Genomic DNA, 57,671 nt, shown 5'->3' with positions numbered 1-57,671 from the left:
GACGCAAGTGCTATGTATGAAATTTTAAAGGGTAAAAAGATAGATACTGCTTATCTTTTTATAAAAAGTGACGGCGGAAGTGGTATCGCCGCTCTTAGGATCATCACCACACTTAGAAATTACTGCAAAAATTTAATAGCTCTAATACCTGCAAACTGCGCCTCAGCTGCTACCATGATGGCACTTGGCGCAAATGAGATTGTCATGGGCCCACTTGCCTATCTAACACCTGTTGATACCTCACTCAAACACGAGCTTAGCCCGACAAACAAAGGCAATGAGCTTGTGAGCGTTTCGATGGACGAACTTAGTCGTGTGGTCAAGCTTTGGAAAGAGCAAGATAAAGATAGGCCAAACGACACAAACCCTTATAATTCGCTTTATGAGTATATTCATCCGCTAGTCTTTGGTGCGGTTGACCGTGCTAGCTCGCTATCGCTTAAGATTTGCACCGAGCTTCTTAGGTATCACATCGATGATGATAAAAAGATCGCAGAAATTTCTGAAAGGCTAAATGGCGACTATCCAGCTCATGAATATCCAATCCTTTTTAGAGAGGCGCACGAGATCGGCCTTCATGTAAAAAAGATGGATGATGATCTAAATGAAATGCTTCAAGAGTTAACGCTACTTTACTCTGAGATGGGTCAGCGAGCTTTTACCGACTACGATGAAAATAGCTACCACGATAACAATATCGCAAACATCATCGAAACAAATGGCAAGCAAATTTACTATCAGATAGATAAAGACTGGTTCTACCGCCCTGAAGAGCGTCGCTGGAATGTGATGAATGACGAGAGCTCTTGGCGTAAAAATGAGTTAGTAAATGGCAAAATAAAAAATACCATCTATCACTTGTGGTAATATGTCTGGAGTCCTGTTTTTACTGATATTAGGCGGTGCGATATTTCTCTTTATGAATGTCCAAATAGGTAGTAACCGCAAGAAACAAGCAGATGTAGATGAGGCTAAATTTCTAGTCTCACTGCTTGCAAAAGTAGCTAAAAGTGACGGCAGAGTTAGCGAGCTAGAGGCTAGGCTGATCACTCAAGTGCTAGATGATCTAAGCCAGAAAGTTAGCGGCGTTAGCGGTGTGCGTGAGTATCTAAAAGAGGTTTATAAGAGCCAAAAAGAAAATGTAGATAACGCCTACGAAACCGCTAGAAACTACAAGAGTGCTTTTAATCTAAACTACGATATATGCGTCGCTAGGCTCACATTTTTTCTAAATTTAGCCTACATCGATGGAGAATTTAACAAAAGTGAGCAAGATGTTATAAGAAATATCGCTTATGGATTTGGCATTGATAAAGAAACGCTTGATGAGATTATTTCAAAATTTGATAGCTTTTATGGCTCAAAATTTGAGGCAAATACTGATAAAGTAGTCCAAGAAAAAGATGCGTTTGAGATTCTAGGACTTAGTAAAAATGCAAGTCTTGAAGAGGTAAAAGCTCGTTACAAAGAGCTTGTAAGGCAGTATCATCCCGACATTTTAATGGGTAGGGGTGAGAGTAAAGAGGTGATAGAGCGCTCAACTAAAAAGCTTCAGGAGATAAACGAGGCTTATGGGCGATTAAAAGAGAAATTTGGAGTTTAGATGAAGAAATTTATTATTTTGCTGCTAGCAGTGGCTGGCTTTTGTAATGATTTTAAAGTGGTAAATATCGATGGAAAAGAGATAAAATTTAAGCTTACGCAAAGCGAGCTTTATCAAGATAAAAGATTAGTCATCAGCAACTACGATGTTAAAGATAGCAATGTGAGCATAATATTTGTCGACAAAGATGGCAACAAGAGCGACATTATGTCAGTTCAAGTAAAAAAATTAAATGAAATTAGTGAGTATATCTTTTCGTATGATCGCGGCATAAAGGTGATGAAATTTAGCTCGAAAAAGCCGATATGCGAGGCACTTGAGAAAGAGGAACCTGTAAATTTAAGCGTATTAGATGCGAGATATTTTGATGGCAATCAAATTTCAAGCTATGCCTTTAGCGTTGATATTGTTGGTCAAAAGCGTGAAAACTTTGTAGAGAGAAAAGACTATTATATAGATGCAGCTGCAAATGTTATAGTTACGCTAGAAGCCTTATCGATAAAGAATATCGCAAAGGATATAAAAATGGGGCAGCTTCTGCTTGTAAAAGGTATGTGTTTAACAAAAAGATAAAAATTTAATAAAGGAGAAAAAATGAGAGCGTTGCTTAGTGTTAGCGATAAAGAGGGCATTGTAGAGTTTGCAAAGGGGCTAGAAGAGCTTGGCTGGCAGATACTTTCAACTGGTGGCACATTTAAGCTTTTAAAAGAAAATGGTGTCAAAGCAACTGAAGTTAGCGAATTTACGGCGTCGCCTGAGATGTTCGAGGGCAGGGTAAAGACGCTTCATCCAAAGATACATGGCGGCATCTTGCACAAACGTGACGACGCTACGCACGTGGCTCAGGCAAAAGAGTATGGCATCGAGGGCATAGACCTAGTTTGCGTAAATTTATATCCATTTAAAGAGACTACCATCAGGACTGATGACTTTGCTGAGATCATCGAAAATATCGATATCGGTGGCCCAGCCATGGTAAGAAGTGCAGCTAAAAATTTTAAAGACGTGCTTATCGTTACAAGCGTGCTTGATTATGATGAAATTTTAAAGCGCCTAAGAGAAAAAAGGGATGATTTTGAGTTTAGAAGATCGCTGATGATAAAGGCATTCGAGCACACAGCGGCTTATGATAGCATGATCGCAAACTATATGAATGATAGATTTAATGGCGGTTTTGGCGATGCTAGATTTATCGTGGGAAGCAAGGTTTTTGACACTAGATATGGCGAAAATCCACATCAAAAAGGCGCACTTTATGAGTTTGATTATTTCTTCACAAACAACTTTAGAGCCTTAAAAGGCGAGGCAAGTTTCAATAATATGACCGATATAAATGGCGCATTGATGCTTGCAACTAGCTTTGATGACGCGCCAGCAGTGGCTATTATCAAGCACGCTAACCCTTGCGGCTTTGCGGTAAAAGATACGTTGCTTGAGAGCTACGAGGCTGCGCTTAAATGCGATCCGATCTCAGCATACGGCGGCGTGGTAGCAATAAACGGCACACTTGATGAAAAGCTAGCTAAAAAGATAAATGAAATTTACGTTGAGGTAATAATAGCTGCAAATGTCGATGATGCAGCTCTTAAAGTATTTGAGAGTAAAAAACGCATCAAAATTTTCACTCAAGACAATAAATTTTTAGTTCGCTCAAATGATAAATTTGACTTTAAGCACGTTGATGGTGGATTTGTATTTCAAGAAAGAGACTATGTAAAAGACGAAGAGCTTGAAAATATGAAGCAAATGAGTAAGAAATTTGCAACTGGTAGCGAGCTAAAGGACGCTCAGATCGCGTGGAAAGTGGCTGCGCTAACGAAGAGCAACTGTGTAGTTTATGTAAAAGACGGCGCTATGGTAGCCATTGGCATGGGTATGACAAGCCGTGTGGATGCTGCACGTGCGGCTGTGGCAAAGGCAAAAGAGCTAAAGATCGATCTAAGCGGCTGCGTGCTTGCTAGTGAGGCGTTCTTTCCGTTTAGAGACAGCATCGACATCGCTAGCAAAGTCGGCGTAAAATGTGTCATCGAACCAGGTGGTAGCATCAGAGATGATGAGGTGATAGAGGCTGCCGATGAACACGGCATGTCGCTATACTTTACTGGCGTTAGACACTTTTTACACTAAAAATTTAGGGGCGCTTGCCCCTTTCTTCACACTTTATAACTTTAATTTTCGTATAATCTTTCAAAAACGAAAGGAGATAGAATGAAAAGGATCTTAAAATTTATCTTAATGGCGGCAGTGTTTTTTGGTCTAAATTTGATGGCAAAAGATGAGCTTATAAAGGAGCAGACGATGGCAGGGCAAAATTTGAAAGAAATTTATCTAGCAGGCGGTTGCTTTTGGGGTATGCAAGGATATTTTAAAAAGATATTTGGTGTAGTGGATACAAAGGTAGGCTACGCAAATGGCAAGAGCGAAAATACTAGCTACCGCGAGCTTCATGAGAGCGATCATGCTGAAACGCTTTATGTAAAATACGACGAAAATAGAGTCGCTTTGGCTGAAATTTTGGCTCATTTTTTTAGAGTGATCGATCCGACCTCTCTAAATAAACAAGGCAATGACGTCGGTAGGCAGTATAGAAGTGGAATTTACTATGTGAGCGAAAGTGATCTGCCAACGATAGAGAGCTTTATGAAAATAGAGCAAAAGAAATTTAAAGATAAGATCGTGGTTGAGGTGGCGCCACTTAAAAATTTCGTCTTAGGTGAGGAGTATCATCAAGATTATCTTGATAAAAATCCTTTTGGATATTGTCACATTGACCTAGGTTTAGCTGATAAACCGCTTTACGATGAGGCAAAATTTAAGCCGCTTAGTAAAGATGAGCTAAAGAAAAATTTAAGTAGCGAGCAGTATGCCGTGACGCAAGAAGCGGCGACTGAGAGGCCGTTTAGCAGTGAGTATGATAAATTTGATAAAAAAGGCATTTATGTAGATATAACGAGTGGAAAGCCACTTTTCTCAAGTGCAGATAAATTTGATGCAGGATGTGGCTGGCCAAGCTTTACAAAGCCTATAACGACAACAGCTCTTTCATATAAGGAGGACAACTCTTTTATGATGAAAAGGGTCGAAGTTAAGTCGCAAAATAGTGACGCGCACCTTGGGCATGTTTTTGACGATGGCCCAAGCGATAAGGGTGGGCTAAGGTACTGCATAAATGGTGCAAGTCTTAAATTTATACCGCTTGAAGACATGGTTAGGCTGGGATATGAGGAATTTATACCTTACGTAAAATAGCTTTTGTTGAAGCAAATCAATAGTTTGAAAAGTTTAATCAGAGTATAATTCTCCAAAATTAAAAGGAGAAAAAATGAGCGATTTTTTCAAAAACGCAGAGCAGTTTAATGTCGATGGTGCAACTGTGCCATTTTATAAATTTAATGAAAATGGTGTAAATTTTGTTGGCTTTGATTCACGTCCTTGCGTGCCGCCAGAGCCAATGGTCAATGCATTAATCGCTATTAAATTTGCTGATAAAGACACAAAAATTATGATGCTAAATCATAAATTTCCAGCTGGTCTTATACCAAAGATAGATAAGAGCTTTGATATAGAGCGTGAAGATATAGATGGTGGGGCTGTAAAGATGATTTTTAGCCTAAAAGACGGTGCAAACATAGAAGACGTAGATATGAGTCTTTGCCACTAAGATGCTTTTAAATACTTACGCACCACCATTTAAGTTAGTTGGTGGATATTTTATTGCTGGAATTTTGTTTTTGGCATTAAGTGTGCCGGCATTCTTTTATGCAGATTTTGATGCGATTAGCTCACTAAATACAGCTGGTTTTTTGCATATATTTTTTGTTGGCTTTGTTATGAGTATTATTATCGGAGCACTCTATCAGCTAACTTCAGTCATCTTAGAAAAGCCGTTTTTTACAGCAAAAGGTGCTATTTTAAATTTGGTTATTTTTTGTCTATCATTGCTGGGCATGTGCTACGGGATGTTATTTTCTGAGGCCAAAATTTTACAAATTAGTGGAGTTTTGCTTTTTTGCTCGCTTACTTTTTTTGCTACGACTTATGCGTTAAGCTTTATGGATAATGAAAAAAAGAGCTTTGCGGCCTTTGCACTTTTTGTTTCAGCTATCTTTTTGCTAATTGGAATAACGCTTGGTTTTTGCTTGCTTATGATACTTGGCGGTACGTTGATGCTTGATTTTGAGATGACATTAAAATTTCACGTTTATTTTGTGCTAGGTTTTGTGTTTCTTGTGATACTTGGAGCTGCTAGTGTACTCTTACCTATGTTTGCATTGGCTCATGATCTAAAATTTACACTTAGCAAGGCCTCACTAGCATGCTATATTTTGGGTGGTATCTTACTAGCTTTTAATGAAAATTTGTCTATTTTGTCAATATGCGTGGCGGCTTTACTTTTTATAGCTCAAGCACTTTATATTTTAAAAAAGCGTGTTAGAAAGGCGTATGATTACTGGAATGTAAATATCGTTCTTTCTTTGGTGGCTTTGCTTGGTGCTGCTGTTTTTATAGCTTTGGATAAATTAAATTTAGCTGCATATTTTTTAATATATGGCTTTTTATTTGCTTTTATCGTAGCTCATCTTTACAAGATCGCACCATTTCTCATATGGTATCACTACGTAGCACCTTTTGTCGGAAAGGTAAAAGTGCCACTTCTTGATGCCATGATACTAAAAAAGATAGCTTATTTTGGTATAGCTTTTAATGCTATCTCGCTTCTTTGCTATCTTTTCTCAACTTGCTTTGAACTAGAAATTTTAGTGCAAGCAAGTATGATTTTTATAGCTATTAGTATAGTTTTACTATCGATAAATATAATAAATATTTTTAGATTTACTGGTTTTAAAGGATAAAAAATGAAAGAAAAAATTTATAACGCACTGTCAAATATCGTTGATCCAGAAGTTGGCTTTGATATCGTTTCGCTCGGACTTATATATGATGCGAGCTGCGATGAAAATGGCAAAGCAAAGGTTACTATGACTCTTTCAACTAAATCTTGCCCACTACATGAAATGATACTTGGCTGGGTAGAAACTGCCGTGCTTGATATAGAAGGTGTCAAAGAGTGCGAGATCGATCTTGTCTGGGAGCCTGAGTGGAATATACAAATGGCAAGCGATTTTGTAAAAGCACAACTTGGAGTTTAATTTTTAAGTTTTTAGATTTAAAAGTTTGTAAAATTTTAATAAGCTAGAGAGCAAAAGCTCTCTAGAAATTTTAAGGAGTTTATTTTTTTATTAGTCCATTTGATGGCGCATAAATGATGGCACATCAAGTTGTGACATATAGTCTTCGTCATATCCACCACTAACTTTTTTAAGTCTTAATATACGCTCTTTTTTTATGATATCGCTTGTATTAGAAGTTTGTATTTCATCTTTTTTTTCAGCTTCTTTTTGTGAGCTTTGAAAACCTGTTGCTATTATTGTAACTTCAACTTTATTGTCTTCTATTTTGTCATCAGTTGTTGTACCAAATATAATTTCAGCATCTTCATCTGCTGCCTCATGAATAATACTCATCGCATTATTGATATCAGCTAGTGGGCAACTAGGGCTTATTCTAAAATGAACTAAAATACCAAATGCACCATTTATTGTCATGTTATCAAGAAGCGGTGATTGTATAGCATTTTTTATAGCTTCTTGCGCTGCATCCTCGCCACTTGCTTCGCCGACACCCATTAAAGCCAGTCCTCTATGGCTCATAATCGTTCTAACATCTGCAAAGTCTAGGTTTATATCACTTTTTCCTGAGTCAAGTACGATCGTACTCATACCATTGACGGCTCTTGCAAGTACTTCATCAACCATTTCAAAGCTTTCTTTTATACCAGCATTTTTATCAATTAGTGTTAAGAGTTTATCGTTTGGGATTACAACAATAGAATCGCTTTCTTTTCTGAGCTCTTCAAGACCACAATCAGCCAATTTTCTACGTTTTTTTCCTTCAAACATAAAAGGCATGGTAACAACTGCAACTGTTAGTGCACCAATATCTTTTGCAGCTTGAGCAACTACTGGAGCTGCACCTGTACCAGTTCCACCACCAAGTCCTGTACCAATGAAAACTATATCTGATGTCTCAAGTGCACTTTTTACTTCATCGTAGCTCTCTTCAGCAGCGGCTTTTCCTATTTCAGGTCTCATGCCTGCACCTAGACCTTTTGTTGTCTTTTCTCCAAGCTGTATTTTTGTATGTGCAAGAGAATTTTCAAGAGCCTTAGCATCTGTATTAGCAACAATAAGATCTATATTTAAATTTGGATTAACTCTTATTATGTGGTTGACCATATTGCCACCACCTCCACCTACACCTACGACCTTTATCTTTGCACCATAGATGCTTTTATTTTCTTCTACTGTGAAGCTACTCATTTTTGAAATTCTCCTTAAAATAATTGTGTAATACTATACCAAAATTTTGCAAAAGCATTTGGCTTTTTTTCTTGTTTACTAATATCTGCAATATTGGCAAGCTCTTCTTTGTTTTTTGATTTATTTGCTACCTCTAATTCGAAATCTTTATCAGAAAAACTATCCTCTTTTTCATTTAGATCCTGTGTTTCTTGTCCAAAATTTTGTACATTTTCTTCTTCTATAAAAACATTCCTAAAATTTGCTTTCGGTTTTGAGGCTATTTCCCCTTGGTATCTCATTTTTTTCTCAGAATCAATCTCGTATGGGCTAAAGTTGCCAGCACCATATAAACAAAGTCCTATAGCACAAGAATTTGCTGGATCTCTTAAAATTTCAAATAATCCATCCATCTCTTTTGGTTTTGCTATACGAACTGGCATTTTGTCAAATATTGCAGATGCAAGATCTCTAATACCTTCTAGCTTAGTCATACCACCAGTAAGTATTATTCCAGCACCAATGCTATCTTTATAGCCGCTATCTTCTAGCATTTTAGCAAGTACCATAAGGGTTTCTTCTGCTCTGGCATATATAACATTTGATATTATGTCTAGTGAAACTTCATGACTTTTTGTTTCGTCTCCAAGGATCGGAAGTTCTATTAGATCAACTGACTTATTTATTAAAGCACCATAACCTAATTTTATCTCTTCTGCCTTTGGAAGAGGTGTATGTAGAGCCATAGAAAGATCATTTGTAATGTTTGCTGAGCCGACAGGTAAAAATTCGTTGTATCTTATAGAATTTCCAGAATGTACTACAAGATTACAAGTAGCACCACCCATATCAACAAGTGCGGCACCAAGCTCTTTCTCATCTTTTGTTAATGTTGCTATTGCAGAAGCATATCCTGAAAGGACTATATTATCTAGTTGAACGCCTGCTAAATTTACGGCTTTTCTTAGGTTGCTAATAGATGACTTTTGTACTGTAACAATATGTGTTTGAACTTCTAGCCTACTACCATTCATGCCTATTGGATCTTCAATATGTTCTTGTCCATCTACTTTAAAATTGTAAGGAAGAACATGTAGCTTTTCATACTCATGAGGTATATCAGCTGTATGATCAGCCATTTGCATAGCACGTTCGATCTCTTTTATACCTATTTCATGATTTGGTATATTTACTACACCACTACTGTCAACGCTTTTTGTATACGCACCAGAAATAGAAACTATGACTTTTTCATAGCGTGTTCCTGCAACTCTTTGTGCTTCTATTAATGCATTTTTTATTGACTTTGCAGCTTGCTCAATATTAGTTATAACACCTTTTCTTATTCCCTGCGTTTTTTCAGTTCCAATTCCAATTATCTTAATACCATTTTCATCATGTTGTGCTATTACTGCACAAATCTGGAAAGAGCCGATATCTATACCTAAAATTTTTGTACTCAAGATAAATTACCTTTTGATATATTCTTTAATTTCATAGTATTTTTTTAGTTTGTTTGTTAAATCTTTTATTAACTCATTATTTTTAAGCATTGTAACGTTTTGCTGTGTTATTTGCTTATAGTTATTATCTATATTATCTACAAGCAACCTTTGTTCCAAAATATCGTATATAACGGCCTTATCTTCTAATATAACATAATCTTTTTTGTTGTTAGTTTCAAAAAGTTGAGAAACAAAAGCTCTAGTTTCACTTTCATTTAGTTCTGAGATAGAGCTATTTATATCTCTACTGATAAAGCCTATATCAGTTCCTTTGAAATTTTGTAAAGACTCTTTTGCCATAGTTGTTAAGTTTTCTTTTTTCTTTTTATCTTTGTAAATTTCAAGTACCATTGCTCTTGCTTGTTCAAAACTCATAGGTTGTGGAGGAGTTATACTTTTTACTCTAACTATTAAATATCCATCTTTATATGTAAATGGTTTTATAACCTCACCAACTTTTGCCCCTTTTATTTCATCAAGTGAGAATGTTGCATTATCTTCATTTATACTAACAAATTCATTTGTTGCAAGCTCAGCTTTTTTGATAGAGGTATATTTTTTTAAAGCATCAGTCTTGCTTTTCTCGATATTGTAGTCTTTTATAACTTCAGTCTTTACTTCGTCAAATGATTTGATTTTATCATCAGAGCCTTTATATCTCTCCTTGTTTTCGTTGTAGTAGTCACTCAAAGTAGTTTGATTTACATCATTTTTGTTTGACTCTATAAAGTATGTTTCAAGACCGTATATAGTCTTTGTCATATAGTTGTTTTTATTTGTTTCCCAAAGATTCTTTAGCTCTTTTTCATCTATTTTTATATCACTTTGACTAGCATTTATTATCTGTATTGCTAATTTGTCTTGCATAAAAAAGCTTGCTTCCATCATCGCAATGTCTTCTTTATTGGCTGGTAAATTTAAAATAGTTCTAAGTTTATCAAGTAGTATTGTTAGTTTTAAATTTTCTTCAAAATCGGTTGGGTTTATTCTGGCTCTTCTTAAAATATCGTAGTATAAATTTTTATCAAAAGCACCATCTTTTTGAAATGTTGGATCCGCGATTATATATTTTAAAATATCATCTTTGCTAACACTAAGACCTATATCGTCTGCAAAATTTAATAGTAAATTCTCTTGAATTGTAGCCTGAAGTGCAGCATTTTGTAATCCTAACTCATTAGCCTTTTCTTGCGTTAATTTACCATCAAAAAGATTGTTGTAGTATTGATACAAACTATCGTATTTTTGTTGCAGTTCTTGAATGCCTATATTTCTGTGTCCTACTTTTGCTACTGAAGTGGCTCGATCGCTGTTTAAATCATATGCTCCCCAGCCTACAAAGCCTGCTCCAACAAAGGCTATTGTACTTACCCAAATGGTAACAACTAGGTATTTTTTATGTTTTTGCATCCAAGACAACATTAAATTTTCCTTTAAAAGACTAACGAAATTTGTATGATATATTATATAAAATTGCCTTAAATAAGCTTAAAATAGGGGCTTTAAAAATATCTTTGTGGAGGATTTTGCTAACAATTTTTTGGTATTGTTAGCAAAATTTTTAAATACTATAATCGCTATAACCACTAGTTAAATGAAGCAATTTGCAGCTATTTTCTAGTAAAGCTATCTCTTTTGCAAGAAGTTGTGGGCTTCTGCTGTATGCATAAATACCATATCCTTTAATGATAATAATGTTTGTATTTTTTTCAACCATATATCTATAAATTTCAGTTTCTGCACGTTCATACCAGTCATCATATTGTTTTGGATCATAAACAGAAATTTTATCAAATCTCATATACCCAAAATAATCTTTCGGTACAATTTTTTCATGTTTCATTGCGTAGGCAGTTGCGTATGGTGGCATCGCGTAGCAAACAAATCTTGCCTCATTTATATTTTTATAAATATTTAAGTGTATATCAGCATCAAGACTAGCTTCATTCCAGCGATAGTCTTTTTTTGATGAAAGAAGTGTCAAATCATCATCTTTTAAATTATCAAAAATGGCATTTTGTTTATTGATTATAAATTGATTTTTTTCGACTCTTGCCGAAATCGAGCCGTGAAAGACGCCAAAAAAATTCTTTCTAAACATAGAAAGTGATATTGTTTTTATCTCATTTATTGAGTGTTCTAGCTCCATTTTTTCTCCTACGTTTAAGCGATTATATTTAAGCTATCTTAAAATTTATGTAAAATTTTGTGTAATGATAACTTTTTAAGTAAAATTTCGATAAATTTTCCACACTATTTACTATAAAGAGGCAGTGTTGCAAAGTCCACATATCAGTGTTTTACTTGATGAAGTTCTATCTTTTTTTAAAAATTTAAATGGAAATTTTATAGATTGTACGCTTGGATATGCTGGGCATTCTAGCGCCATTTTATCTCAAAATAAAAATTTAAATTTAATTGCCTGTGATAGAGATAATGAAGCTATAAATTTTTCACTAAAAAAACTTGAGCCATTTGGTAGTAGGGTTAAAATTTATAAAAGTAACTTCTCTGAATTGACTAGCAAGCTAAGTCAAGAAGAAATTTTAAATGTTAGAGGAATTTTGGCTGACATCGGTGTTAGCTCACTTCAGATAGATAAAGACGATAGGGGCTTTAGTCTTGGCTCAAGCACGCTTGATATGCGCATGGATAAAGAGCGAAATTTTAGTGCGTTTGATGTTGTGAATGGATATTCTTTTGATGAGTTGATTAGAATTTTTAGAGATTATGGTGAGCTAAAAAATGCTGCCGGGATCGCAAACAAGATTATAAATGCTAGAAATTTAGGCAAGATAACGAGTGCAAAAGAGCTTGCAAATTTAATAGGTACAGCCCAGATAAAAGGGCGCGGAGTTAGCCCTGCAATACTTGCCTTTCAAGCCATCAGGATAGAGGTAAATGGTGAGCTAGATGAGCTAACAAATTTACTTGATAGTATAGAAAAATGTGGGTTTAAAGATTGTCTTGTGGCGATTATTACATTTCACTCGCTTGAAGATAGGATCGTAAAAGAGCGCTTTAAAAAATGGGCAAATAGCTGTATCTGCCTACCTGGTGTTTATAGATGTGAGTGCGGAAATAACCACGAATTAGGCGAAATTTTGACAAAAAAGCCACTAACAGCAAGCCAAAATGAGCTAAAGATAAACTCACGAAGCAAGAGCGCAAAACTGCGGGTTTTTAAGATAAAGGGATAAAGATGCAAGAAAAAGAAGAGCTACTAACGCTTCACGACGAGGAGCAAAAACGTGAGGTAAATTTAAGCTTTAAGACATTAGTGATGGTCTATTTAGCTGTTTTTATAGCTCTAGCTATATTTTTGCCAAAAATTTACATAGCAAATCAAATTTATTATATAAGTAGAGATATAGCGGACATTAGCGGTAAACGAGATATGCTTTTAGAGGAAAATAGAGCTCTTAATATAAAGCTTGAAAATTTACGTTATAAAAATCAAATTTTAAACAATATGCAAGAGCGTCAATGGAAATAACGAAATATTTAAATTTTTATTTATTCTCATCTAAATCTTGGCGATTCAATTATATTGGCAAATAATATAGCCATTTTGTATATAACTGCACAAAAATAAAATTAGCTCAATAAACAAAGCCTAGCTTAACTTACTAATTAATTACTCTCTTTTTGAGAGATTAGCTTTTCATATATATATTGTTCTAAATCTTTTTTTGATATGTCATTTTTTATAGCAGTATTATAAATTTCTTCGACCTTGCTTGAGTATTTTTCATAGCTAAAATAAGGAAAATGCACGCTCCAAGCTTTCTTGATAAGATCGTGGCTTATCTCTCTTCTTGCCCAAACTTTAAACATATCAAAGCCAATGAAAACGGCCGAAGTGACGACAGCAGTCGCTATTATCGATATATGTGCGTCAGTTTTTGCTAAAAAATGATGCGTGATGATTAACAATGGAAATAAAATGACAAAACAGATAAGTGCATAAATCTGATAGAGCTTGATGTGATTAAATCTAAAATTTAGCTTTGCTCCATCTATTAGCATACCTTCGTTAAAAAGGGCATTTGCTTCAAGTAGATCCCTGAATAAAACTGGCTGTTTTGAAACAAAAAAAACGTTTTTTATGATTCTATCTTTTAAAGTTTCTTGCATTTTTTATAGACTTTTTACCTTTGAAATTTTGACTCATTATATCTAAGAATCTATAAATTCAAACAAAATTAGATACAATTTGCCCAAAATTTAAGGAGCTAAAAATGGCAGATCAAGCTTTACAAACCGTCTTTTTAAATGGAGAATTTTTGCAAAAAGACGAGGCAAAAGTTAGTGCTTTTGATAGAGGATTTATATTTGGTGATGGAATTTATGAGGTTGTGCCTGTGATAAATTCAAAAATGGTTGATAAAGATGGATTTTGGGCGAGATTTGAAAGAAGCTTAAACGAGATAGATATAAGCTTGCCCTACGAAAAGGAAAAATTTGAAGCGATTTTAAACAAGATAATCGCTAAAAACACCTTAAAAGAGGGCGGAATTTACATGCAAGTAACAAGAGGCGTGGCGTTTAGAAATTTCTATTTCATAGAAAATTTAACACCAAGCGTCTTTATCTTTTGCTACGAGAGTGAAATTTTAAACAATCCTGCTGCAAAAACTGGCATAAAAGTCGTAAGTGTCGAGGATATCAGGTGGAAAAGGCGTGATATCAAGTCTATCTCACTTCTAGCTCAGTGCTACGCTAAAAATGAAGCTCACAAAAAAGGCGCAGACGAGGGCTTTATGGTAGAAAACGGCTTTGTCACAGAGGGCTGTAGCTCAAGTGCTTTTATTATCAAGGATAAAACTTTAATCACAAAACCGCTTTCAAATGAAATTTTGCCAGGAATTCGCCGAATGAGACTTTTAAAGATTGCTAAAGATATTGGCCTTAAGATAGAGGAGCGAAAATTTAGCATGGATGAAGTTTATAGTGCTGATGAGGTCTTTATCTCGGCTGCGACGCTCATACTCTTACCAGTCGTTTATGCAGATGGCAAGGCGATAAATGGCGCAAAAGTAGGAGAAATTTCAAGCAAACTTCGAGAAATTTATGCTGGTGAACTTTTAAAAGAAGCTGGACTTTGAGAGAAAAAATCTTAATAAGTGCTTGCCTAGTCGGCATAAATTGTAAATTTAACGGCGAAAATAATCTTTTAAATAAAGATGTTTTAGATGAAATTTCAAAGAGATATCACCTGCTTTTTGTTTGTCCGGAGGTTTATGGTGGGCTTAGTACGCCAAGGGAACCAGCTGAGATGAAAAATGGTGCAGTTATTTGTAAATTTTCAGGTAAAGATGTGAGCGAAAATTTTAAAAAAGGAGCAGAGATTTGCCTGAGAATAGCCAAGCTAAATGGCTGCAAAAAGGCTATTTTAAAATCAAAAAGTCCAAGCTGTGGAAGTGGGCAAATTTATGATGGAAGTTTTAGCAAGAGGCTTATTTTGGGTGATGGTATCACAGCAAAACTGTTAAAAGAAAATGAAATTTTAGTTTACAGCGAAGATGAGATAGCAGGGCTTGATGTCTGATAAACTAAAAGACAACATTATGCTTGAGGTAATCTTTAAGTGCGTCGTGGTAAGGTTTTGTAAATGCTCTCAATGATGTAAAAGTAGGGCAGCTTTCAAAGAAATTTGGTTCTGATATTGTAGAAATTTTAAGGTCAAATGACATAAAAGTAAAAAGCGAGAATGAGACTATGAAGCAAATTTGCAAAAATAACGATGAAAAGATGTTTTATATTTTTGTTTTGATAGTAGAAGCTATTTTTAAGGATAAGGAAAAAAATTGAAAAAGGGTATATTTTTAGCATTTAGTGTTGCTTTGTTTTTGGGATGTTCGCAGACCCAGCCAAAGCCAAATGTGCAAAATTCTTTACCGGATGAAAATGTATATAAGCCAAATGAACGCATTAGTTTGCTTGATTTTGAAATGAAGCAAGACGCCTCGTCGCTACCGCAAAATATACAAAGTGCAAGCTTTGACCAAGAAGAAATTTTAAAAAGAAGGTTTAAGGTTTTTACATTAAGGGGCGTAAAATTTAATCCAAACGATGTCTTTTGGGCATTTAATATATATAAACCAAGCAAAAAGAGAAAGTATTTTGGCTCAAATTTTAGAGAGATACCTCAAAGCTGGTTTGACACACAAAAAGACAATGCAAATTTTTCAGCTCTTTCAAGCATCTCTGCTTATGCTCTAACTTCAGCAAACACAGCTTTAAGAAATTTTCCAACCGATGAGCCGATATTTTTAAATCCGCAAACTCCAGGCGAGGGCTATCCGTTTGATTATCTGCAAGAATCAACCCTAAGCATCGCTCATCCACTTTTTGTGTCACATCTTTCTAAAGATAGGGCATGGGCGTTTGTTAGCGATGATGCGGTTTGGGGCTGGGTAAAGGTCGAGGATATAAAATTTATAAGCGACGATGAGGCAAATACCTATCAAAAGTCAAGTTTTGTGACTATAAAAACGGACAAAATGCCGGTTTATGACAAGGCTGGAAATTTTTTATTTTATTCAAGGGTTGGAGCGATACTGCCTGTTTTGGCGCAGGATAGTAAAAACTACTATGGTAAAATTTATGTGAGAAATCTCTTGAGAGAATTTGTTTTGCCAAAGGCTGTTGGTGCTCTTTTTCCTCTTAAATTTAATGACTCAAATCTAAAAACACTTATTAGCTCCCTTCTTACTCAGCCCTATGGTTGGGGTGGGGTCGATAAGCTAAGAGATTGCTCGCTTTTTACTAAAGATTTGCTAGCAAGTTTTGGTGTGTGGTTGCCTAGAAACTCAAGAGCCCAAGCAAATATGGGACAAAAATTTGATCTAAAAGGACTTAGTAACGCTGCTAAGACAAAAGAGATAAAAGAAAAAGGTGTGCCATATCTTACACTTGTGCATCTGCCAGGGCATATCATGCTTTATGCTGGATACAAGGGCGATGATATATATGTAGTGCATGATGCTTGGGGACTAAAAACCGAAAATAACGGCAGAGCGTTAATCGGTGCTACGGCAGTAACTACGTTAAACATCGGACAAAACAGAAGCGATATACAAAACTCAAATTTACTCATTTCAAAGGTGGACTCTATAAACGTCATAAAACCTGAAAATTTCATAAGCGACAAAGCGAGGAAAATTTCTGCCCTTGAGCGTGCTTATGGGGTTAAAGTGGAGGAAAATTTAGTCAAATTTAGCGATGGCACGAGTTTAGTCTATGATGACTTTAAACAAAAAGATGATGAGTGTAGTATCGGTGCTGATATAGAGGATATGAATGCGCTTGATTACGCTGCGTTTTCGCCACTTAGCGCGGCCCTTAGTGATGCTGGGAGGTGCAGAAACTACGAGCTTTTAGGTAAAATTTATGGCTCAAGCGAGAGTGCTGTAAAGGCAAATTTGGTTGATGTCATCTGGCTAAAGGACTTTTTAAATTTGCCTTTGAAATTTAACTCTAAAAATGGAGCTGCAGCCGCTTTGCAAGATGTAAGTAATGAGCTAAATGAGATGGTAAAACATGATATGAGTTTGCTTGAGTATTTAAAAGATCCAGGTGGGACATTTAAATGGCGCATTATCGCTGGTACAAACCGCTTGAGTCCGCACAGCTACGGCATCGCGATCGATATAAATGTGAAAAAGAGCCACTACTGGCAGTGGAGCAAGGGCTACCAAAACCTCATCCCTGAAAAGATAGTGCGTGTTTTTGAAAAACATAAATTTATCTGGGGTGGACGCTGGAAGCACTTTGATACGATGCATTTTGAGTATCGCCCAGAGATGTTTGAGTAGATGCTAGATCAAATTTTAGAAATTTTATCTCGCTCAAACGTCTTTTTAACAGGCGGTGGCGGTGTTGGCAAGAGCTATCTAACTGCCTCTGTCATCAGATACTACAAAGAAAATTTTAAAAACGTCATAATCCTTGGCTCAACTGGTATAAGTGCCGTTAGCCTTGGAGGAGTTAGCTTGCATAGCTTTTTTAAATTTGGCTACTGCAAGGACTATGAGGAGCTAAGGCGCTTTGACTATCATCAAAAAGACAAACTAAGCAAGCTAAGAAATATGCTAGATGCTTGCGATCTGCTAGTTATCGATGAAATTTCAATGGTGAGCTCAGATTTAATGGAGATGATAAGATACCGACTACTTACTTCCAAATTTAAAGGTAGGGTGCTTATAGTGGGTGATTTTTATCAGCTTCCGCCAGTGCAAAAGGAACAAAATGAAAATAGACTTTTTAATTTTTTATACGCTTTTAACTCCGGTGCGTGGGAGGAGATGAAATTTACAAATGTTGAGCTACTAGTCTCAAAACGTACGAATGATCTGAAATTTTATGAGATTCTCTCTCGTCTTAGAGTAGGCGAGCTAGATGATGAAATAATGAGCTATATAGAGAGTTTAAGAGTGACCAAGATAGAGCCAGATGATGATACGAGTGTGCTTTTTGGCAGAAATGCCGAGGCTGAAATGCTAAATCAAAAAAGGCTTTTGGAACTTGACGAGCCACTTGAAATTTCAAACTCAGATGTGAGCATTTTGGATGAAAATTTAGATAAAAAAGAGTTTGAAAAATGGGCAAATACGCTAAACATCTCAAGGGATTTGGAGATGAAGATAGGCGCTAAGATTATCTTTACGTCAAATAAATGGGGCGAGTACTATAACGGCGAGCAAGGCAAGATCATGCAAATTTTAAAAGAAAATGGCATCATCTCAAGCGTGATCGTGAAAAAAGATAGTGGCGAAATTTGCGAGATAGAAAAAGCCGCTTATATATTTAGTTCGTTAAATTTAAACGAAGATGAGATCAAAGAAAATGTACAAGCATCGCTCTATCAGTTTCCATTTAAGCTTGCTTACGCCCTAACCATCCACAAATCTCAAGGAATGAGCATAAACTCGCTCATTTGCAATATCAACCACATTTTTGCCAAAGGACAACTCTACGTCGCACTTTCTCGTGCAGTAAGTCCTAAAAATTTAAAACTTTTTTATGATAAAAAAAGTGATTTTAGGCAGCATTTAAGAAAAGTGGTTAAAATTGACGACGAAGTTAAGAAATTTTACCAAGAAAACGTATTTTTGCATATTAAGGAGAATTTATGAAAAAGCTATTTTTAAGCCTTGCTTTTTGTGTTTTTGTATTTGCAGACGTGCTAAAAGTAAGAGATTTTCAAACAGATATCTACTCAAAAGCTGGACAAAATTTAACAAAAAAGATAAATATGAACCTTGAAGTCGTCGGACGTGATGTTGAAGAAAATGAAGCGTATGTGCTTGATGCTTTAAACATAATAGTTGGTAGTTTTTACGTGGAAGATATTTTAACCTCAATGGGAAAAGAGAAATTTAAAGAGCTTTTCATAAAATACGCAGCCAAAAAGCACTCTCTTGATATCGATGATGTGCTTATCTTAAATATAAAAGTGATAAATAATCTTGAACTAAGCGAGATCATAAAAGCGATAAAAAGCCAAAATTTATGCTCCGATCAAAGTGTTAATGAAGAGATTGTAACAAAACCAGAAAAGAAGAAAAAGGGCAATGAGATCATCATCTCGCCAGATCCAAATGACGTAGTTCAAAAACCTATTGATCTAAATAACGTTCAAGAATTTGGAAAAGATTTTGGAGAGAAGTGAGTAAATTTGGCTAAAAGCTAGCCAAATTTATTGATTTACGATGTCGTAACCTTGAGGAATGACAGGAGTTAGCGTCTCTTGTGGTATGAGCGCGTCTTTTACTGGGTTGCTTAGAGTTATTTTTATCTTATTTGAAAGTTTATCTTTATAGTCAATCGTCGTTGGAAGCGTGTTTTTAATAGTTATAAAGTATTCAACTCCGTCATATATCGCTTTGTAAAGTGTTGGTTGAATTTGCTCCGCATGAGCCAAAACTTGCGTCAAATTTGGCGTATCATCAAGCTTTGAAATGATGGCTTGCTCAAGCTCGTCCTCAATAACGATCACACGTTCTTTGTTAAAATAAATTCTCTTTGGCGTTGGACTTTCGTATATCCAAAGTGCAGTATTGTCGTTTTTTGCGTAAAATCTACCCTTGTAATTTATGCTTTTTCCTTCGCTAAAAACAGTTTGTGTAAAGTCACTTTGCAGGCTTTTAAAATTTAAGCCAGCACCAAATGAGCAAACTGCGACGAGAGATGCAACTAGAAATTTTCTCATTTTTTATCCTTTTTTGGCGTATTCTAGCCCAGTTTAATTAAATAAATAGTTAAACTATGCTAAGATCCAAAGTTTAAAAATTTAGGAAGGTAAAATAATGATTTCATCGGTATTTAGAAAGATTTTTGGCACGAAAAACGATAGAGAAGTCAAAAAATATATAAAACGCGTGGCGCAGATAAACGCGCTAGAGCCTACTTATGAGAAGATGAGCGATGATGAGCTTAAGATCAAATTTAACGAGCTAAAAGCCCAAGTCGTCGAAGAGAAAGTCACTTTAGATGAAATTTTAAATGATGTTTTTGCGATCGTTAGAGAGGCTAGCAAAAGGGTGCTTAAGATGCGCCATTTTGATGTGCAGCTAATTGGCGGCATGGTGCTAAACGAGGGCAGGATCGCTGAGATGAAAACGGGCGAGGGTAAGACCTTGGTAGCAACTTTGCCAGTTATATTAAACGCGATGAGTGGCAAGGGCGTGCATGTAGTTACTGTAAATGACTACCTTGCAAAGCGTGACGCTACGCAAATGGGCGAGCTTTATAACTTTTTAGGCTTAAGCGTTGATGTAATACTAAGCGGCGGATACGATGATAACGTAAGACAAGCCGCGTATAACGCGGACATAACATACGGCACAAACTCAGAATTTGGCTTTGACTATCTTCGTGATAATATGAAATTTGAAGCTGGTCAAAAGGTGCAAAGAGGTCATAACTTCGTTATCGTAGATGAGGTCGATAGTATTTTGATAGATGAAGCAAGAACACCACTTATAATATCAGGTCCAACAAATCGCACACTTGATGGTTACATAAGAGCTGATCAAGTCGCAAAACAGCTTACTAGAGGCACTCCAGCTGATCCAAACGTGCCAGGATCAAAGCCAACAGGCGATTTCATAGTAGATGAAAAAAATAGAACGATAATGATCACGGAATCTGGTATCAGCAAGGCTGAAAAATTATTTAGTGTTGAGAATTTATATAACCTTGAAAATGCCATACTAAGCCACCACTTAGATCAAGCTCTAAAAGCTCACAACCTCTTTGAAAAAGACGTTCATTATGTCGTAAAAGATGGCGAGGTAGTCATTGTTGATGAATTTACTGGACGTCTAAGCGAAGGCAGACGCTTTAGCGAGGGGCTTCACCAAGCGCTTGAAGCAAAAGAGGGCGTAAAAATCCAAGAAGAGAGCCAAACGCTAGCCGATACAACATATCAAAACTATTTTAGGATGTATAAAAAGCTTGCAGGTATGACTGGTACGGCTCAGACAGAGGCTACTGAGTTTTCTCAAATTTATAACCTTGAAGTTATCTCGATCCCTACAAATTTACCAGTTAAAAGGATAGATCAAAACGATCTTATCTATAAAACCCAAAATGAGAAATTTAAAGCAGTTATTGATGAGGTTAAAAAAGCTCATGAAAAAGGTCAGCCAGTGCTTGTGGGAACTGCAAGTATCGAGCGCAGTGAGGTGCTTCATGAGATGCTTAAAAAAGTTGGCATCCCACACTCTGTGCTAAATGCCAAAAATCACGAAAAAGAGGCCGAGATCATCGCTCAAGCTGGTGTAAAAGGTGCTGTGACTATCGCTACAAACATGGCTGGACGTGGTGTTGATATCAGGATCGATGATGAGGTTAGAAATTTAGGCGGTCTATATATCATAGGCACCGAAAGGCACGAGAGTAGAAGGATAGATAATCAGCTTCGTGGCCGTGCTGGACGTCAGGGTGATCCTGGTATGAGTAGATTTTATCTAAGTCTTGAAGATAATCTTTTAAGAATTTTTGGTAGCGACCGCATAAAAGCGATCATGGATAGGCTTGGTATCGACGAGGGCGAAAGTATCGAGAGTCGCATGGTAACAAGAGCTGTTGAAAATGCTCAAAAGAAAGTTGAGAGCTTGCACTTTGAGGCTAGAAAGCACTTGCTTGAGTATGACGACGTGGCAAATGAGCAAAGAAAAACCATCTATAAATACCGCGATGAACTACTTGATAAAAACTACGATATGAGCGAAAAGATAGCTCAAAATAGAAAAGAGTACGCTGCAAATTTACTTGATATGGCTGAAATTTTCCATGGTGGCTTGAAAGATGACTTTGATATTAAAAATTTATGCTCTATCATTCTTGCAGATTGTGGCGAAGAGATAGACGAGAGTGAGCTAAAAGGCCTAGAGTATGATGAGCTAATAGAAAAGCTTGCACAAATTTTTGAAGTAAGATATAACGAAAAAATGAGTGTGCTAAATGAAGATCAAAGAAAAGAGATAGAGAAAATTTTATACCTTCAAGTGCTTGATAATGCGTGGAGAGAGCATCTTTATCAAATGGATATCCTAAAAACTGGTATCGGCCTTAGAGGGTATAATCAAAAAGATCCGCTTGTTGAATACAAAAAAGAGAGCTATAACCTCTTTATGGAGCTAGTTAGCAGGCTAAAAAGTGAGAGTGTTAAGACGCTTCAGGTTGTAAGATTTAAGAGCCGTGAAGAGCAAGAAGAGCAAGCTAAAATGATGCTTGAAGCTAGTCAAAATGCTGAAAATGAAAATTTAAGCTACAACAACCAAGGCGGAGATGAAAATTTCACACCAGAAAAAAAGATACCAAGAAACGCTCCATGCCCTTGTGGAAGCGGTAAAAAATATAAAGATTGCCACGGAAAAAGTGGCCCTAAAAAAGGCATATTTGCTTAAAATTTCTACTTTTAAGGCGCCAAAAGCGCCTTAATCTTTTAAAGGCTATTTGATGACAAGCTTACCAAAGTACCTACTTTTTAAATATTTAAGATTTGATAAAACTCAGCCATTTATCACTCTAAGTGCCTTGCTCGCCTTTCTTGGTGTTAGCATAGGGCTTATGGTTTTGATCGTTGCGATGGCGATTATGAATGGTTTTGACAAAGAATTTGAGCGCAAACTTTTTACGATGAACTATCCAATAACCGTTCAAAGTGCCTTTAAAGGCTCTATTGATGATGATTTTGTTGATGAGCTCAAGGTTAGATTTAGCGACCTAAAATTTAGTCCATTTATAAGCACACAGGTCATTTACCGCTCGGCAAATGCTCTTGAGGGCGGACTGGTTTATGGCGTAAATTTTAAAGATGAAAAACAGATAAACTCAGTCGTAAATGAAGCTTTAAAAGATAAAGAGCTAGATGGTTTTGAGATACTTGTGGGAAGTGGCATAACGAGTGAGTTTAGACTAAGAAACGATGAAAAACTAACGCTTATCTTTACAAAGGCTGATCCTGCTGGCTTTTCTCTAACGCCAAAGATGAAGCGCTTTGATATCGGTGGCTCATTTACATCTGGGCTAATCGCCTACGATAAGGCGTTTTCATATACTTCAGTTGATGCTTTGAGGAAAATTTTAGACTATCCAAAAGGCGTTTATGATGGAATTCATATCTTTTCAAGTAAACCATTTGATGATATAAAAAGAGTGCGTGAAGGGCTTCCAGCTGGCACTGTTGCCATTGGTTGGTGGGAGCAAAATGGCAACTTTTTCTCAGCGCTCGCACTTGAAAAACGAGCACTTTTTATCGTTTTGATGCTTATTATCCTTGTGGCTTCGCTAAATATCATAAGCTCGCTGCTAATGACAGTGATGAACCGCAGGCAGGAGATTGCCTTGCTTCTTGCACTTGGAGCTAGTAAAGGCGAGATAAAAAGAAGCTTTTTTTATCAAGGGCTAGTAATAGGCGGAGGCGGCATTATATTTGGCTTAGTGCTTGGCTTTTTAGGACTATTTTTGCTTGGAAATTTCAACATTATAGACTTGCCGGCTGACGTTTATGGCTCAAGCAAACTACCACTAGAGCTTTCAACCATCGATCTTGTGCTTATTGTAGTTGGAGCTGTATTTATCGTGGCTATATCGTCTTATTATCCAGCTAAAAAAGCCACAGAAGTAAATGTGCTTCAAACTTTAAGAAATGAGTAGAGCCCTAAAGGCTTAGGCTTGCTCATTGCTTGTAAAATTTATTTTTAAAAGATTATTTTAAAACTGGCATAAACTCGTAAAATTCTAGAATAAATTTATAATTTTACGCTCTTATATCATGATCGATTTTGCATTGAAGAGCCTCGTGTACGAGTGTTTTTGCCATGACGCGCTCTTCGTTTATTAGGTGGAAATTTTTACCTAACTCACCAAAGATATCTTTATTACCTTCGCCATTTATTTTTATTATAGTTTGGGTGTTTACGCCGTAGTCTTTTATCTTTTGCGCGATGAGCTCCACTCTTTGCTCATTGTTAACAGTTATAATAACAGCAGCTGCATCGCTTAGGCAGGCATTTTCAAGTGTGTGACTTTGAAGAACGTTACCTAAAAATACATTTTCCCCGCGGCTCCTACCAAGCTCAACTAGACTAATATCGTTATCAAGCACAAGGTACAAAAGCTTTGTCTCTTTTAGTCTTAAAACGACCTCTTGTCCAAGCCTCTCATAGCCAAAGACTACGATGTGATTTTTTATTTTTTGCGGCTTTAGAGTTTCATTTGGTTCAACAACGATCTCACGTTCTATGAGGTCTGCTATTGCGTCTAGTTTTTTAAGTATAAAAGGCGTGGCAAACATCGACACAACTGATGCTGCGATAAAAATTTGAGCTGTTTGTATATCAAGTAAATTTCTAGTAGTCATTAGTCCAAAAACAGCTAGTGCAAATTCGCCTATTTGACAAACACTAAGTGCGGTTTTTGCAGCAACTCTTCGCTTTAAGTAGATGTTTAAGATAGCAAAAACAACAACTGCTTTTATCACCATGACACTAAATACTAGGCCCAGAACAAGCCAGATGTTTGAGATGACGACAGCAAAATTTATCTGCATACCAACGGTTATAAAAAATAGCCCTAAGAGCAAATCTCTAAAAGGTATGAGATCAACTTCGATTTGGTGTTTATACTGTGTCTCAGCCATCATCATACCGGCCAAAAATGCACCCAAAGAGTATGAGAAGCCAAAGAAGTGAGCCAAAGTACTGGAGCCAACGACCATAAATAAAATCGTAGCTATAAAAACCTCTTGCGAATTTGTTTGAATGACTTTATAAAATATCCAGTTGATGACATATTTACCAAGTAAAAATAGCACAACAATAAGAATAATCGCACTTGTAAATGTCTTTAGTAAAAGCTCATTTATCGAGGCATCTTGTGAGCTAAACATATCTATCATAAGTAAAATAGGAATGACGGCAATATCTTGAAATAGTAAAATTCCAAGTGCTTTTCTGCCGTAAATTTTACTCACATCGCCACTATCATTTAGCGTCTTTAGCACGATCGCAGTTGATGAGAGTGCAAGTGCAAGGCCTGCAATAAGCGCTGTTTCGTCTTTTAAGTGAAGGGCATAATAAAGCATAACGCCCATTATAAAGCCACTTAAACAAACCTGTAAGCCGCCGTTTAAAAAGACCTCTTTTTTCATTCCCATTAAGTGTTTAAAGCTAAACTCAAGCCCAATGGTAAACATCAAAAATGCGATACCAAATTCCGCGATATGAGAAATTTCATCATTGCTTTTTAGGTTGAAAAATTCTGATATAAGCGTACCTGTTACGATGTAGCCGATAATGGTTGGTATCTGAAATTTTTTAAAAATGACGTTTAATGCGACTGAGATCGCTGCAACAAGCAAGAAACCTTCTAAAATTTGTTCCATAAATTATTTTTTACCTTCATAAAAGACTAGATCAAAGCTATTTTTTCTTTTTACGAGCGATCTTTTTGTGCTAGTTTGGCTGGTAGCTTCGTGCAATTTTTTATTTAGCTCATCAATAGTTGATTCTAAATCGTCAATTTTTTCTTTCAACTGAAGTATCACATCAACGCCGGCTAAATTTACACCTAGTTCTCGGGTCAAATTTAGTATAGTTTTTACGCGATCAACGTCTTTTTGTGAGTAGAGCCTCATCTTACCATCTGTTCTTGATGGCTCGATAAGTCCCTCTCTTTCATACTGTCTTAAAGTTTGTGGATGTATGCTCAAAACCTTTGCAACAACGCTTATTAAAAAAAGTGGTTCTTCATAATTTTGCATTTTTTACTCCGGTAATTTTTCTTTTAACTCTTTTACTAAGCCTTCATCAAGCTCACTGATATTTGGAAGTTTTACCCTGGCTTTTAAGTAAAGATCGCCATAAATTCCGCTCTTTCTATTTTGCACGCCATATCCTTTTAAGCGGATCTTTGTGCCTGTTTTTGAGTTTTCAGCGATCTTAATCGTGACATCTTTTTTGTAAGTATGTACATCGACTTTTCCGCCAAAAAGCATAGTTTTTAGTGGAATTTCTATATCTTTATAAAGATCGTCTCCGACTCTTTCATATTCGTCGCTTGGCTCAACGCTAATAGCAAGTATAAGATCGCCTTTTTGACCACCAGCACTCTTGCCTTTGCCTTTTACACGAAGCTTCTCGCCGCCTTCTATGCCACTTGGAATTTTTATCTTAATGCTTTCGCCATTAAAATTTATCTTATGTTCGCCACCAGTTACAGCTACGTCAAATGGTATAGAAATTTTTGCATTTACGTCTAGATCAGCTCCGCCAAAGCCAAATCCACCACTACTAAATCCGTCAAATCCACCAAAATTACTACCAAATCCGCTGCTAAATTTAGCTCCACCGCCGCCAAAACCACCTGAGAAGATATTCTTTAAAATTTCATTTAGATCGCCCATATCGGCTGAGCTGCTAGCAAAGTCGTGGAAATTTTGACCGCCAAACATAGTATCGCCGTACTGGTCGTATTGAGCTCGTTTTTTATCGTCGCTTAAAATTTCATAAGCAGCATTTATCTCTTTAAATTTATCTTCTGCTCCAGGGTCTTTATTGATGTCTGGGTGATATTTTCTGGCAAGTTTTCTATAAGCTTTTTTTATCTCGTCACTTGAGGCACCCTTTGAAACCCCTAAAGTCTCATATAAGCTTTCACTCATATATTCTCCTTATATTTTTTTGATACGGATTATATCACAAAGCTTTAGTCTATGCAAGTCAAGTTTATTTTTGTTTAATAACAAGAAAAAGTGTTAAGATTTTATTTTTTCACTATATTTATAATTTGCAAAAATTTTTAGATTAAAGGAAAAAAATGAAAAAGATTGTGCTAATTTCATTAGTAGCAGCTTCTTTTTTAGTGGGGGCTGATATTAAATTTAATGAAGCTAACTCTAATATCACGAGAGTCTCGCCACTTAGCGATAAAAATAGCGTACTTTCTTATTATGACTCGATCGCTCAGGCAAAGCTTTCAGTTGTAAATATCTCAACTACAAAAACGGTAAATAACGCTGGCATTGAGCAGATGTTTAACGACCCTTTTTTCAATGAATTTTTTGGATTTAACTTTGCAAAACCAAAAGAAAAAGAAAAAACTACTTCGCTTGGCTCTGGCGTTATCATCTCAAATGATGGATATATCGTTACAAATAATCACGTTATAGAAGATAGTGATCAAATAGTCGTAACTCTTGCAAATGGCGGCAAAGAATTTAAAGCCAAATTAATAGGAAGTGATCCAAAAACCGATCTAGCCGTCGTAAAGATAGAAGCAAACGGACTAAATGCTGTCACTTTTGCAGACTCGTCAAAACTACTTGATGCAGATGTCGTATTTGCAATAGGCAATCCATTTGGCGTTGGTGAAAGTATCACTCAGGGCATCATTTCAGGTCTAAATAAAGATAATATCGGCCTTAATCAATATGAAAATTTTATCCAAACAGATGCTTCGATAAATCCTGGCAACTCAGGCGGCGCTTTGGTTGATAGCAGGGGCTATTTAGTCGGAATAAACTCAGCCATACTTTCAAAAAGTGGTGGTAATAACGGCATTGGCTTTGCGATCCCATCAAATATGGTCAAAGATATCGCTAAAAAGCTGATAACTGACGGCAAGATCGAGCGTGGCTTTATCGGAGTTACGATTGCAAATTTAACAGATGAGCAAAAAGAGCTTTATACAAATAAAGAAGGTGCTTTAATAAGTGGTGTAGAGCAAGGCATGCCAGCAGATGAGGCTGGACTAAAAAGAGGCGATTTAGTCATATCAGCTAACGATAAAGCTATAAAAAACGCAAATGATCTTAAAAATTTCATCGGTTCACTAACTCCAAATAGCAGCGTTGATATAACTTACGAGCGATCAAATAAAATAATGAATGCAAAAATCAAGCTTGCAAACGCTGATCACAATTCAAAAGACATAGCAAAAAGCATTATCATCGAAGGACTTAGCGTTAGCAATCTAAGCGATGAGATAAGATATAAATACAAAATTAGCCCAGATACTCAAGGCGTGCTAGTAACTGATGTGAAATCAGGCTCAAAAGCTGAAGACTTTGGCTTTGAAAGAGGCGATGTGATCGTGCAAGTTGGCGAAGAGAGCATAAAAGATCTTCAAACATTTGCAAATACTATCAAAAATACAAAAGGCAAAAAGACACTAGTGTGGATAAATCGCGGTGGTATCATACAAGGTCTTGTTATAAAATAATCATCTAAGAGCTGAAATTTCAGCTCTTAACCATTTTAAATTTTTAAAACCTTAATCTGCTATAATCCTTAAAAATTAAATTTACAACAGGAAAGATCATGACTAGAATTTTAATGATAGAAGATGATATGGAGCTTGCTGAAATTTTAACCGAATATCTAGAAAACTACGATATTGAAGTAGTGACTGCTGAAGAGCCATATATCGGACTATCTACGCTAAATACAAGTAAATTCGACTTAGTGATATTAGATCTTACATTGCCTGGCATGGATGGATTAGAGGTTTGTAAAGAGATCAGGAAAAATCACAATATCCCTATAATCATATCAAGTGCAAGGCATGATATAACAGATAAGGTAAATGCTCTTGATAATGGAGCGGATGATTATTTGCCAAAGCCATATGACCCACAAGAGCTTTTGGCTCGTATCAAAAGTCATCTAAGAAGGCAGAGTATCACCCCGGCAAATGAGGCAAGAAATTTAAACAAAGACTTGGTTTTAAAAGAATTTGAACATGAAATTTTATTTAAAGGAAACGTGCTAAATTTAACTGCCGCAGAATACGATATCTTAAAATATCTACTTTTAAAAGAGGGCGGAGCGGTTACTAGAGAGGAACTCATCTACAATTGTGAGAGCATAAATGAAGATAGTTCAAACAAAAGTATCGACGTCATTATCGGCAGGATTCGCCAAAAATTAAATGAAAATCCAAAAGAGCCAAAATACATCCACGCGATCCGCGGTATCGGCTATAAATTGGTTCTTTGATGCCAAGATCGTCTATTTTTATAACCATAACTTTTATCTTTGCTCTTGCGCTCGTTTCGATATTTCTAGCTTTTTTATGGCTCATGGGCTTTGATAAGCAAAACTATACAAGAGAGCTAAATAACAAATACTCAAACGTTGCTAGGACAAATTTGTTTTATATGGGTGGCATCATAAATAAAGCTCAGTACGACCGCCAGCTTTCAAATATCGATATGCCAGAGATAAAAGACGAGAAGAAAAAGGATGAAATTTTAAAGCAAGCAACCGTTTTAGAAGAAATTTCAAGTGATCTAGGCTCAAGTGCGATCTTGCTTTATGATAAGCATCACTACTTAAGGATTGAGCATTTAGACGAGCTAAAACTTTTAATGGATAAAGAATTTCAGCCTTACAGATACGAGGTGATAAAGGCTGTCTTTTTGGTGGTTGCGGTCATTTTGCTAGGTGCTTACATTTTTGTTATCTATAAGATAAAACCACTTAGAAAGCTAAAGCGTCAGATCGTAAAATTTGCAAATGGTGAACTTGATGGCGTGCAAAATGTTGGCAACGGCAAGGATGAAATTTCTGAAGTTTCTGAAGCATTTTATGAGGCGGTTTGTCAGATCAAGGCGCTTAATGACTCAAGGCATCTTTTCTTAAGAAACATAATGCATGAGCTAAAAACTCCTATCACAAAAGGGCTAATCGCCGCTCAAATGATAGAAAAAAGCAAAAATCAAGAAAGGCTAATCTCTGTCTTTCACAAGCTTGAAAATTTGATAAACGAACTTGCGGCGATCGAGCAAATAACATCGAAAATAGGACTTAGCAATAAAACGCCATGTTTTATGAGAGATCTCATCGATGAGGCCATAGATATAGCCATGGTTGAAAAAGAGTGTGTTGGTGTCAGTGAGCTTGATGAGGTTAGGGTGCTTGTTGATTTCAAGTTATTTTCGGTTGCTATAAAAAATATGATAGATAATGGTATAAAATACTCAACTGATAAGCACGTAAATATCGTTGTTAGCAAGGATCATATGAAATTTATAACTCAAGGCGAGAAGCTAAAAAATGATCTTGACTTTTATATCCAGCCATTTATCAAAGGAGAGGATACTCAAAAGAGTTTTGGCCTAGGTTTATATATTGTTAGCAATATACTTGATGCTCATGGACTTAAATTTAGATACGAATATAAAAATGGAATGAATGTCTTTGTTTTTGAAAATTTACAAGATATAATAGTGACTTAAATAAAACATAATAAACAAAAAAGGGCTAAAAATGGCAGCAAAAATTTTCTCACCAGTTGATATCTTATCAATAATAGATCTTGAAATAGCTTTTATAAATCGTTATAAAAATGTAAAAGATTATGCAAAAAATTTATCTTTGATATATTTTTCTTTGCCAAGCACTAAAGAGTATAGTGAACTATTTGAAAAATTTTTAAGACAAACTGATGTTGTTGTAAGAGAAAATGAGCATTATGTGGTTTTGCTTCATGGAACAAACGAAAGAGGAGCTAGTGAGCTATTATCTGGTATTCAAGAGTTTTTAAACGCTGAGCCAATCGATTTGATAGTAAGCTATCCAAAAGACGGAAGGAATGCTAAAGAGCTTACTACTAAGCTTCAAGATGAGATAAAAGATAATTATGGTGTATTGCTTGAAATGCTTTCAAATCAAGAAAAATTTGAAGCTTTTGAAAGTATGATTTAATATAATTTTGTGGAGTTTGTTTGGAGAATTTACTACTATTTTTTGCAGTTTTGCTTATAACTAGCATTCTTTTAAGTAAGATCTCTGATAAATTCGGAATTCCATCTTTAATAATATTTTTAGGCGTTGGTATGCTAGCTGGCTCAGATGGGCTGCTTGGTGTAAATTTTGATGATCAAGTGATCGCTCAAAATGTCGGCATGCTGGCACTCATATTTATACTTTATGCTGGTGGGCTAGATACTGATTTTGCAGCGATTAAGCCTATTTTTGGCAGAGGTTTAGCGCTCGCTACACTTGGCGTTTTCTTAACCGCGCTAGCCATCGCTCCAGTTGCAAAATATCTGCTTGATTTTACTTGGGCGGAAGCCTTTTTGCTAGGTTCTATCATCTCTTCAACAGATGCAGCAGCGGTATTTGCCATACTAAGAGCTAAGAAAATTTCACTTAAAAATAGCATTGCGCCATTGCTTGAACTTGAATCTGGCTCAAACGATCCAATGGCGATATTTCTAACTATGACGATCGTTCAAATGATCTCACTAAATACCATGCCGACAGTATCTGAGTGGGCTATTACGCTAGTTAAGCAGTTTGGCATAGGTATCACTATAGGCTATTTATTTGGCGTTGCTTTGCCAGCTATCTTTAATAGACTTCGCTTAAAAAGCTGGGGCCTTTATCCAGTTTTTTCTATCGCTTGGATATTGCTTTTATACACGCTTTGCTTTAAGGTTGGTGGCAATGGCTATTTGGCTGTTTATATAGCTGGAATTTTTATAAATAAAAAAGAGTTTTCTCATAAGAAAAATTTAGTCGGTTTTCATGACGGTATCGCTTGGACGATGCAAATAGTTGTCTTTTTGACACTTGGTCTTTTGGTAAATCCCTCCGAGCTTCCAGCAACGGCGCTAATGGCGCTTGTTTTGGCATTATGGCTTATGTTTTTTGCAAGACCACTTGGTGTTTTTGCATCGCTTGCATTTTCAAAATTTAAGATAAATGAGCAAATTTTTATCTCTTGGGTTGGGCTAAGAGGCGTCGTGCCAGTGGTGCTAGCTACCTATGTTTATGTCGATGGCGTACGTGATGCAGATATGATTTTTAACATTATATTTTTTATGGTTTTGATTTCGATTTTGATACAGGGTATGTCACTTGGCTTTGCGGCTGATAAATTTAAAGTCAAAGATAGTGAGCAAGAGGATGTTAAGCCGGTAGAAAACTCTCCGATCTTAAGCTACACGCTTCGCCAGCATACCATTCACTATGGCTCAAAACTAATCGGCAAAGATTTGGCTCAGCTTGAGCTTCCAACTGAGTTTTTAATCATCCTAATAAAGCGTAAAAACGAGTATCAAAAGCCGACTGGCTCAACAATCTTTGAAGAAAATGACCTGTTACTGATACAATGCGAAAATCAAGTGCTTTATCAAGATACAATTAAGTATTTGACCTATTAAAATTTTGATAAAACTTGCCACATTTCATTTCTCTTTGTAAATTTTTAAAACTTTACTCGCTTGCCTTAGCAGGCTACTAAATTTAGGTTACACTTCGTTTAGCACTAAATTTAGAGCCGTGATATGCTCGCTCATAAACTTTAAAATTTGCCAGAGTTTTTAATAGCATGCGGTGCGTTAGCACCTTTGTGTGCTACCTCTGATGTGCGAGGTGATTGAGGGATTAAAGGGGGATAAGGGGACGGCCTCATAACTTGAGTCCTCTTGTCTCCCTTTTGATAAATTTACACCTCAAAGCAAATTTTAAAACTTTCATTTACTCGCAAGAATTGACTACTGATTTTAGGCCTCGCAAAGCTTGCCACTAAAATCAGAGCCGAAATTGCTCGTTCATGAAATTTTAAAATTTGCCTGAGCTTCATATATGTAAAATTACCTACTAAAATTTGGCTTCACTTGCAGCTTAGCTCAAATTTTAAGGCCAAAACAAATCCGTTCAGTCTCATTTTATTTTGCTTTTTATAAAATCACTAAAACACTAGCAAAATGGGAGGCAAAATGCTTGATAGTATCATCCTTGCGGTCTTGGTATATTTTGCAACATTCTTATTTATGTTTTTTCTGCTTGCCTTTTTTGCCTTTTGGTATATAAGCATGCCGCTACTTGTCATCTACATCGTTATAAAATTTATAAGACAAGCAAAAGAGTGCGAGAGGATATGTGGCAAGCTTGAGTAAAATTTAAATTTCTAGCCCAAATGAGCTAGAAATTTCTTTATTCTAAGGCTTGAGCCAGATCAGCGATCAGATCCTCGGCGTTTTCAAGACCTATGCTAACTCTTATTAGTTCTTTTGTGATTCCGGCTTTGATGAGCTCTTCACTGCTTAGCTGTTGGTGGGTCGTTGAGGCTGGGTGCGTGATGAGTGACTTTGTATCGCCGATATTTACCACGATCTTAAAGAGTTTTACGCGCTCTAACATCTTTTTTGCGCGCTCAAAGCTATCAGTTTCAAAGCAAAATAGCCCATTTGCCATGCCATCTTTAAAGTATTTTTGCGCCTTTGCGTGATCTACGTTGTCGGCAAGTCCAGGATAAGCCACGCTTTTTATATGTTTGTGAGAGTTTAGAAATTTAGCCACTTTTAGCGCGTTTTGCGAGTGTCTTTCAACTCTAACAGCAAGCGTTTCAAGCCCTTGTATAAGCTGCCAAGAGTTAAACGGAGAGATTACAGCACCGATATCGCGCACGATAGCAAGCCTCATTCTTAGCGTGTAGATGTCAAAACGATCCGTCATATCAGCATAGACGATATCGTGATAGCTCGCATCTGGCACGTTAAAATGCTCATATCTCTTGTTGCCTTTTAGCTTTTCGTTTAGGTGATTTGCGCTTACGACCACACCTGCCAGGCTAAGGCCCTGACCGCTCATATATTTGCTAGCACTATGCACGCAAACATCGACACCGTGGCAAAGTGGCTGAAAGATGATAGGCGTTGGCACGGTGTTATCGGTGATGCTGATGATGCCATATTTGTTTGAAATTTCTACGATTTTCTCGATATTTGGGATAGAAATTTGCGGATTTGAAAGCGTTTCAAAAAATATAGCCCTCGTTTTATCATCTATCAAAGCCTCCAGATCATCAGCAGTGTCGCTGTCAAAGACTCTAGCCTCTATGCCAAATCTTTTTAGCGTGTGCGTAAAAAGTACTGTCGTGCCGCCATAAATTTTCTTAGCGATGATGATGTTATCGCCTGCTTGGGCTAAATTTATGATGCTATAAAACAAAGCTGACTGACCGCTCGCAGTCGCTATCGCAGCGGCTCCGCCCTCAAGTGCAGCGACCCTTTTTTCAAAGATGTCTGTCGTTGGATTGCCAAGTCTTGTGTAGATGTAACCACTATCTTTTAAATCAAACCTAGCAGCTGCGGTCTCGGCACTTCCAAAGTCGTAAGCCGTGCTTTGAAAAATAGGCACAGCCATCGTGCCAAAGCCCTCATGTGTGTCGTAGCCTACGTGGATCGCAGCGGTTTCTTGCCTCATTTTTGCTCCTTTTAAGGTAATTTTGGCGTAAATTATACATTAGCAAAGCCAAAATTCAGGGGATAAAATCAATTTTTGATATAATTTGCCAAAAAAAGGAAAAATTTGAACCAAGTTACGGACAAATTTAAGCGTGTAAAATATCTTCGTGCGTTAGAAAAATTTGCAAAATCAGCGATAAATGGTCTAAAAAGAGATGACTTTGACGAGGGAGAATTTCGCCAAAGAGTTGAGAAAAACGCGAAAGTCATCGAAAAAATAGAGGCTGTCTATCTTGATCAGCCATACTCAAAGGCACTAGAAAATTTTATAAATTTGCTTATCAAAAATGCCCCAAAAGAGGAGCTTTTAAAGGCGGCAAATCTACTTGATAAGCTCAAAAATCAAAAGACATATAAGAAAGAAAAACATAAAAATAAATTTAAGGATGAGGATTGAAAGTAGTTATTTTTGATATGGATGGCACGGTGATCGATAGCGGCGAGGCGATATATAAAACGGTAAATGAAGTAAGAGATGAGCTAAATTTGCCGCCACTTGAAAAAGAATTTATCATAAAAGCGATCAATGAGCCAGGTAGAAATTTGGCACTTGAGTTTTACGGCATCGACACGCCAAGCAGGAGCTTAAAAGAGGGTTTTGAAGAGAAATTTAAGAAATTTTACGATGAGTGCGCGACTACCTATGAGGGCGTAAAAGAGCTTTTGCAAAAGTGCAGAGATGCTCACTATAAGGTCGTTTTGGCAAGCAACGCACCGCACGATACGCTAGAGAAAATTTTAAAGAAAAATGAAATTTACGAGCTATTTGACGAGGTCATCGGAGCTAGTAAGGAGATACCGCAAAAGCCAGATCCTGCGATGCTTCACCTAGCTGTTAGTAAAACTAAAGCTAGTAAGGCGATCTTTATAGGAGACAGCCTAAAAGACGAACTGGCGGCTAAAAATGCAAATATGCCTTATGTGCAAGTTTGCTGGGGATTTGGCGAGGAGAGCAAAACTGCAACTTATAACGCTAAAAATGTTAGCGAGGCGTGGGAGATAATATTAAATTTTTAACTTAGTTTTAATTGGCTATAATCTTAAGAAATTTTCGAAGAAACAGCGATGATAGATATATTTGAGGGCAGTGCGAGGGATAAATTTTATGACATTTTGTTTAACGCAAATGCCGTTTTGGTTAAAAACGAGATAGATAAAATTTTTGAGAAATTTGTGGCTATGAGCGAGCTTTGCGAAAAGCATGGCGTTGGCGAAGATGAGATCAGAAATTTTATAGCCTCAGAGCAAGATAAAATTTATAACGGAGTAAATGACCTATATATCGAGCTTAGCGGAGAAATTTTAAGCCAAAATGAGTAGAATTTTTGCGCTCATTGCTTTGCTAGTCGCTCTTGTCTTTGCAAAAGAGCCAAATTTTGACCCAAATTCGGTGCATACATTTGAGCTTAAAAAAGACGAGTGGGCGAGGGTCTTTATAACTGAAAAGCGAACTCAAAGGGTTGAAACTTTTGACTTTCGCTGGACGCTGTTTGATAGCACAAATATCACCGTGCAAAGCTTTTTTAGGCGCCATCCAAGGCAGATGGTCTTTTCGCTAAGACAAGGACAAAACACCTACATGCAGCGAGTTTTGCCTGATTTTATGATGCCGCCAAACGAGAGCGTGAGCCTTTATATATCATTTATTGATTTTAAGGATAAAAAGGCGCATTTTAGGGTGGCGCTGCTAGATGAGAGCAAGCGTGTGGATGTGGGTTTTAGAGATCCAGATGAGGCTAAATAGAAGGATAAAAATGGATAAAATCGATGAAATAATGGGTAAATTTATAAGCGAGCTTGGCTATAAAGAGGCGTTTGAGATGTTTGTAAAGATAAGCTCAGGCAAGAAGCTGCGCTCAAAACTTCTTTTAAAGATCGCAGGAGAGAGCGAAAATTCTCTTAAGCTTTGCGCTATCATCGAGCTTATCCACCTTGCAAGCTTACTGCACGACGACGTCATAGACGAGGCAAATATAAGACGCGGCAAGCCAAGCATAAACGCGCTTTTTGGTAGTAAAAACTCGGTTATGTTGGGCGACATCCTCTACTCAAAGGCTTATTTTGAGCTTACAAAATTTGATTCAAGCATCGCAGCTATCATCTCAGATGCAGTCAGCAAGCTAAGTATCGGCGAGATGATGGATGTGAAAATGGCTGAAAATTTTAATGAAAACGAGCAAGAATATTTAAAAATGATCTACTATAAAACAGCTGTTTTGATAGAATCCACGGCTATTTGCGGAGCAAAGCTAGCTGGCAAAGATAGCGAGAAATTTGGAATTTATGGCAAAAATTTAGGTCTTGCTTTTCAGATCGTGGATGACATATTAGACATAACTCAAGATGAAAAAACGCTTGGCAAGCCAGCACTTAACGACTTCGTTGAAGGCAAAACGACACTTCCTTACATTTATCTTTATAAGAGCTTAGACGAAGCTGGTAAGACAAAGCTTAGATCGCTTTGGTCAAAGAAGCTAAACGCGAGTGAAATTTCATGGCTAAAAGAGGAATTTATTAAGACAAATTCGCTTCAAAAAGCAGTAAATGAAGCAAAAAGGCTTGGAGCTGAAGCGATAGAATCGATAAAAGAGTATAAAAACGCTGAGCTTGAAGGGATCATAAAAAGCATGATAGATAGGGAATTTTAATGCACTATTTAGATATAAGTTTTACATATAAAAATACTGATATTTCAGTTAGAGAAAAGCTTGCATTTGATAGCGATGAGAAAAAAGAGCAAATTTTAAAACTACTAAGATCAAACAAAAGTATAAACGAATGCATGGTTTTAAACACATGCAACCGCGTCGAGATAATTGCAAGCGTTAGTGATCTAGAAAGTGCAACGACGCATGCGTTTAGATGCATGTCTGTATTTTCAGGTGTTTTTGAAGATGAGCTTTATGAAAGGGCTGATATTTATGAAGACAGCGGAGCCGTGCACCACCTCTTTGCCGTGGCAAGCTCGCTTGATAGCCTAGTCGTCGGCGAAACTCAGATCGTTGGTCAGTTAAAAAATGCCTTTAAATTTGCTTACGATAGCTCAGCTTGCGGCGAACAAATCAGTAAAATCATCCATTATGCATGTAAATGCGCTGCTAAAGTTAGAAACGAAACTCAAATTTCTAAAAACCCGATCTCCGTTTCAAGTGTCGCCGTAGCAAAAGCAAAAGAAATTTTTGGTACGCTTGAAGGAAAAACTGCTATCGTCGTAGGAGCTGGCGAGATGGGCGAACTAGCAGCAAAACACCTAATCTCAAGTGGCGCAGAGGTGATCATTATAAACAGAAGCTCCGAGCGTGTTGAGCAGCTAGTTGATAGCCTTGGTGACAACGCTAGCTGGGATAGTATTTTAAAATTAAAAGAGTATGTAAATAATTATGATCTAATATTTTCAAGCACCGCAGCCCCGCACGCGATCATCACAAATGCCATAATCGAACCAAGAGAATTTCATAGATACTTTTTCGATATTGCCGTGCCAAGGGATATTGATCTTATAAATACAGAATTTATTAGCGTCTATACAGTTGATAGTTTAGAGGAGATAGTAAGGAAAAATTTAGCCCTAAGAGAGGAGCAAGCACAAAAGGCTTATTCGATCGTAGGTCAAGGTACAAGTGAATTTTTAAAAATTTTAAAAGAAGATATGAGCGTGCCGCTCATAAAATCTATCCGCAAACAAGCTGAAATTTGCGCTAAAAACGAGCTAGAAAAGGCGATAAAAAAGGGCTATTTAAAACATAGTGATTATGAGGAGGCACAAAAGCTCATTCATCAAGTTTTTAAAGCCTTTTTGCACCAGCCAACGATGAAGCTAAAAAGCCTTGCGGACGATGAGAGATCTAGCGAGCTTTCAAATGGAGTTAGATTTTTATTTGATATAAAAGAAGAGCAAAATTTTCAAGTGGGAGATATAGATGAGATTTAGTAAATTTTATGCACCAACGACCAAAGAAGCACCAAAAGACGCATCTTTGCCAAGTCATAAATTTTTAATAAGAGGTGGATTTGTCGAGCAGATAGGCTCAGGACTTTACAACTATCTACCGCTTGGAAAGATCATGCATGAGAAAATTTCTCGTATCGCACGAGAGGAGATGGATGAGGCTGGAGCGCTAGAGGTGAGCTTTAGCGTGGTTACTTCAGGCGAGCTTTGGAAGCAAAGTGGACGTTACAACGTCTTTGGCAAGGAGCTTTTGCGCTTTAAAGATAGAAAAGAAAATGATTTTGTTATAAGCCCTACAAACGAAGAGGCAGCCGTTGCTTTGGTACGTGGCAAGGTGACTAGCTACAAGCAGCTACCGCTAAATTTATACCAGATAAATACTAAATTTCGTGACGAAGCAAGACCACGCTTTGGCTTGCTAAGAGGACGAGAATTTACAATGAAAGATGCTTATAGCTTTCACTCTAGCAAAGAGGATCTAAAGCGTGAGTTTGACCTTATGGAGGCAACTTATAGTAAAATTTTCACTCGTTTGGGGCTAAATTTTAGAGCTGTTGAGGCTGATAGTGGAGCTATCGGTGGTAGCGGCAGTAAAGAATTTATGGTGCTTGCAAGTAATGGCGAAGATGACATCCTTTGCTGTGAGGCTTGCAAATACGCTGCAAACATAGAAGCTGCTAGAAGGAAAGCTAGAACAACCGAAGCTGAAGCGCCAGAGGCTGATGCGGCTAAATTTAAGACACCAGATACAAAGACTATAAAAGGTGTGGCTGAGTTTTTTAAAGTTAGCGAGTTTTACTGCATAAAAGCTGTTATTAAAAAAGCTATTTATGAAGACAAAGAAGAAGTTGTGGTCTTTTTTGTAAGGGGCGATGACGAGCTTCAAGAGACAAAGGCGCAAAATGCTTGCAAGGCGCTAGAACTTGTCGATGCTAGCGAAGAAGAGATTATAAAAGCTGGGCTTGTGGCTGGATTTTGCGGACCAGTTGGGCTAAAGGATGTAAAATTTTACATAGACAACGAGCTAAAAGGCGCAGATAATATGATATGTGGTGCCAACGAAAAGGATTATCACTTTGTTGGAGTTAGTGTTAGCGGGTTTAACGAAGAGAGATTTAAAGACCTTGTAAAGGTAAAAGAGGGCGATAAATGCCCAGAGTGTGGCGGAAATTTAAAACTTAGCAAGGGCATAGAAGTCGGTCATATCTTTCAGTTAGGCGATAAATATTCAGCTGCTATGAATGCGACATATCTTGATGAAAACGGCAAGGCAAAGCCATTTTTGATGGGCTGCTACGGCATCGGCATCAGTAGGCTGATTGCCGTAATGATAGAGGCTAGCCACGATGAGAAGGGCTGCATCTGGAAAAAAGAGTGTGCGCCGTTTGACGTGGAGATCATCATTTCAAATTTAAAAGATGAAGAGGGCGTAAAATTTGCATTTGAGCTTTATGAGAGCCTTAAAAAAGCTGGCGTTAGTGTCATCATCGACGATAGAAACGAGAGATTTGGCGTTAAGATGAATGACTTTGAACTCATCGGCTTCCCTTATGCGCTACTTGTAGGTAAAGAATTTGTAAATGGCAAGGTCGAGTTTATAACAAGAGATGGTTTAAGTAAAGAAACGATCGGCGCAAACGAGGCCTTTAAAAAGATAAAAGAAAGCTTATGAGATTTTTCGCATTTTTGTTTTTTTTGATAGAAGCGATATTTATCTATCTTTTTGTTGATAAATTTGGCTTTTTAAACTATTTTCTCGAGGTGCTAGTCTCTGGATTTGTAGGTATTGCACTTCTTTTTAATGCTGGATTTTCTAGCTTAAATTCGCCTCAAGTGGCGCTTAAAAGCTTTCTTGGTGGAAATTTATTTAGTCAGTTAGGACTTAGCTTTGGTGGAATGCTTTTGTTTCTGCCAGGAATTTTAACAGATATTTTTGGCATAGCCGTAGTTATTTTTTCTTTGATATTTAAGAAAAATGCAGCAAAAAATGAGAGCTATCAGGAGTTTAAATTTCAAAATTTTAGCGAGCAGAGTGCTAAAAAAGATGATGGCGAGATCATCGACGTTGAGGTTATCGAAGAGCCAAAAAGAGTAAATTAGGAGTGATAATGAAAGAGATAAAAATAGCAACTAGAAAGAGTATCTTGGCGCTTTGGCAAAGCGAACATATCAAAGCCAGAATAGAATCAAAACATAACGATATAAAAGTTGAGCTTATTGGTATGAAGACAAAGGGCGATGTGATTCTTGATACGCCACTTGCAAAGATCGGTGGTAAGGGGCTTTTTACAAAGGAGCTTGAAGATAGCATGCTAAAAGGCGAGACTGACATCGCAGTACATAGCCTAAAGGATGTGCCAGTAGTCTTTCCAGAAGGGCTTAGACTAGCTGCCATTTGCTCACGTGAGGATACGAGAGATGCGATGATAAGCGAGAAATTTGCTAAATTTAGCGACTTGCCACATGGCGCAAAGGTTGGTACAACGAGCCTACGCCGCAAGATGCAGCTACTTATCATGAGGCCTGATCTTGAGATTATCTCGCTTCGTGGAAATGTACAAACTAGACTTAGAAAGCTAAAAGAGGGCGAATTTGACGCGATCATTTTGGCTATGGCTGGCATAAACCGCCTAAATTTAAAGGCTGAAGTGGCGCACATCTACACATTTGGCTTTGACGAGATGATACCTGCAATGGGGCAGGGTGCTCTTGGAATAGAAGCCAGAGATGAGAAGCAAATTTTAGATGAGATCTCTTTTTTAAATGATGAAAATGCAGTCATAGAAACGACCATAGAGCGTGACTTTGTGGGAGTTTTAGAGGGTGGCTGCCAAGTGCCAATAGGCATAAGTGCAAGGCTAAAAGGTGATGAAATTTCTATCGATGCGATCGTTGGTCTGCCTGATGGAAGCGAGTTTATAAAAGATAGCTTAAAGGTTAGCAAAGATAAATTTCAAAGCGTTGGCAAGGAGCTAGCTCATAAATTTATAGAAAAAGGGGCAAAAGAGCTTTTAAAACGCGCTGAAGAGATGGCTTAGAGTGTGTTTGAGCTAAAATTTAAAGCAAAAGCCCTAACCGCTACTAAAAATAGCAAAGACAACTACTATATGATCGGTCTTGCAGACGACAAATATGACTACAAAAACTACATAATCTTTCAAAGACCGATCAAACTAAAAAGTGATGACGACGAAAACGCCGACATAAACGGCCTATATGCTGAGTGTAATGGCGACGTTTGCTATAACGCTTGCAAAAAGGTGAAGATCACTGATAAGAGCATCATTTTTGAGGTGCAAGATAGCCTCATTTGCGTAGATACCGAGGATGTAAAGCTTAATGAGCGCTTTATGAAATATAGCAAAGAGATATTTGGCAAACTGCTAAAATGTAACATATCGGAGTAATTAAAAAATTTACTACCGTTTTCAAAACTGCTATGCTATCTAGTGTTTAATCTAACAAAAAAATTGTGATGAATTACTTTGAAAAGACGTAAGTATACTGGCGCCATACATAGGTGTGCGTTGAGCGCAAGTTTGCGGACATTACGACAATGGAGTATAAATTTAGTACTTGCGTCTATTTAAACGGCGAGATAATACCGCAAAGAATGCGTCCGAAACAGCGATCGATACTCTGATAGCTATCGGTGCGTGCGGCAAATAATAAATACCCGCTTTGCTTCGCCTTTTTCAGCTATTTTTGGCTAAAATCGCCCAAAAATCAAAAAGGCGAAATATGGACTACATCAAGCTTTTAAAAGAAAATAATCTGCTTCGTGTTATCGATGAGCCAACAGATATTGATCTTGAGATCGCACACGCAAGCTATATCGAGGTTAAGCGTGAGGGTTCGCAAGCGCTACTTTTTACAAACCCAGTCTGTAAAAAAACTGGGCGTAAATTTGCCCCTGTGCTTACAAATATCTATGGCTCAAAACGCGCACTTGAGCTTATATTTGGGCTAAATCCTGATGAGATTGCAGCCGAGATAGAAAAGCTTTTAAAGCCCAAAAAACCTGAAAATTTTAAAGAAAAGCTTGATTTTTTAGCCTATCTTTTTAGCATGAGAAAAATTTTTACTAAGAGATTAAAAGGTGAGGGTGAGTGCCAGCAGGTGAAATTTATAGGTGAGGATGCTGATTTGCTATCGCTTCCAGCACTAAAGACATGGCCGCATGACGGAGGTGCTTTTATCACTATGGGCCAGGTTTATACGCAAAGCTTGGATGGAAATTTGCAAAATTTAGGCATGTACCGCCTACAAATTTATGATAAAAATCGCCTTGGCATGCACTGGCAGATCCACAAAGACGGTGCAAATTTCTTTCACGAGTACAAGCGTGCAGGCAAAAAAATGCCAGTCTCTGTAGCCATTGGCGGCGATCCGCTTTATATTTGGTGCGGACAAGCGCCGCTTCCAAAGGGAGTTTTTGAACTTTTGCTTTATGGCTTTATCCGTAAAGAGCCAGCCAAACTTGTAAAATCCTTAACGAATGAAATTTACGTTCCGCACGATGCGGACTACGTGATAGAAGGTTTCGTGGATACGGCTAAGTGCGAGCTTGAAGGGCCATTTGGCGATCACACTGGCTTTTATACGCCTATCGAGCCTTTCCCAGTGATGGATGTAACGGCGATAACTAGCAAGCGTGAGCCAGTATTTCATGCGACTGTGGTTGGAAAGCCGCCACTTGAGGATAAATATATGGGCTGGGCGACTGAGCGGATTTTTTTGCCACTTTTGCGAACGACCGTGCCTGAACTACTGGACTACAATATGCCTGAAAATGGCGTCTTTCACAACCTAATCTTAGCCAAGATAAATACGCTCTATCCAGCTCATGCAAAGCAGGCTATGCACGCATTTTGGGGCGTTGGGCAGATGAGTTTTGTAAAACATGCCATTTTTGTTGGAGCCGATGCGCCTGAACTTAAAGATTATGATGAATTTACTAGCTTTGTTCTAAATCGTTTTGGTAGTCAGAGTGTGCTAATAAGCCAAGGTGTGTGCGACCAGCTCGATCACGCCAGCCCAAACTCGTGTTTTGGAGGTAAACTCGGCGTAGATGCGACGCAAGACTTTTGTAAATTTAGCCCTATGGTTTTAAGCGACAGTGAGCTTTTGGCTAAGTTTCAAAGTATAGCGCCAAATGTAAAAGAACTTAAGCAGTTTAAAACGGATACAAAAACGCCTATTTGTCTGGTGAAATTTGAAAAAGATTGTGTGGTAAAAGAGCTTTTTGACAAGCTTTTGACATTTAGAGATTTTTTCAAACTCCTTATCGTTGTGGATATGCAAAATCACCTTGAAAACCCATATATGCTACTTTGGCGTGTGACAAATAATATCGATGCTTTACGTGATATTTTCATAGATGGTGAAAATTTCTGCGTGGATGCGACGAGCAAGGACGAGCTAGAGGGATATACGCGTGGTTGGCCGTTACAAACGGATTGTGACCGCGAAGTAGTTGCTGATCTAATTAAGCGCGGTATCGTAAAAGATGAGCCAGAGTTGTTTAAAAAATTTGAAATATTTGGCTAGCTTTGAGGGGCTCAAGTAAATTTATAAATTTTGCTTTTTGCTGCGGATTTGAAATTTTTAATAAGACTTGCTTAATCAAATGCTAGTGTTTTTATGCTAATTTAAAAATAGCTTTTAGACTGGGTCTAAAAGCTTAATTTATTTTTAGCTCTCTTTTAAGAGCTTGCTTGCGAGCATATCGGCTTTTGCTTTATCTGTATCTTTTTTTACGGATTTATAAATTTTAGATATATAATTTTCCAAAACTTCGTGGCAAGATATTATTTTTTCATTTTCACTTCTTGCAACTTTTACGTATTCGCCGCTATTTTGTAGCTCAAAAGCTAGGTCGTTATCGCTTAGCTGAAGCTCTAAAATTTCAAGTAGTCTCTCTTGAAGTCTTGGCTCAAAAATAGGAGTCATAAGCTCTAAGCGACGCTCTAGATTTCGCGGCATCCAGTCAGCACTTGAGATGTAAATTTTTGGCTGAGCATGTTTAAAATATAAAATTCTAGCGTGCTCTAAGTATTTGCCAATGATCGAGCGAACTTTTATGTTTTCACTTTTACCTTTTATACCAGGCCTTAGTCCGCACACACCACGAACTATAAGATCGATCTTCACGCCTGCGTTTGATGCACGGCTAAGCTCATTTATCACATCTTCGTCGATTAGCGCATTCATTTTGGCAATGATCCTGCCCTCGCTTCCTTTGCTTGCCTCTACTCTTATCTTTTCGATAATGCGCTCTTTTATCTGAAAGGGCGACATGCTAAGAGCGTTTAGACGGCGATTTTTATTATATCCTGAGAGGATGTGAAAAAACGAAGTCGTATCTTGGCTAAATTCTTCTTTGCTCGTAAATAGACTAACGTCAGTATAAATTTTAGCTGAACTGCCGTTGTAGTTGCCAGTACCAAAGTGCATGTAAAATTTGAGTTTATCGCCGATTTGGCGAATGACCTGGCTAACTTTTGCATGCACCTTAAAGCCTGTGATGCCGTATATCACGTGCGCGCCTGCGTCTTCAAGTGCCTTTGCCCAGTGTAGGTTATTTTCTTCATCAAACCTTGCTTTTAGCTCAACCATCACAGTTACTTGCTTGCCGTCACTTGCGGCGTCTATTAGACTTTGAATTATTGGCGAACTTTTATCGACTCTATAAAGTGTCATTCGAATAGATATTACTTTTGGATCTTTGCTGGCTTCTTTGATAAAGCTTACAACTGGATCAAAACTCTCAAATGGATGCACTAAGAGCACGTCTTCTTTATCTATGGCATCAAACACCGAGATGCCATTGCCAAATGGTGGTAGTGTCTTTGGAACGTAAGGCGCATTTGCTAGGTGGGTAAAATTTTTGCTTCCAGCTATCTCCCAAAGCGAGCTAAGAGTGAGCGGAATACTTGAAAAATAGACATCTTTATGAAAAATTTTCATATGAAAATTTAAGAATTCCAAGATATCAGCGTCTACGTTTTTATCGATTTGCATACGAACAAAAGCCCCTTTTCTGCGAAGCTTTAGTCCTTGCTCAAGTATCATCATAAAATCATCCGCTTCTTCTTCTTCGATGACGATATCAGCGTTTCTTGTCACTCTAAAAGCAGCCGAGCTAAGTAGTTTATACCCTGGAAAAATTTCTTCTGCGTGGCGATGTACGATCGTTTCAATCGGCACAAAAACATTGCTACTTGGCTGTGTAAAACGTGGCAAGACTCTTGAAATTCTTATCATGCCGTATTTTAAAATTTCTGGATGCTCAATATCAGCAAGCTTAACTGCAAGAGAGAAGCTAAGGTTGTTTAGGTGCGGAAATGGATGAGTCGCATCGACAGCGATAGGCACGATAACTGGCAAGATATTTGAGAAAAAGTATTCGTCGCACTTTTGCTTCAAGCTATCATCAAGCTCGTCATAATTTTTTATAAAAAGCCCCTCTTTGCTAAGAGCATTTACTGTTTTTTTATAGTGATCTTCTACTAAATTTTGCTCATTTTGTAGATATTTTCTAATCTCTCTTAGCTGATCAAGTGGGCTCATGCCATCGCCACTGCTTGTAGTAGCTCCAGCTGCAAAGAGCTGCTTTAAGCCAGCGACTCTGATCATATAAAACTCGTCTAGATTTGTCATATAAATGGCTATAAATTTTAGCTTTTCAAGTAAAGGAATTTTCTTTTCACACTGAGCGAGTACCCTTGAATTAAAGCGTAGCCAGCTTAATTCTCGGTTTATAAAAAGAGTTTCATTTTCGCTCATCATCTTCTCCTTGTGCGTTTTTGAGTTATTTTACGATATGTGCGGTTATAAAGTTCTTACTTTATTTAAAATTTTGGTTACAATAAGCCAAAACTTAAATTTAAAGGCTTGTTATGTCTGATTATGTGATATTAGTTGGTATCTTTTTAGTGGCAGTCGTTGTTTTTGCGCTTATTAAAAAGATATCGTTTTAGCTTTTAAATTTCTCCCACCACAAATAAGCAAAGATGAGCCCAAAACCCTTGACTTTGCTCTCGTCGAAGGCAAATTTCATCATATCTTCTCGTTTTATGAAAACAAGCTCGATATCTTCGCCATCGATACCACCGCCAGAATTTACTTTCATACTCTCATCGATCTTTGCGTAAAACATAGTTTGTGTGTTGCCTCCAAAGCCAAAAGCACCGTATGTCATAGTGATACGCTCTATCTCTTTTAGCTTATAGCCCACTTCTTCGACCGCCTCTTCTCTAGCTGTTTGCTCTTCGCTAAGCCCTTTATCCATAAGCCCTGCGCAAAGCTCGTAAGTAAAGCCTTGCTCATTTGTTTTGATGCCTTCTTTTTCCTGCGAGTACCAAACAGCTGGGCGAAACTGCTTTACAAACAAAAAGGCATCTTTTTGCTCGTGATATAAAAAAATACTAACGCTATTCATCACTTTTACGCAGTCCCAGTCTCTTTGGATGCCATTTTGTATAAATTTCATCTTAAATGGTTTTAGATATTTTGACTCGCCAAGAGGCAGAATTTTTAAATTAGTTATAGTAGTATCCATTTTGCAAGTCCTAAAAAGCTAAAAAATCCTATCGCATCAGTAAAAGTAGTAAGAATGACGGCTGAGCCGACTGCAGGATCTATGTTAAAGCGCTTTAGCGTCAAAGGTATGATCGTGCCAAAAAAGCCAGCAAAGAATAAATTCGTAACCATGCTAAGCCCAATAACAACGCCAAGCATACCTTTGTCAAACCAAACAGAGGCGATTATGCCCATTACCACACCAAAGATTAGTCCATTTATGAGTGAAATACTAACCTCACGTTTTAGAACATTTTTGGCATCTTTAAACTCGATCTCACCAAGTGCTAGACGGCGAACCGTAACGGCAAGCGCTTGTGTGCCGGTATTTCCACCCATTGATGCAACTATTGGCATTAAAACAGCAAGAGCGACGTAGGCTGCGATTGTCTCGTCAAAAAGCCCGATTATAGATGAGCTAAAAAGAGCTGTTAGTAAATTTACACCAAGCCAAACCGCACGACCACGACCAGCCTTAAAAAGCGTATCGTCCTCTTCTGACTCGTCATCAACGCCGGCCAGGTTATAAATTTGCTCAGTTGCACTCTCTTGAATGTAGTCGTGGATGTCATCAGAAGTGATACGACCAAGCAAAATTCCAGTGCTACTAGTAACTGCAATAACGTTTAGATCGTACTCTTGAAACATATCAGCGACATTTTGCATAAGGTCCATATCATTTGCAACATGTGGCTTGTAGTGATCAATCTGCGCTGACTCGATATTTTGCTTTAGTGTCTTTGTAAAATCAAAAAGTATAAGATCTTCAAGCGGGATAGCGTATTGTAAAACGCCATTTTTATCGATAATAAAAAGCTGCGAGATATTTTCTAGCTTGCCTTCTTGCTTTTCTCGTCTAAGTCTTGCTACTGCATTGCCAAGCTTTTCTTCAAGGTGAGCCGAAAAAAGCTCTGTTTGCATGTGAGCACCGGCTCTATCTTCTTCGTAGCTTCTAAGTCTTAAAATTTCATTTTGGTTTTCTCTATCAAGCTCGTTAAAAAGCTCTCTAGCTTTATCCTCATCGATATCCTCGATGTATTGAAGCAAGTCAGTCGCATCATCGCTCTCTAGCTCTTCAAGTGCTTCTACGATCTTTTCGGCTGGAAGTTGTTCGATCACATCTTTTAGCATGTGATCAGGTAGCTCGATAGCAACATCGCCTAAAATTTCAGGATCTAGCTTTTCAAGATAGTGAGCAAAAAGCTCTTCGTCGTGCTTTTTAAGTGTTTTTAGGTGCTGGGCTAGCTCGTAAGGCGAGAGTTCGTTATCTTCTAAATTTTCATCTAAATGCTGATCTATCAGCTCTTTTGCTTCTTCTAGTTCTTGGCTCAAGTTTTACCTTTAAAATTCTATTACATTAGGGAAAAATTCCACTTTGTGATACTCTTTTTCATTGCTTAAAGCATTTTTTATTAACTCGTCATTTTTGCTAACAACTGCCTTAAATTTAGCTGATTCTTTCTTATCCTCTAGGCTTTTAACGACCTTTATTGCACTTTCTGGATTGATAGGTTTATTGTCCCTATAAAGACCAAAATGAAGGTGTGGCCCTGTGCTCATACCGCTTGTACCAACGTAGGCTATGAGCGTACCTTGCTTAACTTTTAGTCCGCCTTTTATGCCTTTAGCAAAGCCATTTAGGTGAGCATAAAGCGTTTCGTAGCCACCAGCGTGAGAGATGATGACGGTTCTGCCATATCCGCTTTTTTGTCCGACAAATTTAACCGTACCATCGCCTGCGGCTTTGATTGGTGTGCCTTTTGGAGCACCGTAGTCAACGCCAAGGTGCGCTCTATATCTTTGGAGAATAGGGTGCCATCTTTTTAGAGTAAAAGCTGATGTGATTCTGGCGTTTGCAAGAGGGCGGACTAGTAAAAATTTATCATTTTTCTTACCATTTTTATCATAAAATTTATCTTCAAATTTATACATAACATATCGTTTATTTTTCGTTTCTATCATCGCAGCATAGATTTCTGGAGTGCCAAAAGAGCGGCCCATGCGTATTTTTTGATTATAAACGATAGCGATCGTATCGCCTTTGTTTATCTTTTTAAAATCAATGCCACTTCCTTTAAAAATTTCTTTAAAGCCAAGAGCTAGCGTGCCAGAGCCAGTATAGTCAAAAATGTCCTCAGAGACTGATTTGTCCACCTTTAAGGCTAAAAATTTATCCTCGCTTTGATAAGAGATGGGAAGAAATTCGAGTTTAAATTTATCATTGTCATCTCTAAAAATATGCATTTGAAGCTCGTCACTAACAGGGATTAGTACTTGTTTGGTGTTGCCGTTGTCGTCTTTGTAAATTTGATACTTTGTGCCAGCGATGATCTCTTCTGTTAGTTCTTGATCTTCGGTTGCTAAGTTATAGTAAAGTGAAAGTGGGATTTTGTTTGTCTCTAAGAAATTTAAGAAGTTACTTCCATTTGGCCAGCTAAGCTCATCGATGCTTGGCTTTATAGCGTATAAATTTATAGATAATATTGCAAAAATTATAAAAATACGAGGCATTAATGTCCTTTTAAAAAGCTGGTGGGATTTTAACTAAAACTTGCTTTAATTTTGCAAAAGATAAAGCATTTTAGGCTATAATCGCTCTAAAAATTTAAACTTAGGAGATATTTTTGAAACGTATATTTGTGATTTTATCGCTAGTTTTTGGCTTTGCTTTTGGGGCTGATTTTTCTTTAAATGAGTATAGAACTCCTATAATTAGCGTCGATAGTGATGGCACAGCGACGATAGTTGATAGTCCAGAAATTTTAATCGGCTCAAGTGGTGTCGTACTTCATAAATTTGATACTGATAGCTCTATCATCGCAAGAGTTAGTGTTATCTCAAAAAATTCTGGCTTTGCTAAGATTAGATTTGAGGTGTTTGATCTGCTTGAGCAAAAGGCGCTCCCACTTCCAGGCATAGCACCTGCAAATGGCGATATGGTCGTGCTAAACTATCTTTATAACCGCTCATTAATCATCGTACCAAATAAAGAAATTTACGAAGAGATTACATCTGCGTTTCCAAATATGATATTTATCCACCCAGATATTATAGGAGCGTATCTAAGCTACGAATACAAGCCAAATCCAAGCAGAGATGACTTTAGAAAAATGTGTGCTCAAAGTGCAGCTGGTCTAATTTTCGTAGCGATGGATGGCAGAAGCGTTTTTGCTGATTGCCAAAGCTTTAAAGTACTAAAAGAATTTAAAAGTGGCGAGGTTGAGTACTATCAGCTACCATTTTATACAAGAGTTAGCGACATAGACACCGTCTTTTGGAAGCTAAATAGCGAGCACATCAACAACTACGACGCTCACTACGAAAAACTTTTTGAAGAAGATAACTGATAAATGAGCCGTTTGTCCTTAAGTAAGCAAAGCTTAAAAGAGTTTTTAAATTTACTCCCAACGCTTAAGGACAAAGAGCTCTTTTACTACGCTTCAAGCCTTAGTTTCCATACGATTTTATCGATCATTCCGATACTTCTTATATCGTTTTCTATCTTTACAAAACTGCCTAGTTTTGAGGACTATTACGCCAAAATTCAAGACTTTATCTTCTCGGCTCTTTTGCCAAGTAATCAAGAGATCATCTCAAACTATTTGCAAAATTTCTTACAAAATAGCGGAAATTTAGGCTTAGTTGGCTTTGTAGCGATGATATTTACATCAGCCATGTTTTTTAGCGACTATGAATATGTAGTTTTAAAAGTGACACGTGCAAGTAAGGCTAGAGGATTTTGGTCAGCACTTAGCTCGTATTGGACTCTTATCACGCTCGCGCCACTTGGTCTTGCTGGTAGTTTTTATCTTTCAAGCCTCATTCAAGAGATGCTAAACTCAAACGTGATCACAAACTCGATAAATTTTTTGAGCATATTCCCATATCTCATCATTTGGGCGATATTTTGCATCACATATCTCATCTCAGTAAATGACGAGATAAAGTTTAAAAGTGCATTTTTTAGCTCATTTGCCGCTTCGCTCGTTTGGTATATTGGCAAGTCGGCCTTTGTCTATTATGTCCTTTATAATAAAACCTATCTAAGCGTTTATGGCTCGTTTTCAGCAGTGCTTTTCTTCTTTGTCTGGATCTACATCTCGTGGATCATCTTTTTATATGGACTAAAGCTTTGCGCTTATCTCTCAAACAGCTCAAAATTTAAAAGATAAATTTAATAGTTCACACCAGCTAGCGTGATTTATATTATTTTATGTAAAATCTTATGTAAAATCAGCGTTTAAACTCGCAAATTTCTATCTTTATACCAAGCTCTTTACTAAATTTGCTAGCAGTCTTGGCCAGCTCATCTTTGTCAAAGCAGATAAGATCTATGTAAGATCGCATCTCGCCATTTGCTTCACCTATGATCTCGCAAATTTCACTCTCTTGTAGCGTATCTGAAATTTTATTTTTGCTATCAACGCCAAACTGTATGTCGCCACCGTGAGATATGGCTAAAAAGCAAAAATTTATGCCAAGCTCAAAAGCTTCGTTATAAGTATCGCTTGCGCCGTCGTAGTATTCGTTTAGTAGCTCGCTAAGAGATGTAAATCCTGTGAAAACGTCGTCACGTAGCTTGTTTGAACGAGGCTCTAGCTCGTAGACCATAAAATTCTTAAGCGGCTCCTTTGAGGCTTCTTTACCAAATTTTTCATCTATAAGATCGGCAAAGTCGATCAGTGGTATGCCTTTTTCTCTTGGCTTATCTATTATCTCAAACTCTCCAAGCATATTTATCATGATCATCTCACCAACTACGTTGTCACAAAGTATGAGCGATAATGTATATGCCTTATTTTCATCTTCGCTTTTAAGTTTGCTTAGAGTCTCGTTATATAGGTACATATCTACGCTTTTGTCGTTGAAATTTGCATAGACCATGACCTCATTTGCATCAACGCTTACGCCATACATCTGTATAGTAGCGACGTTTCGCGGTGCACGTGGCTTGCCAAGTGTACAAGTAAGCTTTGCTTCATACTCTTTTGGCATGCGCGACTTTATAAATTTAAGCCACAAAAGCCTATGTTTGAGTCCTTCTGGAGTGAGTACTAGATCGATCTTTCCATCAATAAGCCCTATCATAAAAGTTGGATCAACCAAACATAAATTTAGTGCCTCTTCGGTCATTTTGCTTGCAGCTTCAAAATTTTTATCTTCTAAATTTTGTTTGATGGCGTCTAAATTTTTGCCAAACTCGCTCCAAAATTTATCAACTCTGCTTGCAAAGCTAGAGCTCTTTTTAGAAAACCACATTTTTATCCTTGTTTATTAAAATTTTCAACATTTTTTTGCGTATAAATTTTCATCGATGGAAATTCTAAGGCACTTAGTTTATCATATCCTTCTTCATTAAAAACACATCCCGTATCGATATTTGCGCTATTTGTATAGAGCTTAGCCTCGCGCACTGGCGTATGTCCGTAGACATTAAATATGCCTTCAACTTGTATCATATCGCCTCTGCCTGATAGTACATGCCTTCTAAACTCATCTCTTGAGCTATCATCATCTCTTAAAGTCCAAAATTTGCCAACAGCCGAGTGCGAAACGACCAAATGCTCGCCATTTTGGTTTTTACACTCTTTAAACTCCAGATAAACTGGCCTTGTTTCTAAAAAATCCACATGCCTTTGCTTAAACTTCACACTTTGTCCAAGGTATGATCTATATGTCTCTTCTCCGCCGTTTCCAAAGAACCAGCTCCTGTCAAATGGCACTTTGTTGTTTAGAAATTCAAGTTTATTACTTAGCAGCCTGCGCTCATGATTTCCCATTACCATTTTATAGTTATTTTGTATGATAAGCTCGACTACATCGCAACTAAAAAGCCCCCGATCTATCACATCTCCGACAAAGCAAATTTGTGATTTTTCTTTGTCTGGAAACTGCTTGATAAGCTCTAAAAGCGTGTTAAAACAGCCGTGCACATCGCCTATGATATAAATTTGCTCGCTCAATTTTTCTCCTTTGTGCCAAATTTTAGTCTATTAAGCTTAAAAATGTAGTGTTAAGAAAACACTTTTGTATAGTTGTACTATATTGGCGTAATGCTAGCGATATATTAAAGTTAAAACCTAGTAAAAGATATTTAAAATTTAAGGAATTTAAAGTAGAAGGGAGCCTAAGCTCCCTAAAATCATTGTGCGTAAAAGCCGCTAACCTTGCCGGTTAGGTCGATCATTATGTTTTTCATTTGAGTGTAGTGCTCAAGTATGATTTTGTGTGTTTCGCGGCCGATACCTGAGTTTTTATATCCGCCAAATGGGCTTCCTGCTGGGATTTGGTTGTAGGTGTTGATCCAGACTCTACCAGTCTCCATAGACCTTGCAACACGAAGTGCCTTTGTGATGTCTTGTGTGAAAATTCCGCCACCTAGGCCGTATTCGCTATCATTTACCATTTTGATAAGCTCGGCTTCATCTTTAAATTTAATGACAACACCAACTGGACCAAAAATTTCTTCTTGCGCCACTCTCATATCATTTGTCACATCAACTAACAACGTTGGCTCGACAAATGCGCCCTTGTCGCAACCATTTGCAGTGTAGGCTTTGCCACCGACTGCCACTTTTGCGCCTTCTTTTTTGCCGATCTCGATGTAGTTTAAAATTTGCTCAGCTTGTTTTTTATTGATTTGTGAGCCCATTTGAGTGCTAGGATCAAGCGGATCGCCAACTTTTATGGTGCTAAATTTCTTAACCGCAGCCTCTATAAATTTGTCATAAAAGCTCTCTTCTACGAAAATTCTTGAACCTGCGCAGCAAACTTGACCTTGGTTAAACAAAATTCCAAGCTGAAGGCCATCAAGCGCTTTGTCTAAATTTGCGTCGCTAAAGAAGATATTTGCGCTCTTTCCGCCAAGCTCAAGTGTGGCTGGGATGATACGACGAGCCGCAGCTATGGCGATATCTCGGCCGATCTCGGTTGAGCCAGTAAATGCTAGCTTGTCAAGGCCTGGATGGTTTTTGATCCACTCGCCGCTCTTGCTGCCTTTACCAGTTATGATATTTATAAGGCCTTTTGGCAAAATTTTATCTATCAGCCTAAATAGCTCAAGCACGCTTAGGCTTGTCTCACTTGAAGGTTTAAATACGCTCGCATCGCCTGCTGCGATCACTGGAGCTAGCTTCCAAGCTGCCATCAAAAATGGAAAATTCCAAGGTACGATCTGACCCACAACACCTATTGGCTCGCGTAAAACGATAGAGAGCTGCTTCTCATCAAGTACGTTTGCACTGCCTTCTTCACCCATGATAACGCCAGCAAAGTACCTAAAATGCTCGGCTGCAAAAGGAATATCAACATTTAGCGTCTCTCTAATCGGCTTGCCGTTGTCCATGCTTTCAACTTTTGCCAAGTGCTCTTTGTTTTCATCGATGATATCAGCGATCTTGTTTAGTAGCTTTGCACGCTCGCTAATTGTAGTGTGTTTAAATTTCTTAAAAGCCTCACGTGCAGCACGAACTGCGTCATTTACATCTTCTTCGGTAGCATCAGCGATCTTTGCAAGGTGCTCGCCGTTTGCTGGATTTTTTGCATCAAGTGTAGCGCCGTCTTTTGCGTCGCGCCACTCACCATTTATGAAAAGCCCATATTTTTCTAGTAGTTTCATACTTTTCTCCTCGATTAAGATTTTGTAAAAGGATTATAATATTAATAAAATTTATCAAAAATAAATTTTGGACATAAATTATCTTTTTTAATAAATTTTATTATTTAAAGTAGGATTATTTTAAAATTTAACTTTGCCAAGAGAGCAAAAACGTAGTCTCGCCATCAAGTTCGCTTTGGCACTTTACTTCGATACCATTTTTTATGCAGCAGCTTTTTACTAGACTTAGTCCTATGCCAAAGCCACCCTGATCGTCGTTAAATCTCGTGTAGCGGTCAAAAATTTTCATCTGATCCTCTTTGCTGATGCCTCGACCGGCGTTGCTTATGCTAAAGAAATTTGGCTCTAAAGTGATGTGTACTTTTGAATTTGGCGCTGCATATTTGGAGGCGTTGCTAAGAAGGTTGTCTAAAATTTTGCTCACATCCCCAAGATCTGCATTTATAAAGCTTGGCTTTAGGCTAGTATCTATCTCAAGCCCGCGTTTGGCAAAAAATGGCGAGAAATAGTTCAGTCTTTGTGTGGTTAGTAAATTTAGATCTATGATCTCTTTTTTGCTAGGCTTATCTAGGTTAAAGCTTAGATGAACGAGCGCGTCATAAATGTTATTTAGGCTCTTTGCGGCAAGACTGATATTATTAAAACGCTTTAAATTTCGCTCATTTAGGTTGTCAAGATCGGCTGTTTCTATGCTCATCGAGATGACGCTTAGAGGTGTATTTATCTCGTGTGTTGAGTCTTTTATAAAGCGGTTTAGCGTATCTATCTTTTCATAAAGCGGTCTTAGGCTTAGTTTTGCGAGGTAAAAGGCGACAAAGAGCAGGGCAAAAAAGAAAAAGAGCGCCTTTAGCGTGGTTGAAATTTGTAAAGATAAAATTTCAGCCTTGATATCTTTGCCAACTAGAAAAATATCTGCGTGTGAGAGCTCGTCTGTGGTGTTGTCGTCCATGTATTGGATCTTTTCAAATATCGCGACCTTGCCGCTGATCAAATTTATATTTTTGCTTTTGTCGATTTTTTGACAGTCAAAGTCTTTATAAATTTTCTCACCATTTTTTAGCACGATGCAAGCATGCACGCCTTTTTCTTTTGTTAGACTTGAAATTGAGTCAAGTCCATTCATTCTAGCTTTCATGTAAATGCCCATTTTTATCTCTTTTAAAGACTTCACCTCGTTTAAAATGAGCGTTTCTTTTTTGTTTTTATAGTCGTGTATGAAAAAATATCCTAAAAATAGCACAGTGCTAACAAGATAGAGGGATAAAATTTTAAATAAAATTTGCGTCTTTTCAGACATAGACATAGCCGTCCCCACGCCTATTTAAAATGGCATCTTTGCCTAAAATTTGGCGTAAATTTTTTATATAGACACGAAGGCTAAGCTCGCTTGGCTCCTCGTCAAATTTCCAAATTTTATTAAAAATTTCATCTTTGGTTAAAATTTTGCCTTTGTTTTGCAAAAATAGGGCGAGTAGGTCGCTCTCTTTACTAGAGATATTTACGTTTTTACCATCTTTACTTAGTGTTTTGCTCTGTGGATGAAAGCTAAATTCGCTTGAAATTTTGATCGCATCGCCACTGTGATGTGAGAAATTTCTCTTTAGAAGTGCTTGTATACGCATGAGTAGTTCTTTTAACTCAAATGGCTTTTTTAGATAGTCGTCGCAGCCACTTTTGTAGCCTTTTTCAAGATCATCAATGGTATTTAGCGAGGTGGTAAAGATGCTAGGTGCGCTAACACCTAGCTCTCTTAAGGAAGAAAGAAGTGAAAAGCCATCTCCTTGTGGGAGTTTGACGTCAAGTATAAGCAGGTCGAAATTTTGCTCGTAGGCGAGATCAAGCGCTTCTTTGGCATTATCTGAAGTAGTGACCTCATAGCCATTTTCGACTAGATATTCACTGATGAGATCAAGTAAAATTTCATCATCTTCAACGAGCAAAATTCTAACCATTAAGCACCTTTACATGCCTTTTTTCATTTCGTCTTTTTTCATACCCATGTCGTCTTTCTTCATTTCATCTTTCATGCCCATGTCGTCTTTTTTCATTTCATCTTTTTTTATCATGGGTTTTTTGCCCATGTCATCTTTCATCATCTGCTCTTTCTTCATCATCTCGTCTTTGCCCATGTCATCTTTTTTCATCATTTCAGTAGCATTTGCAAGACCACCAAGCATAAACATAGCACCAAGTGCAACTAGTAGTAATTTCTTCATAACGTCTCCTTTAAATGAAATATGATGAAATACTATCTCTTTAGTGTTAAGTGAGTGTGAATTTACGCAAATACAAAATATATAACTGGAAGCGTGATAAATGAAAATAGCACGCCTATGGCCACTGATGAGATGGCTAGTGAACTATCAAGGCCAGCTTTTATGACCATCGCACTTGCAAGGGCTGATGTTGGCATCGCACATTGAAAGAGACCAACGACCCAAGTTTTGTTCATCTGGATACCTGAAAATTTTAATATGATGAAAAATACGATAGCTGGCAAGATCATCTTACATAAAAGCACGACACTAACGCCTTTATATGAGCTTGTGATGCTGCTAAAGTTAAGACCAACACCGATCGCAAAAAGTGCCACTGGAGTGACGCTGCCTTCAAACATCCTAAGTGGCGCAAAGATAAAATCTGGAAGTGGGACTTCTTTTAAGATAAGAGCCATAATAAGCGCGATAAATGGTGGAAATTTTAAAATTTTCATTGTATTTTGAAATAGCGAAACCTTCTCAGGTGCAGCAAAAGAGAGAATAAGTGGCCCAAGGATCGAAAGTGGGATGCCAGTGGCTATTTGATCGTAAAAGATGACTTCATTTACCATCGCATCGCCAAAGAAGCCTTGAATGACAGGCATACCGACAAATAGGGTATTACCAAAAAGGCTTAGCATGACCATACTAACAGTTGTTACTTTAGTAAATTTGAAGATCTTGCCAAGTACCAATGCCATGACAGCACTGATAGCTGTTGAGCCAAAGCCAATTAAAATTGTATTTATGAGCGAAACATCGACGTTTACGTGATAAATTTTGTCAAAGATTAGCGCAGGCATTGCAAAACAAAGGACAAAATCCACAAATGGGATCGAGTGCTTTTGCTCAACAATGCCGACTTTTTTAGCAAAAAAACCAGTTGCGATTATGAAAAAAATTGCAAAAAGTGGAGTAAAGTTCATAGCATTCTCTTTATAAATCTAAATTTTTACGGAAAATTGATTATAGGACCCATAAGATTAAATTACAATAAACCTTTTTTAAAATTTGCTCTTAA

General features: G+C 37.4%; 55 protein-coding genes and 3 pseudogenes (1 of these 58 cut by a window edge). 37 read left to right on the top strand and 21 right to left on the bottom strand.

Annotated elements, in window-relative coordinates:
• The 8 genes from F3G66_RS05005 to F3G66_RS04970 all read left to right on the top strand — a co-directional run.
• Positions 1 to 867: the 3' portion of an SDH family Clp fold serine proteinase gene (locus F3G66_RS05005; protein WP_021090859.1), read on the top strand. Its footprint begins 195 nt before the window's first position; the window shows 867 of its 1,062 coding nt (coding positions 196–1,062); the start codon falls outside the window, past its left edge; the stop codon is at positions 865 to 867.
• Position 868: 1 nt separating this feature from the next.
• On the top strand, positions 869 to 1,603 hold the full coding sequence (locus F3G66_RS05000) for a TerB family tellurite resistance protein (protein WP_149707349.1): 735 nt from the start codon (positions 869 to 871) through the stop codon (positions 1,601 to 1,603).
• Positions 1,604 to 2,176 carry a hypothetical protein gene (locus F3G66_RS04995; RefSeq protein ID WP_149707348.1) on the top strand — a complete coding sequence of 191 codons (573 nt, stop codon included), beginning with the start codon at positions 1,604 to 1,606 and terminating at the stop codon, positions 2,174 to 2,176.
• A gap of 21 nt (positions 2,177 to 2,197) precedes the next feature.
• Entirely contained in the window at positions 2,198 to 3,730 is a 1,533-nt protein-coding gene (purH, locus tag F3G66_RS04990) for a bifunctional phosphoribosylaminoimidazolecarboxamide formyltransferase/IMP cyclohydrolase (RefSeq protein ID WP_149707347.1), read from the top strand.
• A gap of 81 nt (positions 3,731 to 3,811) precedes the next feature.
• On the top strand, positions 3,812 to 4,852 hold the full coding sequence (msrB, locus tag F3G66_RS04985; protein ID WP_149707346.1) for a peptide-methionine (R)-S-oxide reductase MsrB: 1,041 nt from the start codon (positions 3,812 to 3,814) through the stop codon (positions 4,850 to 4,852).
• 73 nt (positions 4,853 to 4,925) lie between these two features.
• Positions 4,926 to 5,264 (top strand): hypothetical protein, encoded by a 339-nt coding sequence (locus tag F3G66_RS04980; protein WP_107770490.1) that lies wholly within the window; start codon positions 4,926 to 4,928, stop codon positions 5,262 to 5,264.
• Position 5,265: 1 nt separating this feature from the next.
• Complete coding sequence (locus tag F3G66_RS04975) at positions 5,266 to 6,456, top strand: peptidase M50 (protein WP_149707345.1); 1,191 nt, start codon at positions 5,266 to 5,268, stop codon at positions 6,454 to 6,456.
• Positions 6,457 to 6,459: 3 nt separating this feature from the next.
• Positions 6,460 to 6,753, top strand: a complete 294-nt coding sequence (locus tag F3G66_RS04970) for a metal-sulfur cluster assembly factor (protein WP_021091019.1) — start codon at positions 6,460 to 6,462, stop codon at positions 6,751 to 6,753.
• Positions 6,754 to 6,843: 90 nt separating this feature from the next.
• Here F3G66_RS04970 and ftsZ read toward each other — a convergent pair whose 3' ends face one another.
• The 4 genes from ftsZ to F3G66_RS04950 form a co-directional block, all read right to left on the bottom strand.
• Entirely contained in the window at positions 6,844 to 7,983 is a 1,140-nt protein-coding gene (gene ftsZ, locus F3G66_RS04965) for a cell division protein FtsZ (RefSeq protein ID WP_103579683.1), read from the bottom strand.
• A gap of 14 nt (positions 7,984 to 7,997) precedes the next feature.
• Positions 7,998 to 9,425: a cell division protein FtsA gene (gene ftsA / locus F3G66_RS04960; RefSeq protein WP_149707344.1), complete on the bottom strand. Its 1,428-nt coding sequence runs from the start codon at positions 9,423 to 9,425 to the stop codon at positions 7,998 to 8,000.
• Positions 9,426 to 9,431: 6 nt separating this feature from the next.
• Complete coding sequence (locus F3G66_RS04955) at positions 9,432 to 10,889, bottom strand: peptidylprolyl isomerase (protein ID WP_149707343.1); 1,458 nt, start codon at positions 10,887 to 10,889, stop codon at positions 9,432 to 9,434.
• A gap of 139 nt (positions 10,890 to 11,028) precedes the next feature.
• The gene (locus F3G66_RS04950; protein WP_084041477.1) at positions 11,029 to 11,616 is read right to left on the bottom strand and encodes a class II aldolase and adducin N-terminal domain-containing protein; all 588 of its coding nucleotides are present in this window, start codon (positions 11,614 to 11,616) and stop codon (positions 11,029 to 11,031) included.
• Between the two features lie 127 nt (positions 11,617 to 11,743).
• On the opposite strand from F3G66_RS04950, the gene rsmH reads away from it, so the two are divergent.
• Entirely contained in the window at positions 11,744 to 12,667 is a 924-nt protein-coding gene (gene rsmH, locus F3G66_RS04945) for a 16S rRNA (cytosine(1402)-N(4))-methyltransferase RsmH (RefSeq protein WP_149707342.1), read from the top strand.
• Positions 12,668 to 12,669: 2 nt separating this feature from the next.
• Positions 12,670 to 12,963, top strand: a complete 294-nt coding sequence (locus F3G66_RS04940; RefSeq protein WP_021090986.1) for a hypothetical protein — start codon at positions 12,670 to 12,672, stop codon at positions 12,961 to 12,963.
• A gap of 137 nt (positions 12,964 to 13,100) precedes the next feature.
• On the opposite strand, the gene F3G66_RS04935 is transcribed toward F3G66_RS04940, so the two are convergent.
• Entirely contained in the window at positions 13,101 to 13,604 is a 504-nt protein-coding gene (locus F3G66_RS04935; protein WP_021090515.1) for a hypothetical protein, read from the bottom strand.
• 104 nt (positions 13,605 to 13,708) lie between these two features.
• Here F3G66_RS04935 and F3G66_RS04930 point away from each other — a divergent pair, with 104 nt between their 5' ends.
• From F3G66_RS04930 to F3G66_RS04905, 5 genes are all read left to right on the top strand, one after another.
• Positions 13,709 to 14,575 carry a D-amino acid aminotransferase gene (locus F3G66_RS04930; RefSeq protein WP_149707341.1) on the top strand — a complete coding sequence of 289 codons (867 nt, stop codon included), beginning with the start codon at positions 13,709 to 13,711 and terminating at the stop codon, positions 14,573 to 14,575.
• The gene (locus F3G66_RS04925; protein WP_149707340.1) at positions 14,572 to 15,018 is read left to right on the top strand and encodes a 2-thiouracil desulfurase family protein; all 447 of its coding nucleotides are present in this window, start codon (positions 14,572 to 14,574) and stop codon (positions 15,016 to 15,018) included. The genes F3G66_RS04930 and F3G66_RS04925 overlap by 4 nt, the downstream gene beginning before the upstream one ends.
• 259 nt (positions 15,019 to 15,277) lie before the next feature.
• Positions 15,278 to 17,287 carry a bifunctional C40 family peptidase/M15 family metallopeptidase gene (locus tag F3G66_RS04915; RefSeq protein WP_149707339.1) on the top strand — a complete coding sequence of 670 codons (2,010 nt, stop codon included), beginning with the start codon at positions 15,278 to 15,280 and terminating at the stop codon, positions 17,285 to 17,287.
• A complete protein-coding gene (locus tag F3G66_RS04910; protein ID WP_149707338.1) occupies positions 17,288 to 18,607 on the top strand; it encodes an ATP-dependent DNA helicase in 1,320 nt (439 codons plus the stop codon).
• On the top strand, positions 18,604 to 19,143 hold the full coding sequence (locus tag F3G66_RS04905) for a hypothetical protein (RefSeq protein WP_149707337.1): 540 nt from the start codon (positions 18,604 to 18,606) through the stop codon (positions 19,141 to 19,143). The genes F3G66_RS04910 and F3G66_RS04905 overlap by 4 nt, the downstream gene beginning before the upstream one ends.
• Positions 19,144 to 19,170: 27 nt before the next feature.
• Here F3G66_RS04905 and lolA read toward each other — a convergent pair whose 3' ends face one another.
• Positions 19,171 to 19,683 carry a LolA-like outer membrane lipoprotein chaperone gene (lolA, locus tag F3G66_RS04900; RefSeq protein ID WP_084041469.1) on the bottom strand — a complete coding sequence of 171 codons (513 nt, stop codon included), beginning with the start codon at positions 19,681 to 19,683 and terminating at the stop codon, positions 19,171 to 19,173.
• Between the two features lie 97 nt (positions 19,684 to 19,780).
• On the opposite strand from lolA, the pseudogene secA reads away from it, so the two are divergent.
• From secA to F3G66_RS04890, 3 genes and pseudogenes are all read left to right on the top strand, one after another.
• Positions 19,781 to 22,177 (top strand): annotated as a pseudogene (secA, locus tag F3G66_RS04895) (preprotein translocase subunit SecA); the annotation flags it as partial.
• A 108-nt stretch (positions 22,178 to 22,285) separates the two neighbouring features.
• Positions 22,286 to 22,387: pseudogene (locus tag F3G66_RS09795) on the top strand (SEC-C metal-binding domain-containing protein); the annotation flags it as partial.
• A gap of 52 nt (positions 22,388 to 22,439) precedes the next feature.
• Positions 22,440 to 23,639: an ABC transporter permease gene (locus F3G66_RS04890; RefSeq protein WP_149707335.1), complete on the top strand. Its 1,200-nt coding sequence runs from the start codon at positions 22,440 to 22,442 to the stop codon at positions 23,637 to 23,639.
• 103 nt (positions 23,640 to 23,742) lie between these two features.
• Here F3G66_RS04890 and F3G66_RS04885 read toward each other — a convergent pair whose 3' ends face one another.
• From F3G66_RS04885 to F3G66_RS04875, 3 genes are read right to left on the bottom strand one after another with little or no spacing between them, the layout of a single operon-like run.
• The gene (locus F3G66_RS04885) at positions 23,743 to 25,368 is read right to left on the bottom strand and encodes a cation:proton antiporter (RefSeq protein WP_021090872.1); all 1,626 of its coding nucleotides are present in this window, start codon (positions 25,366 to 25,368) and stop codon (positions 23,743 to 23,745) included.
• A gap of 3 nt (positions 25,369 to 25,371) precedes the next feature.
• Positions 25,372 to 25,746 carry a heat shock protein transcriptional repressor HspR gene (locus F3G66_RS04880; protein WP_072594938.1) on the bottom strand — a complete coding sequence of 125 codons (375 nt, stop codon included), beginning with the start codon at positions 25,744 to 25,746 and terminating at the stop codon, positions 25,372 to 25,374.
• Positions 25,747 to 25,749: 3 nt separating this feature from the next.
• The gene (locus tag F3G66_RS04875; RefSeq protein WP_054196486.1) at positions 25,750 to 26,646 is read right to left on the bottom strand and encodes a DnaJ family protein; all 897 of its coding nucleotides are present in this window, start codon (positions 26,644 to 26,646) and stop codon (positions 25,750 to 25,752) included.
• A gap of 155 nt (positions 26,647 to 26,801) precedes the next feature.
• On the opposite strand from F3G66_RS04875, the gene F3G66_RS04870 reads away from it, so the two are divergent.
• The 6 genes from F3G66_RS04870 (at position 26,802) to F3G66_RS04845 (ending at position 32,892) form a co-directional block, all read left to right on the top strand.
• On the top strand, positions 26,802 to 28,205 hold the full coding sequence (locus F3G66_RS04870) for a Do family serine endopeptidase (RefSeq protein WP_107708709.1): 1,404 nt from the start codon (positions 26,802 to 26,804) through the stop codon (positions 28,203 to 28,205).
• A gap of 98 nt (positions 28,206 to 28,303) precedes the next feature.
• Complete coding sequence (locus tag F3G66_RS04865; RefSeq protein WP_103619089.1) at positions 28,304 to 28,981, top strand: response regulator transcription factor; 678 nt, start codon at positions 28,304 to 28,306, stop codon at positions 28,979 to 28,981.
• On the top strand, positions 28,981 to 30,222 hold the full coding sequence (locus F3G66_RS04860; protein WP_149707334.1) for an ArsS family sensor histidine kinase: 1,242 nt from the start codon (positions 28,981 to 28,983) through the stop codon (positions 30,220 to 30,222). The genes F3G66_RS04865 and F3G66_RS04860 overlap by 1 nt, the downstream gene beginning before the upstream one ends.
• A 31-nt stretch (positions 30,223 to 30,253) precedes the next feature.
• A complete protein-coding gene (locus F3G66_RS04855; RefSeq protein WP_149707333.1) occupies positions 30,254 to 30,691 on the top strand; it encodes a pyridoxal-5'-phosphate-dependent protein in 438 nt (145 codons plus the stop codon).
• Between the two features lie 20 nt (positions 30,692 to 30,711).
• Positions 30,712 to 32,154: a potassium/proton antiporter gene (locus F3G66_RS04850; protein WP_149707332.1), complete on the top strand. Its 1,443-nt coding sequence runs from the start codon at positions 30,712 to 30,714 to the stop codon at positions 32,152 to 32,154.
• A 558-nt stretch (positions 32,155 to 32,712) separates the two neighbouring features.
• Positions 32,713 to 32,892, top strand: a complete 180-nt coding sequence (locus F3G66_RS04845) for a transformation system protein (protein WP_103560269.1) — start codon at positions 32,713 to 32,715, stop codon at positions 32,890 to 32,892.
• A 37-nt stretch (positions 32,893 to 32,929) separates the two neighbouring features.
• Here F3G66_RS04845 and F3G66_RS04840 read toward each other — a convergent pair whose 3' ends face one another.
• Complete coding sequence (locus F3G66_RS04840; protein WP_149707331.1) at positions 32,930 to 34,201, bottom strand: O-acetylhomoserine aminocarboxypropyltransferase/cysteine synthase family protein; 1,272 nt, start codon at positions 34,199 to 34,201, stop codon at positions 32,930 to 32,932.
• Positions 34,202 to 34,306: 105 nt separating this feature from the next.
• Here F3G66_RS04840 and F3G66_RS04835 point away from each other — a divergent pair, with 105 nt between their 5' ends.
• The 11 genes from F3G66_RS04835 to F3G66_RS04785 all read left to right on the top strand — a co-directional run bounded on the left by F3G66_RS04835 (position 34,307) and on the right by F3G66_RS04785 (position 43,741).
• A complete protein-coding gene (locus F3G66_RS04835) occupies positions 34,307 to 34,639 on the top strand; it encodes a hypothetical protein (protein ID WP_149707330.1) in 333 nt (110 codons plus the stop codon).
• Positions 34,636 to 35,259, top strand: a complete 624-nt coding sequence (locus tag F3G66_RS04830; protein ID WP_149707329.1) for an HAD family hydrolase — start codon at positions 34,636 to 34,638, stop codon at positions 35,257 to 35,259. Before F3G66_RS04835 ends, F3G66_RS04830 begins: the two co-directional genes overlap by 4 nt.
• Before the next feature lie 48 nt (positions 35,260 to 35,307).
• Complete coding sequence (locus F3G66_RS04825; RefSeq protein ID WP_103644071.1) at positions 35,308 to 35,562, top strand: DUF2018 family protein; 255 nt, start codon at positions 35,308 to 35,310, stop codon at positions 35,560 to 35,562.
• Positions 35,555 to 35,986 carry a hypothetical protein gene (locus tag F3G66_RS04820; RefSeq protein ID WP_149707328.1) on the top strand — a complete coding sequence of 144 codons (432 nt, stop codon included), beginning with the start codon at positions 35,555 to 35,557 and terminating at the stop codon, positions 35,984 to 35,986. Before F3G66_RS04825 ends, F3G66_RS04820 begins: the two co-directional genes overlap by 8 nt.
• A gap of 10 nt (positions 35,987 to 35,996) precedes the next feature.
• Positions 35,997 to 36,890 (top strand): polyprenyl synthetase family protein, encoded by an 894-nt coding sequence (locus F3G66_RS04815; protein ID WP_149707327.1) that lies wholly within the window; start codon positions 35,997 to 35,999, stop codon positions 36,888 to 36,890.
• Entirely contained in the window at positions 36,890 to 38,173 is a 1,284-nt protein-coding gene (hemA, locus tag F3G66_RS04810; protein ID WP_149707326.1) for a glutamyl-tRNA reductase, read from the top strand. The genes F3G66_RS04815 and hemA overlap by 1 nt, the downstream gene beginning before the upstream one ends.
• Positions 38,163 to 39,863, top strand: coding sequence for a proline--tRNA ligase (locus tag F3G66_RS04805; protein ID WP_149707325.1), 1,701 nt, complete (start codon positions 38,163 to 38,165; stop codon positions 39,861 to 39,863). Before hemA ends, F3G66_RS04805 begins: the two co-directional genes overlap by 11 nt.
• The gene (locus F3G66_RS04800) at positions 39,860 to 40,291 is read left to right on the top strand and encodes an FxsA family protein (RefSeq protein ID WP_149707324.1); all 432 of its coding nucleotides are present in this window, start codon (positions 39,860 to 39,862) and stop codon (positions 40,289 to 40,291) included. The genes F3G66_RS04805 and F3G66_RS04800 overlap by 4 nt, the downstream gene beginning before the upstream one ends.
• A gap of 8 nt (positions 40,292 to 40,299) precedes the next feature.
• Positions 40,300 to 41,229 (top strand): hydroxymethylbilane synthase, encoded by a 930-nt coding sequence (gene hemC, locus F3G66_RS04795; RefSeq protein WP_149707323.1) that lies wholly within the window; start codon positions 40,300 to 40,302, stop codon positions 41,227 to 41,229.
• Positions 41,230 to 41,232: 3 nt separating this feature from the next.
• Positions 41,233 to 41,598 carry an Imm10 family immunity protein gene (locus F3G66_RS04790; RefSeq protein WP_149707322.1) on the top strand — a complete coding sequence of 122 codons (366 nt, stop codon included), beginning with the start codon at positions 41,233 to 41,235 and terminating at the stop codon, positions 41,596 to 41,598.
• Positions 41,599 to 41,932: 334 nt separating this feature from the next.
• The gene (locus F3G66_RS04785) at positions 41,933 to 43,741 is read left to right on the top strand and encodes a menaquinone biosynthesis decarboxylase (protein WP_149707321.1); all 1,809 of its coding nucleotides are present in this window, start codon (positions 41,933 to 41,935) and stop codon (positions 43,739 to 43,741) included.
• A gap of 144 nt (positions 43,742 to 43,885) precedes the next feature.
• Here the strand turns inward: F3G66_RS04785 and F3G66_RS04780 are convergent.
• From F3G66_RS04780 to F3G66_RS04765, 4 genes and pseudogenes are all read right to left on the bottom strand, one after another.
• Positions 43,886 to 45,991, bottom strand: a pseudogene (locus F3G66_RS04780) (RNA degradosome polyphosphate kinase); the annotation flags it as partial.
• Between the two features lie 178 nt (positions 45,992 to 46,169).
• Positions 46,170 to 46,754, bottom strand: coding sequence for an NUDIX domain-containing protein (locus F3G66_RS04775; protein WP_149707319.1), 585 nt, complete (start codon positions 46,752 to 46,754; stop codon positions 46,170 to 46,172).
• The gene (mgtE, locus tag F3G66_RS04770; protein WP_149707318.1) at positions 46,739 to 48,106 is read right to left on the bottom strand and encodes a magnesium transporter; all 1,368 of its coding nucleotides are present in this window, start codon (positions 48,104 to 48,106) and stop codon (positions 46,739 to 46,741) included. Before mgtE ends, F3G66_RS04775 begins: the two co-directional genes overlap by 16 nt.
• 9 nt (positions 48,107 to 48,115) lie before the next feature.
• Positions 48,116 to 49,285, bottom strand: a complete 1,170-nt coding sequence (locus F3G66_RS04765) for a peptidoglycan DD-metalloendopeptidase family protein (RefSeq protein ID WP_149707317.1) — start codon at positions 49,283 to 49,285, stop codon at positions 48,116 to 48,118.
• A gap of 113 nt (positions 49,286 to 49,398) precedes the next feature.
• On the opposite strand from F3G66_RS04765, the gene F3G66_RS04760 reads away from it, so the two are divergent.
• Positions 49,399 to 50,121 (top strand): plasminogen-binding N-terminal domain-containing protein, encoded by a 723-nt coding sequence (locus tag F3G66_RS04760; RefSeq protein WP_021090557.1) that lies wholly within the window; start codon positions 49,399 to 49,401, stop codon positions 50,119 to 50,121.
• A 3-nt stretch (positions 50,122 to 50,124) separates the two neighbouring features.
• Positions 50,125 to 50,946 carry a YihY family inner membrane protein gene (locus F3G66_RS04755; RefSeq protein ID WP_149707316.1) on the top strand — a complete coding sequence of 274 codons (822 nt, stop codon included), beginning with the start codon at positions 50,125 to 50,127 and terminating at the stop codon, positions 50,944 to 50,946.
• Between the two features lie 61 nt (positions 50,947 to 51,007).
• On the opposite strand, the gene F3G66_RS04750 is transcribed toward F3G66_RS04755, so the two are convergent.
• The 7 genes from F3G66_RS04750 to F3G66_RS04720 all read right to left on the bottom strand — a co-directional run bounded on the left by F3G66_RS04750 (position 51,008) and on the right by F3G66_RS04720 (position 57,576).
• Complete coding sequence (locus F3G66_RS04750; protein ID WP_149707315.1) at positions 51,008 to 52,033, bottom strand: hypothetical protein; 1,026 nt, start codon at positions 52,031 to 52,033, stop codon at positions 51,008 to 51,010.
• 2 nt (positions 52,034 to 52,035) lie between these two features.
• Positions 52,036 to 52,737 (bottom strand): metallophosphoesterase, encoded by a 702-nt coding sequence (locus F3G66_RS04745; protein ID WP_149707314.1) that lies wholly within the window; start codon positions 52,735 to 52,737, stop codon positions 52,036 to 52,038.
• Between the two features lie 179 nt (positions 52,738 to 52,916).
• Positions 52,917 to 54,392 carry an aldehyde dehydrogenase family protein gene (locus F3G66_RS04740; RefSeq protein ID WP_103623993.1) on the bottom strand — a complete coding sequence of 492 codons (1,476 nt, stop codon included), beginning with the start codon at positions 54,390 to 54,392 and terminating at the stop codon, positions 52,917 to 52,919.
• Between the two features lie 127 nt (positions 54,393 to 54,519).
• Positions 54,520 to 55,689 carry a sensor histidine kinase gene (locus F3G66_RS04735; protein WP_149707313.1) on the bottom strand — a complete coding sequence of 390 codons (1,170 nt, stop codon included), beginning with the start codon at positions 55,687 to 55,689 and terminating at the stop codon, positions 54,520 to 54,522.
• Positions 55,682 to 56,344: a response regulator transcription factor gene (locus F3G66_RS04730; RefSeq protein ID WP_149707312.1), complete on the bottom strand. Its 663-nt coding sequence runs from the start codon at positions 56,342 to 56,344 to the stop codon at positions 55,682 to 55,684. The genes F3G66_RS04735 and F3G66_RS04730 overlap by 8 nt, the downstream gene beginning before the upstream one ends.
• 9 nt (positions 56,345 to 56,353) lie before the next feature.
• The gene (locus tag F3G66_RS04725; protein WP_054196512.1) at positions 56,354 to 56,608 is read right to left on the bottom strand and encodes a pyruvate kinase; all 255 of its coding nucleotides are present in this window, start codon (positions 56,606 to 56,608) and stop codon (positions 56,354 to 56,356) included.
• A gap of 62 nt (positions 56,609 to 56,670) precedes the next feature.
• Complete coding sequence (locus F3G66_RS04720) at positions 56,671 to 57,576, bottom strand: AEC family transporter (RefSeq protein WP_103589407.1); 906 nt, start codon at positions 57,574 to 57,576, stop codon at positions 56,671 to 56,673.
• Positions 57,577 to 57,671: the final 95 nt, after the last annotated feature.

The sequence above is a fragment of the Campylobacter concisus genome (assembly GCF_902460665.1).
GTDB classification, from domain to species: Bacteria; Campylobacterota; Campylobacteria; order Campylobacterales; family Campylobacteraceae; genus Campylobacter_A; species Campylobacter_A concisus_AL.
Note: the sequence above shows the minus strand (reverse complement) of the source record. Positions and strands in the feature narration are given on the sequence as shown.

What these genes read in the sequence shown, in the direction of transcription:
- F3G66_RS04725 (WP_054196512.1), bottom strand. Translation starts at nt 56,608, where the DNA reads ATGAAGAAATTACTACTAGTTGCACTTGGTGCTATGTTTATGCTTGGT.
- F3G66_RS04735 (WP_149707313.1), bottom strand. Translation starts at nt 55,689, where the DNA reads ATGTCTGAAAAGACGCAAATTTTATTTAAAATTTTATCCCTCTATCTT.
- ftsZ (WP_103579683.1), bottom strand. Translation starts at nt 7,983, where the DNA reads ATGAGTAGCTTCACAGTAGAAGAAAATAAAAGCATCTATGGTGCAAAG.
- lolA (WP_084041469.1), bottom strand. Translation starts at nt 19,683, where the DNA reads ATGAGAAAATTTCTAGTTGCATCTCTCGTCGCAGTTTGCTCATTTGGT.
- F3G66_RS04935 (WP_021090515.1), bottom strand. Translation starts at nt 13,604, where the DNA reads ATGCAAGAAACTTTAAAAGATAGAATCATAAAAAACGTTTTTTTTGTT.
- F3G66_RS04970 (WP_021091019.1), top strand. Translation starts at nt 6,460, where the DNA reads ATGAAAGAAAAAATTTATAACGCACTGTCAAATATCGTTGATCCAGAA.
- F3G66_RS04890 (WP_149707335.1), top strand. Translation starts at nt 22,440, where the DNA reads ATGACAAGCTTACCAAAGTACCTACTTTTTAAATATTTAAGATTTGAT.
- F3G66_RS04980 (WP_107770490.1), top strand. Translation starts at nt 4,926, where the DNA reads ATGAGCGATTTTTTCAAAAACGCAGAGCAGTTTAATGTCGATGGTGCA.
- F3G66_RS04885 (WP_021090872.1), bottom strand. Translation starts at nt 25,368, where the DNA reads ATGGAACAAATTTTAGAAGGTTTCTTGCTTGTTGCAGCGATCTCAGTC.
- F3G66_RS04820 (WP_149707328.1), top strand. Translation starts at nt 35,555, where the DNA reads ATGAGTAGAATTTTTGCGCTCATTGCTTTGCTAGTCGCTCTTGTCTTT.
- F3G66_RS04845 (WP_103560269.1), top strand. Translation starts at nt 32,713, where the DNA reads ATGCTTGATAGTATCATCCTTGCGGTCTTGGTATATTTTGCAACATTC.
- F3G66_RS04740 (WP_103623993.1), bottom strand. Translation starts at nt 54,392, where the DNA reads ATGAAACTACTAGAAAAATATGGGCTTTTCATAAATGGTGAGTGGCGC.
- F3G66_RS04870 (WP_107708709.1), top strand. Translation starts at nt 26,802, where the DNA reads ATGAAAAAGATTGTGCTAATTTCATTAGTAGCAGCTTCTTTTTTAGTG.
- F3G66_RS04825 (WP_103644071.1), top strand. Translation starts at nt 35,308, where the DNA reads ATGATAGATATATTTGAGGGCAGTGCGAGGGATAAATTTTATGACATT.
- purH (WP_149707347.1), top strand. Translation starts at nt 2,198, where the DNA reads ATGAGAGCGTTGCTTAGTGTTAGCGATAAAGAGGGCATTGTAGAGTTT.
- F3G66_RS04995 (WP_149707348.1), top strand. Translation starts at nt 1,604, where the DNA reads ATGAAGAAATTTATTATTTTGCTGCTAGCAGTGGCTGGCTTTTGTAAT.
- F3G66_RS04975 (WP_149707345.1), top strand. Translation starts at nt 5,266, where the DNA reads ATGCTTTTAAATACTTACGCACCACCATTTAAGTTAGTTGGTGGATAT.
- F3G66_RS04750 (WP_149707315.1), bottom strand. Translation starts at nt 52,033, where the DNA reads ATGTGGTTTTCTAAAAAGAGCTCTAGCTTTGCAAGCAGAGTTGATAAA.
- F3G66_RS04815 (WP_149707327.1), top strand. Translation starts at nt 35,997, where the DNA reads ATGGATAAAATCGATGAAATAATGGGTAAATTTATAAGCGAGCTTGGC.
- F3G66_RS04730 (WP_149707312.1), bottom strand. Translation starts at nt 56,344, where the DNA reads ATGGTTAGAATTTTGCTCGTTGAAGATGATGAAATTTTACTTGATCTC.
- F3G66_RS04930 (WP_149707341.1), top strand. Translation starts at nt 13,709, where the DNA reads ATGGCAGATCAAGCTTTACAAACCGTCTTTTTAAATGGAGAATTTTTG.
- F3G66_RS04880 (WP_072594938.1), bottom strand. Translation starts at nt 25,746, where the DNA reads ATGCAAAATTATGAAGAACCACTTTTTTTAATAAGCGTTGTTGCAAAG.
- F3G66_RS04765 (WP_149707317.1), bottom strand. Translation starts at nt 49,285, where the DNA reads ATGCCTCGTATTTTTATAATTTTTGCAATATTATCTATAAATTTATAC.
- F3G66_RS04785 (WP_149707321.1), top strand. Translation starts at nt 41,933, where the DNA reads ATGGACTACATCAAGCTTTTAAAAGAAAATAATCTGCTTCGTGTTATC.
- F3G66_RS04720 (WP_103589407.1), bottom strand. Translation starts at nt 57,576, where the DNA reads ATGAACTTTACTCCACTTTTTGCAATTTTTTTCATAATCGCAACTGGT.
- F3G66_RS04950 (WP_084041477.1), bottom strand. Translation starts at nt 11,616, where the DNA reads ATGGAGCTAGAACACTCAATAAATGAGATAAAAACAATATCACTTTCT.
- F3G66_RS04800 (WP_149707324.1), top strand. Translation starts at nt 39,860, where the DNA reads ATGAGATTTTTCGCATTTTTGTTTTTTTTGATAGAAGCGATATTTATC.
- F3G66_RS04865 (WP_103619089.1), top strand. Translation starts at nt 28,304, where the DNA reads ATGACTAGAATTTTAATGATAGAAGATGATATGGAGCTTGCTGAAATT.
- F3G66_RS04855 (WP_149707333.1), top strand. Translation starts at nt 30,254, where the DNA reads ATGGCAGCAAAAATTTTCTCACCAGTTGATATCTTATCAATAATAGAT.
- hemC (WP_149707323.1), top strand. Translation starts at nt 40,300, where the DNA reads ATGAAAGAGATAAAAATAGCAACTAGAAAGAGTATCTTGGCGCTTTGG.
- F3G66_RS04755 (WP_149707316.1), top strand. Translation starts at nt 50,125, where the DNA reads ATGAGCCGTTTGTCCTTAAGTAAGCAAAGCTTAAAAGAGTTTTTAAAT.
- hemA (WP_149707326.1), top strand. Translation starts at nt 36,890, where the DNA reads ATGCACTATTTAGATATAAGTTTTACATATAAAAATACTGATATTTCA.
- F3G66_RS05000 (WP_149707349.1), top strand. Translation starts at nt 869, where the DNA reads ATGTCTGGAGTCCTGTTTTTACTGATATTAGGCGGTGCGATATTTCTC.
- msrB (WP_149707346.1), top strand. Translation starts at nt 3,812, where the DNA reads ATGAAAAGGATCTTAAAATTTATCTTAATGGCGGCAGTGTTTTTTGGT.
- F3G66_RS04775 (WP_149707319.1), bottom strand. Translation starts at nt 46,754, where the DNA reads ATGGATACTACTATAACTAATTTAAAAATTCTGCCTCTTGGCGAGTCA.
- F3G66_RS04940 (WP_021090986.1), top strand. Translation starts at nt 12,670, where the DNA reads ATGCAAGAAAAAGAAGAGCTACTAACGCTTCACGACGAGGAGCAAAAA.
- F3G66_RS04805 (WP_149707325.1), top strand. Translation starts at nt 38,163, where the DNA reads ATGAGATTTAGTAAATTTTATGCACCAACGACCAAAGAAGCACCAAAA.
- F3G66_RS04955 (WP_149707343.1), bottom strand. Translation starts at nt 10,889, where the DNA reads ATGTTGTCTTGGATGCAAAAACATAAAAAATACCTAGTTGTTACCATT.
- F3G66_RS04860 (WP_149707334.1), top strand. Translation starts at nt 28,981, where the DNA reads ATGCCAAGATCGTCTATTTTTATAACCATAACTTTTATCTTTGCTCTT.
- F3G66_RS04875 (WP_054196486.1), bottom strand. Translation starts at nt 26,646, where the DNA reads ATGAGTGAAAGCTTATATGAGACTTTAGGGGTTTCAAAGGGTGCCTCA.
- F3G66_RS04905 (WP_149707337.1), top strand. Translation starts at nt 18,604, where the DNA reads ATGAAAAAGCTATTTTTAAGCCTTGCTTTTTGTGTTTTTGTATTTGCA.
- F3G66_RS04840 (WP_149707331.1), bottom strand. Translation starts at nt 34,201, where the DNA reads ATGAGGCAAGAAACCGCTGCGATCCACGTAGGCTACGACACACATGAG.
- F3G66_RS04910 (WP_149707338.1), top strand. Translation starts at nt 17,288, where the DNA reads ATGCTAGATCAAATTTTAGAAATTTTATCTCGCTCAAACGTCTTTTTA.